The sequence below is a fragment of the Sphingobacterium sp. xlx-130 genome (assembly GCF_011007405.1).
In the GTDB taxonomy this organism is placed as follows: domain Bacteria; phylum Bacteroidota; class Bacteroidia; order Sphingobacteriales; family Sphingobacteriaceae; genus Sphingobacterium; species Sphingobacterium luzhongxinii.
On record NZ_WFKN01000008.1, the window covers coordinates 1 to 57671 of the forward strand.

Genomic DNA, 57671 nt, shown 5'->3' on the forward strand with positions numbered 1-57671 from the left:
CAGGTGGTTCTATATTAGTGATAGGAGCTGGTTCTTCGGCTTTTTCTACTGGAGCGGTGCCCTTAGTCACGCCAGCTTTAAATCTGGGTTTGAATCCAGCCGGTTTACTACCACTTGCTTTTGCTTCCTCTTCGGTTGCCACAGGTGGTTCTATATTAGTGATAGGAGCTGGTTCTTCGGCTTTTTCTACTGGAGCGGTGCCCTTAGTCACGCCAGCTTTAAATCTGGGTTTGAATCCAGCCGGTTTACTACCACTTGCTTTTGCTTCTTCTTCGGTTGCCACAGGTGGTTCTACATTAGTTATAGGAGCTGGTTCTTCCTGTGGAGTCATTTTTATGATGTCCGGCTTAAATCTCGGTTTGAAACCCGATGGAGGAACATTTGACGTTTCTTGTGAGGTTTTTGTGTTTTCAACACTTTTGCTCGTTGGCTTCGACCCAAATTTAGGTTTAAACCCAAGTTTAGCGCTCGTTTTAGCAGGTTCGATATCCACAGGTGAAGCAGTTTCTTTTGGACTACTATTTTTAGGTAAATCTGCTTCTTCGGTCAATAAATAACTTTTTCGTAACTTATTAAACCAGAATTTTTTGGAATGATCAAAGCTTTTTTCGCCCATTGCCCTATAGTGAACCTCAAATTCCCGATAGAGTTCCTGATTTGCAGATTTCAATGCAAAAAGATCTATTTTCTTTTTTATAAAAAATTCTTCAAAACTGAGCATACCCAAACTTAAATAAAATGCTTTGAATTCACCACCAATAGACTGTTAAAACGTTCATTCAGAAAAAGAAACTAACCCTACGTAATCAAAAACCTTCACACGTTGGAAGTGTGAAGGTTTTTTTCTTTTAGCATAGTCTCCTTAGACTTGACTAGTCCATATTGTGGTAAACAGCCTGAACATCGTCATCCTCTTCGATTTTATCGATCAGTTTTAAGACATCAGCCGCTTCTTCCTCTGTCAATGTGCTATGAGATAATGAAATGCGTTCTAATTTGGCAGAAGTTACTTCAATGTTTTTTTCTTCCAATAAGCGTTGCATATTCCCAAAATCTTCAAAAGAAGTCTGTACCACAACGATATCATTTCCTTCTTCATCAGATTCTACGTATAGTTCCTCGAGACCTCCGTCAATTAATTCCAGCTCTAGCTCTTCTACATCCAACTCTTCCGTTGCTGGAAATCTGAAAATAGATTTACGTTGAAATATGAAGTCTAAAGATCCTGTTTTACCTAAAGAACCCCCTGCTTTTGTAAAGTAGCTACGGATATTTGCTACTGTTCTATTCGTATTATCAGTTGCCGTTTCAATTAATACCGGGACACCGTGAGGGCCGTAGCCTTCATACACAAACTCTTCGTAACCTTTCGAATCCTTTTCGGAGGCGCGTTTGATTGCCGCTTCAACACGGTCTTTAGGCATATTTACCGCTTTCGCATTTTGGATTGCAGTACGTAAGCGAGAGTTATTTTCAGGGTGAGGGCCTCCTTCTTTTACAGAAATTGCTATTTCTTTTCCTAAGCGTGTAAATTGTACGGCCATTTTGGCCCAACGCTTAAATTTTCTTTCTTTTCTAAATTCAAAAGCTCTACCCATTTCTTTATTTGTTTGTTTTAAGATTTTCGATCATGTCCTTTGTCATGGCTTCCAGGTCATAAGCTATTTCCCAGTTCCAATCTTTACGGGCATATACATCGTCGATACTTTGCGGCCAAGAATCGGCAATAGCTTGGCGAGGATCTCCCGAGCTGTAAGACATCTCAAAATTAGGAAGAATTTTTTTAATTTCTTGTGCGATCATTTCTGGAGTGAAAGAAATACCAGCAAGATTATAGCTGGACCGGATGGTTAAGTTCTCCGAAGGGGCATCCATTAACTGTATAGTAGCACGTACGGCATCATCCATATACATCATTGGCAGAGCGGTACCTGCTGATAGAAAGCTCTCATAACTGCTTTTAGCCAGGGCTTCAAAGAAAATATGTACCGCATAATCCGTGGTTCCTCCGCCCGGAGCTGTTTTCCAGGAAATTATTCCAGGATAACGAATACTACGGATATCCAAACCGTATTTAGCATGATAGTATTCACACAGACGTTCGCCAGAAAGCTTACTGATACCATAGATGCTATTTGGGTCCATTACGCAGTATTGCGGGGTCTCCACTTTTGGTGAGTGAGGTCCGAAAACAGCGATTGAACTAGGCCAAAATATTTTCTTAATACCACCTAATTCCACAGCAAGATCCAAGACATTTAATAAACCGTTCATGTTCAAATCCCATGCAGTCTGTGGGTATTTTTCTCCTGTAGCCGATAGCATCGCCGCTAAAAGGTATACCTGAGTAGGTTTATGCTTTTCGAAAAGGGCTTTTACAGCATCTTTATCAAGGACATTGATAATTTCGAAGTGATGATCAGGAGCTGTGATTTGTGGTTCTCTGATATCCGTCGTAATTACATTCTCAGCGCCAAATTTGGTTCTTAGTGCATCCGCTAGTTCGGTGCCGATCTGACCGTTTGAACCAAGGATTATAATTGTTTCTTTCATTAAAATAAATATTTTACGAGTGTTTGTTTATTCAAAGACCATACACTCGGTTATGCGATGTAAAACTATGAAAGCTGTTGGCCGATGTTTTGCTAATTTAAAAAGCGGCATATACGTTAACTTTCGGTGCTGCAAAGATAGGTGTTTTATCGCGTTTTTGTCAATAGTACTGCGATTTATAAACCATGACAAAAGACCCTTTAAAAACTTCTCTGGAGCCAGTGTCATCATAAATTTCAGCCCAATAAATGTAGTGACCAGCAGGTGCTTGATGCCCATTGTCACCCCTGCAGTCCCAAGTGATTTTGCCCTCAGAAGCGGTACTTTCGTTACGAATCAAACGTTTGACTAGTATGCCTTTTTCATTGTATATATGTACTGTCAACATGTAATTGGTCGCCTTCAGTTTGTAGTTAATCTCCAGTTGATCCTCAAAGCTATCTCCATCTGGCGACACCGTTTTTGCACGCAAATAAAAATTGTTTTTTATTAAAAAGTTATCCACAATTAGTGAGTTTTTGTATCCAGGAGTTGCGCCGCCGACCAATGTTGACGCAGATTTGAAGTTGCCGGGATGATTAGTTTCTTCTTCATAGGAAGCCCTTTCTAAAGACACCCCTTTAGGATTATTGATCCAAGGGTTATGCATATTGCTATGGTAGTACAGCGAGTCGATAAGAGATGTCGTTGAAAATAAGGTTACTACTCCTTGTTGATTTGGGTAGGCCGGTAAGCTAGGAACTTCACGGATATGGTCATATACTGAATTGGGGTACTCCTTCATCAAGGTCTCTTTTTCTGTTGTTAACACTAAAAAGTCGCCTGCCGAAATTAATAGTAACTGATTAGATATAGGCCGATTCCCCAGTTTCCACCCCTGCAGGTTTATCGGGTATTCCGTTTTATTATAGAGCTCTATAAAGTCGGAACTTCCATCTTTAGGGTTAAATAGGATTTCATTAATCACAATAGCATTATGTTCGGAGGGTTGTTGATTGAAAAGGGGGTAAGGAGACATTGAGATTTGACTGCCACAAGTCTGGAAGTCATTAATGGTTAACGTATACAGTTTGTTTTCCTCTAAAGACTTGTTAAAAATAAGGATAAGTGTGTCCTGACCCGTATTCCAAGAGATTTTTGAAAGGACTTCATCTGCGTTATTTATAAGAATTTGTTCTTTTGTAAAAATAGGCAGGATGGTTTTATCTACATTGAAGGTGATACGGATAGTGTTATCCCTTATTTTTCCGTCCGTAATCTTAATGTCTGGCGTGTGTTTACTATTAAATATAGAATTTGGAGTGCCGGGGGTGCCGCCGCGCATTGCAACGGATGAGGTCCAGTTGGATGCCATATTACAGAGCCAGTTGGGGTTGATACGTTCCAGACTCCAACCACCGTTCTTTTTTGATAGACTTTCGTGCCAGCTGTCTTTGTAGGATACTTTATCAATTATCAAATTCTGTTGATAAACGGTGATAGTAGCACCTGTATTACTTAAGACAATCCAACTGGATAAAGCAATGACATTTCCGTAGTTTTCTAAAAAAGGTTCACCCTCTTTAGGGCATAAAACCACCAGTTGCTGCGGTGCTAGAAGATAAGATGGAAGAACTATTACTTTGTTGTTGACTTTTAAGCTAATTTCAGAAAGGTTCTGTACGGACGTTCCGTTGTTAAAAAGTTCAATATACTCAAATTCCGGAAGTTGGCCTCCATTTGGATTTGCCATAACCTCATTGACAATGATCCCTTTGCCGTATAGATAAGTTATGGATACAAAGATACAAAAAAATGTAAAAAGCAGCTTTTTCATATGACTGATAATTGGTTCGTTATAAGAAAAATACAGTTTCTCTATAATGTACAAGATAAAGAATAATTTTTGCTCAAATACATCTTTTATACATTGAATATTCGGTCAGCAGACATATTATTTTGATAAATTAGTAATTTTAGGGCTTTATACAGCTATTTTCTGTTAATATTCCTCCGTTAAAAATGAGAAAAATGTAATTTTTTCTATAAAATACTCCTCTTTATTTACTATGTTTGACATCGTGAATTTAGAATAGAAGTCACGTAAGTACTAAAAATTATAAGAAAATGAAAGTAGCAGTAGTTGGCGCAACTGGACTTGTTGGGTCAGAAATTTTGACGGTATTGGCGGAAAGGAACTTCCCCGTAACAGAATTAATTCCAGTTGCCTCCGAAAGAAGCAAGGGTAAGGAAATTGAATTCAACGGTAAGAAGTTTAAGACGGTGACTCCCGATGAAGCTATTGCATTGAAGCCACAAGTGGCCCTGTTTTCAGCAGGAGGAGGAGTGTCTACGGAGTATGCCCCTCTATTTGCCGCAGCTGGAATTACCGTGGTGGACAACTCATCAGCATGGCGCATGGATCCATCAAAAAAATTAGTGGTACCCGAAGTAAATGGAGATGTGTTGACCGCAGAGGACAAGATTATCGCTAATCCGAACTGTTCAACTATTCAGATGGTGGTCGTATTAAAGCCTCTACATGAAAAGTATAAGATCAAGCGCGTCGTAGTATCCACGTATCAGTCTGTTACTGGCACAGGAGTGAAAGCAGTGCAGCAATTGAAGGATGAAAGAGCAGGTGTAGAGGGCGAAAAAGCATACCCGCATCAAATTGACCTTAATGTGATTCCGCACATCGACGTTTTTCAAGAAAACGGCTACACCAAAGAAGAAATGAAGATGATTCAGGAGACCAATAAAATTATGCAAGATAATTCTATTAAGGTTACTGCTACAACAGTGCGTATTCCTGTTGTGGGAGGACATTCTGAGTCTGTTAATATTGAGTTCGAGAACGATTTTGATTTAGACGAACTGCGTTCGGCCTTGAAAAGTCAAGAAGGGGTAGTCGTTGTAGATAATCCAGGTAATCTGGAGTATCCAATGCCTAAAGACGCGCACGGCAAGGACGAAGTCTTTGTAGGTCGTATCCGTAGAGACGAATCACAGGCAAATACAGTAAATCTTTGGATTGTTGCCGACAATTTGAGAAAAGGAGCTGCGACAAATGCAGTGCAGGTTGCCGAATTGCTTAATAAAAAGGGACTAATCTAGTGAACTAACCGTAAACATATATATACCAAAAAAATGCCCTCATTCGAGGGCGTTTTTTTGGTATATAACGTAATTGTCAACACTAGTGGGAGAGAAAAAATAGGACTAAAAGCTGGATATTGGTGATATATTGATGACGATTACGTAAATATGAATGACATTGTAATAGAAAGCATATTATTTGAAATTAATTCGTGAATCAAATAAATCAAACTCCAGCTGGGCAGATTCACCTCCGGAGATGAACCCGATTCTCTGTTATCGGGAGAGCTCATTGATTCCATAAAAAGCATGCGTTAATCAATAAAATACCAATTCTAATAAGTAAAAAAGGCGAATACTGATGTATTCGCCTTTTTTACTTATTATAATGTTTTGATTAACGTACTTGTGTAAATACCCAAGTATCATCAAATTTTGTTGCACTGTTCATACCAGTAGTCAAGTAACCTTTTCCACCGATAGAGAATGAAACAGCTCCCTCTCTAGCATTCTGAGGTAAAGCTTGGTGTTTACTTTCCCATTTGTTACCAGCTACATCATATTTCCATACATTGCCTAATACAGAAGCTTTTTTACCACCAACTACATAACCGAAGTTACCGATTACAAATGTTGATGCTGATTGACGGGTTAGATCGTATGTATTAGACGCATCTTTCAAAGGTGATAATTCAGCCCAGTTAGAACCATCAAAAGAATAGAAATCCTCAGGGAATTGGTTGTTATCCATACCACCACCGATATATGCTTTGCCACCTACCACAAAAGCAAATGCGTTAACGCGTTTGTTTTTCAAAGGGTTCTCAATACGAGTCCATTCGTTTGTTCCAGGCGTATATTTCCAGAAATCCTTCAATGTTTTTTGTGTTTTTGTAGCACCCGTACCTACGTATCCAGCACCGTTCAATGTAAAGGCAACAGCACCATAGCGTGCGTCAGCTTCTGCAGGAAGAGGTGCGATCTCTGTCCATGTGTCTGCCGCAGGATCATACATCCAAAAATCACGCAATACATCCGTACCATTAAAACCAGTACCTACATAACCTTTGCCACCGATGCTAAAGCCTACAGCACCATTACGAGCCTCGCCTTTAAAGTCAGCAATACGAGACCATAGGTTATTTTTAAATGTCCAAGCATCTTTTGTACGTTCATTTGTTGACAAGATGCCTGTTGCTAGATATCCAGTCTCACCGATTTGAAAAGAAGCTGCTGCACTTCTTGGGTCACCATCAAAAGCAGAATCTTTGACCCATTCCGTAGGACCTGTATCGGTTGTAGAGTCAGTATCATCGCTTTTCTTACATGAATTAAAAGCACTTAACGAAAAAACGCAGGCCAAAACTACAACAAGCCAATTTTTCTTATTCATAAGATTATTTGAATTTAGTATATACAATATTTAATTTAATTTTTGGTTTGCCATTCTCCGTGGCGATCATTGTTCCATTAGCTGTTCCGAACAGTGCCGGAGAAGCTGTAGATAATAATAAAGAAGTTCCCCTATATTCAGGAAGATTTACATTTTTAATATAATCAATCAAATTAAAAACGTAACGTCCATTCACACCCGAGTCGTTACCCGGTATAAAAGTCGCTTGTTGGATACTGTTTGAGAATGGAACCCTTACATAAGAAATCGGCACACCGTTACTATTTGCAATCAATAACATTAATTGATTGGGAGATGGGTAAAAACCATAATTCTTACCTGTCGTCTCGATAATTAGTTCTACTTTATTCACCGCTAGATCTTCCTCATACATGAATTCATTTAACGAAGGAATCGTCATTTTCGCTACAAGACCACCACCCCCTTGGATAAATACCTCGCCATTTGTCGCTGTACTACTAATTTCTCGGTTTGTCGTATTTAGACTTGCATAAGCAGTCCCTGTACGGTCATGCTCGATATTGTTAAACTGATAAGATTTGCCTCCGGCAGAGATTACTTTAGCACCTTTTTTTAGGAAACCATCAGATCCCACGTACGAATAGTTGACGTTCATTTGTAGGGTATCACTTAATCCTAAAATAACCGTATTTTGCGAACCTGGTACAAGAACAAGACCTTTTAAGTATTGTTGAAAAGATTCATTCGACGTTACGTTGATATCATTAGCACGTACCATATCGAAAATTTCCTGTCCAAAAGCTTGATTCAATCGTACACTTATGCTGTCCAAAGAACGGATCGTGGGATTGAATGTTTTCGCCCCTAAAGCGGTTGCGTCAAAATTAAATTTTTGATCGTTGAAGATTGTAGGTCCAGTGACATAGATTGGTGTATTATAATTGTCAATGGCATTAGTGATATCTTTAGTTACGATTTCTTCTGTAACGCGGTGCACAGCGATTGTTTGAACTTTTGTCGTATCCCCATAAAAATATCTCGATCTGTTTGGTCTTAGTACTAAATTTACAGAATCAAAGACTGCATTCGTTGGGATATCGTTTATTAATGTTTGCAACTGTACCAAGAAATACGAAGAGGACTTTAACGAGCCTACTTTAGGTTGAGTCGATTTACCCACCAGCAAAGTTCCTGTACCAGCGGATGGCATGTTTAACAATTGAAATGTAGACGTATTTATAGTCATGGAGTCAACAACAACAATACCCATGTTATCATTGGGATTTTCCAAAGACACACTCATCTCTTTGTCACAGCTAGAAAAGGAAACTGTTGTAGCAAGTAAAAATAGAAATAAAAGGTATTTAAAACGTAATAATTGCCTCATATATATTAGTTGACATGCAAATGTAAGTAATACGTATTGTTAATATGTGTTATAATTTGTTAAATATGACCCTAAACAATTCGTGGTGCAAATCTAAGAATTTAAATTTGTTTTAATCATGTTAAAAAAGTATAAAATATTGATGGTGATGATCGTTCTTTCCCTTGTTGGGATAGGCGGTATTGTGGGCGTTTGGCTTTATGGAGGGTACGTTAATAGACGTGAGATATTTGTGAATGAGGTGGAGAGGGGGCTTTTTAATGCTGTTCAATCCTATTATATAGATCATGAGGGCGTGTTCAATGAAAAAAGAAATAAAAGTATTGCTAAAGAAGGTAAGCTTTTTGTTTCGCGTATCAAATCTCTGTATTCCAATGTCGATGAGTTCAAAATACAGAATCTTTGGGATAGTCTTGCACGTGAACGAATGCGCCGGTATGCTGAGCGCCGGGAGGCTAAAAAAAAGGGAGATGGCGAGCCTGTCGCAATTATGCCATCCTTCCTATTGCAAAATGTAGACTTCAATGACAGTACGCTCAATGAAGTAAACACTCTTCTGCGGGAATCCTTAGCGGTAAAGGGGATCACAACTCCAATAGCGGTAGATATCAAAACTATAACAGATGGAGACCGGCCCCGCGGTCCGCATCGGATAAAAATTGATGCCGATGGGACAATTTCAACTCGACCTATATTGGTCAACTCCACACAGGATCAGTTTCTCTTAGCCCAATTTGAGCAACCCATTTTCTACTTGTTAGGTAAAATGGCTATACAACTCATTGTTTCTGTCTTGTTGATTTTAGCGCTAATAGGTGCCTTTATTTACTTATTGTGGACTATCAATAGACAAAATAAATTGGCTCTTCTGCGCAAATCTTTTGTTAATAATATGACGCACGAGTTGAAGACCCCTGTTGCCACAGTAATGGCAGCGATAGAATCTATTCAGCGTTATGGAGCCAAGGACGATAAGAGTAAGATGGAAAAATACCTAAATATCTCGCATCGCGAACTTCAACATCTCTCTAATATGATTGAGAAGGTATTGCAGCTTGATATTGATGAGGTCAGGGGGATAATGATGCAAAAGACGAGTATCGATTTAGTTCAGCTACTTGAAGAGGGGGTAGAAATAGCACAATTGGGAGCCGGGAAGCCTGTGGTTATTGATTTTAAGAATGATCTTAATGAGTTTTCAATTCAAGCAGATTCTGCACACTTAAAAAACGTGATAAGTAACCTGTTGGACAATGCCATCAAATATTCAGGTGAGTCCGTCAAGATAAAGGTTAAGCTAATAAGAGATGCTGAATTTGCGCGGATATCTATTTCCGACGATGGACTAGGAATTGATGGAAGTTATTTAAAGGATATATTTGAGATGTTTTTTAGGGTGCCTAGCGGCAATCTACATCCTATTAAAGGTTTTGGGTTAGGATTGGCCTACGTTAGACAGGTCGTAAGACAGCATGGTGGAAATGTCGAAGTAGAAAGCATCTTGGGGAAAGGAACTATATTTACACTATCAATACCTATAGGATGAATAAAGTGAAGATATTATACGTTGAGGATGAGCAGAGTTTGGCTCTTATTGTAGCAGATAGCCTTGAAGATCATGGTTTTGAAGTTGTTCATCGCGAAAATGGGCAAGAAGCCCTAAATTATTTTAAGCGTGAGAATGCAGATATTATTATACTAGATGTTATGATGCCATTGATGGATGGTTTTACCGCCGCCACCGAGATCCGTAAAGTGAATCCACATGTGCCGATATTATTTCTCTCAGCGTTGACACAGACAGAAGACGTTGTAAAAGGCTTTCATTTAGGGGCAAATGATTACATCCGCAAGCCTTTCAAGATTGAAGAGTTGATAGTCCGTATTGAAGCGTTGTCCAAACGCGCAAAGAAAAGTATACGTGCGTTGTATGAGATAGGAGATTATTTGTTGGATACCGGTAAAAATGCACTGCGACACGTTTCCGGAGAAGCAAAGCTTTCTTATCGGGAGACCGAATTGATACGTCGCCTGTTCGAGAACAAGGATAACGTAGTTCCGCGTGAAGATATTATTAAAACCTATTGGGGAGACGATACCTATTTTACTGGGCGTAGTCTGGATGTATTTATCAGTCGGATTCGAAAATATTTCGCACATGACGAAAGGGTTAAAATAACCAACGTCCGGGGTATTGGCTATATTATGAATATTGATTAATTTAAGAGGATGAAAGCACTGATAATTATAGATATTCAAAATGATTTTCTCCCGGGTGGAGCTCTTGAGGTGGCCAACGGTGATCAGATTATTGACACGGTTAATATGTTGCAGTCTCGATATGATCTCGTTGTTGCGACACAAGATTGGCATCCAAGCAACCATAAGAGTTTTGCTTCACAGCATCCCGATCATAATATCTTCGATCTTATTGATCTAAACGGGTTAGAACAAGTCTTGTGGCCTAACCATTGTGTGCAGGGGTCTAGAGGAGCTGAGTTGGCCGATACTTTACGGCAAGAACGCATAGAAGCGATATTTAGAAAAGGTATTGATCCTGCTATAGATAGTTACAGCGGTTTTTATGATAATGGTCGACGTAAGAATACGGGGTTGCACGGTTACCTACAGAATCGTGACGTTACCGAAGTGCATATTTGTGGTCTAGCCGCAGATTTTTGTGTCTATTTTACGGCTATGGACGCTTTGAGTTTAGGGTATCGAACACTTATCTTATCCAAAGCAACGAAAGCAATTGACAAAGAAAACTATATGGATAAAAAGCAAGCTTTTATACATTCTGGCGGACTCTTTATCTAACTTCCTTTTCTTCCGATCGGCATTTTGCCACCGAATTGTCTCAGGTTGTATGTAAATGATAATAGAAAATAACGGTTCAGGGTGTTGGATGTCACATCCGATATATTATTTTCATTTACTCTCCGGTTTACATTTTGAGCATTGTTTAGTAGGTCGAACCCCTTAAAGGCCAATTCACCGTTTTTACGTTTCAATAATTTGTAACTGATAGATGCATTCCAAATGGATGTTTCGATGCCTGGACTTCCCATGATACCACCATTGAGTAAATACATAAATTGCGATGAAAGAACCAGTTTTTTAAAGAGTTCTACTGTTACATTGTTGTTTATTCTATGCGTGAACACTTCATAACGTGGTACTCTGGCTATCGGGTTTCGGGTGAATCTCCCATCTATTTTATAGTTTAATCCGACTACATACTGTTTGCTGAAATTCGAATTAAAACCAATACTTTGTCCAAAGCCATAGGAAGTGCTGTTCACAAGATCTCCATTTATTTTTGTCAGATCATTGTTGTAGAATATTCTGGTATTAGTGTGTAGATTAATTTTAAGGGGTTTAATCGGAAGACCATAACTGTTGTTGATCCTGAAATTGTACGCACCATTTACGTTAGTAGGTACGGTATATTGCCCGCCCGCTCCCAAAATCACATCGTCAAATAACGTTGTAGTTGTGTCCGTCATTAATACCGAGTTGATTATTTTATCGTTCAGATATTCAAAAGTTGCATTACTCGTTAATGTCCGGCCCGAGCGCTTGTTTACGTCTTTGTATTGCAGTTTCAAGGTGTGTGCATACTCCTGATCTAGATTAGGGTTTCCGTTGGTGATGCGCAACTCATTTTGATTGTTGATAAAGTCTTGGAGCTGATTAATGTTTGGTGTGTTCGTTTGTGTATTATAGTTGAATTCAAAAGTTCTGTCTTTAGAGAATTTATATATGGCAGTAAATTCGGGCAGTAAACTGCTGAAGTCGGCCTTAGTATGAAGGTTTAACGGTACAGTACGGTTATTAATACGAATACCATGTTGATAATTTAATCCTATCTGAATCCGAAGTGAATCTTTCATGTTATAAGAATAAGACATACCTGCGCTATGATAGTTATAGTCATTTCTAAATTCGTTCGAAAGCCTGTCCTTTAATTCCCCCAACTGCCCTGTTTCCGCTAGAAATTCAAATGTTTCCCGATTAGAATAGTTGGCCGTGTTTCTGAAATTGTAATTAGCCTGAAGTCGACTACGGCTGGAAAGCTGCTCCGTAATGGAGAGTCGAGCACTAGCACTAGATCCGTAACCGTTTGTTACACTTTGGTTGTTATTTGTGTCTCTGCGGGTCAATAGTGAATCCTTATAATATGATGTCATAGCGAGATTGAGTCCCAGTACATCGTTTGTGCTTTTATTCCCATTAATCCTCAGTGATATCGATCTCCCTTTTTTTGAGAATCGATGCATATAAGTCAATGCGCCACCAAAATTTAAATTTTTATCATCATTATCATTCGAGCGTACAGATTCATTGATAGGGTCAACACGCTCTCTGTTCGTCTGACTAGTGGAACTGCTCTGCCTAAAATCCTGAGTGAAGTTAAAGTTTGGAGAAAAGTCAATTCTGTTAGTAGAATCGATATCCCATTTTATGCGACCACTAAATTTGTGTTCTTTGCTTAAGTTATTCGATAGTTGTTCTTGTGTTCTAAATTGATTCGCCTGTTTGTCATTGAGGTATTCGATGTTCGACTGCGTATTTGTTCGCGTAGAAAGAGATTTGAAGTTGTAGTCTCCACTGGCCTCCATTTTCTTGTTTAGGTAAGTGTTGGTAAAATTGATGGCGCCTGCATAGGTATCTGACAGACCTCTTTCCGTGTTGTTGTTTCCTCTTCGTCCACCTCCACGCCCCTGTTCAGCAAAGTTGGTTTCGTTGATGTTGTTTGCCATAAGATTTATGGCGTACTTTTTATCCCCATCAAAGGAATTGATAGAAGTGTTGATTCCAAACTTGTCACTGTTACCCTTGCCTGCATTTGCTTTTCCAAAGTATCCACGACGTTTGTCCGGCTTAGTGATAATGTTGATTACCTTATTACGCTTCCCATCATCAAAGCCTGAAAAACGAGCCTGTTCCGATTTCTCATCAATTAGTTGTATTTTGGCAATGATCTCCGCAGGCAAGTTCTTTAAAGCTATTCGTGGGTCCGAACTGAAGAACTCTTTTCCATCAACAATAATACGCGTGACCTTTTCACCATGTGCTTCCACATTACCCTCCTCATCAATCATTACCCCGGGAATTTGAGCTACCAGTTCGTCGGCATCCGCATATTCCCGTGTTGAAAAATTCTTAGCGTCAAATTCTAACGTGTCCCCTTTCATCACGATGGACTGAGGGGCTGTGATCTCTACTTCTTCAATAGCTATTTCGGCTGGTTCTAAGCGAAAGAAGAAGTACGTCGGTTTGCCATACATTACAAAAGTTTGCAATTCAGATTTAAAACCAACATAATTCGTGCTGATCGTATATCTTCCATCTTCTAGTGTGTGCTGTGTAAAGAGGCCATTAGTATTAGTCCTTACAGATAGTATAGAAGAGTCCTTTTGACTTATTATTCGTAGGGTAACACCCGATAGGGGTTTGGAGGTAGTTTTGTCTACAATATTGCCAGTAACTCTATTTTGGGCAAGTACAGTATACTGTACTATAAAAAAGCATATTATCGGAAATATAAATTTCAGTACACTTGGTTTCACAAGGTTTAGTATTAGATTTTTCGCAGCAATATTAAGTTTTTTATTTGTTAATTACTGTTACATTGTATTAAACCTAAATTAATAATTAAAGCCACTATTCGTGAATGCAAGGCATTTTGTCTAATTTTGTATTGTTCTAAACTGTAGTATGAAGGAAAGCTCGTTAAGTAGAAAGGAGAAAATTTTACAGACCGCATTGACCCTGTTTGCCGAGAATGGGTATGCCGCGACCTCAACCAAAGAAATAGCGGCTATTGCTGGTGTGTCGGAGGCTTTGATATTTAAGCATTTTGGGAATAAGGATACGTTGTTAGCACACCTGATCAAATCAGGATATCGACGGGTTTTGCAACATCATAGAGGTATGATGACGTATAAGAATGCTAAGGACTTTTTGCGAAACATGATTTTCCTTCCCAGTAAGCTAGTTTCGGACGAACCTTTATTTTGGAAATTACAGGAGCGTTTGTCCCATACGCCATTCTCTAGGCAGCAACATGAACAGTTTATGAAACCGGTACATCCGATCATACAACGTGCCTTCGAAGAATTGGATTATAAAGAACCCGAACTAGAAACACAGTTTTTATTGTTGATTATCGATATGCTCTGGAAAAAAGAAGCTTGTGGAGATGTAATGAATGCCGTGGATCTGGCTATTATGTTAGAAAATAAATATAATCTGATTTAATGCGTTTTTGTGCGTTTTTTTTAAAACTTTTGCAAATTATACGCTATTTATATATATAAGTATTATTTTAGAGCCTTAATTATAAAACAAACAGTATGATAAAGTCAATTATAGTCAGTGCATTTTTGTGCGGTTTGACAACAGTGGGATTTGCGCAAAAGAAGCCTGCTTTTGTTCCTTTTATCAATCAGCAGCATCAATGGGTGGATTCGGTTTTTAATAGTTTAACGCCCAAAGAGCGCATTGGACAATTGTTTTTGGTACGTGCGCATACCAATCTGGGACAAAAATATATTGACTCCGTAGCTACAGTGGTTAAGACAGAGCAGCTCGGTGGATTAGTTGTTTTTCAAGGAGGGCCGGTACGTCATGTGGATATGTACAATCAATACCAAAAGCTCACTAAGGTACCTCTGTTGATTACATTTGATGGAGAGTGGGGATTAGGGATGCGTTTGCCAGATTCTACACAGTCTTTCCCTTATCAGATGACTTTAGGAGCCTTACAGGACAATAGTTTAATTTATGACATGGGACGAGAGGTGGCCAAGGATTTTTTGCGAATGGGCATGCATTTTAATTTTGCTCCCGTAGTTGATGTCAATAACAATTCTAAAAATCCGGTGATTGGTTTCCGTTCTTTTGGGGAGAATAAAGAGAATGTCGCTCGCAAAGCCAAGGCTTACATGGAAGGAATGGTTGATGGTGGAATTATTGCTTCGTTGAAACACTTTCCAGGACATGGCGATACCGATGTAGACTCGCATTATGATTTGCCACAACTTAACTTTTCTAAAAAGCGGTTGGAAGAGTTAGAAATGTATCCATTTAAGGAATTGATAAAACAGGGAGCACCAGCAGTTATGGTGGCGCACATGCATATCCCTGCGTTAGACAATACACCAAATATGCCTTCTTCTATTTCTCGCAAAGTCGTTACCGATTTGCTCCGCAATGAGTTAGGCTTCAAAGGACTGACAGTAACCGATGCTATGGATATGAAGGGCGTTAAAAAGTTCTTTCCAAATGGCGAGGCAGATATCATGGCTATTGAAGCTGGACACGATCTGTTAGAGGTATCCGAGAATAGCGGTAGAGCTATCGATCTGGTGGAAAAAGCTATAAAAAGTGGTAGAATAAATCAGGTTGAGATTGATGCACGCGTAAAGCGTGTTTTGGCTTCCAAATACTGGTTGGGACTGAACAACTATCGTCCCACGAATAGGAACGGTCTTATCACAGACTTAAACCGACCAGCCACCAAATCCCTTATTCAGCGAATGGGAGATGCCGCTGTGACAGTGCTAAAATCGAACAAGCGTATACAGTCCTTTGACGCAAAGCAAGAGACTGCTGTCGTAAGCGTTGGTATCAGTCAAGCGCAGGATTTTGAAAAGGGATTGGCTGTTCAGCTGACAGCGGGAACCAACTATTATATAACAGGGGCAGAGACCGTAGAACAATTAGATAGTTTGGTGAAAGTGATTAGAGACCACAAGCAGATCGTACTTGCGATACATGACAACCGTTCCCGTCCACGTCCTGAACTAGATATAAAAGACCCTGTAAAGAAATTTGTCGATCGGATTGCAGGCAGACGTACGGTTACAGTGATGTTTACCAATCCCTATGCGATCAACTCCGTTGATGTAGCGCGTAGTGCATCGATTATATTGGCTTATCAAAATGATGACTTTATGCAACGTTCTGCATTAAAGGTATTGCTAAAACAGATTAAGGCTACTGGTAAACTACCGGTGACGATAAATAAAGAATTTGCCTACGGAAAAGGAATTTAATTAAAGGAGCTGACTGGGTGAGACGTAAATTGGTGAAACCGTAAAGTTGTTAAAAGGATAACAGTTTTACGGTTTTACCTTTTTGTCCGATGACTAATCTAACCTATTAAAACGCTTAAACTCTAGAACCTCTATCACTATCATAACTGGGTAACATCATAACATGATCACTCGTTAACACAATAACTCCCCTCCCTACCGAAAGAATTACCAAAGAGACTCTCCAAAAGCATGAGAATGTAAACATTTTCTTCTTTTGTAGACGCTTCTTTTTATTTCATTTATATTAATGATAACTTTGACCCTGATTTATAAAATAGACTTAAGTTATCATAATGGCACAAGAGCAAATTTCCGTGTTTGATATGTTTAAAATAGGTATCGGACCTTCCAGTTCGCATACTTTAGGGCCTTGGAGAGCAGCGCAGCGTTTTGTACAGAAGTTAGTTGAACTTTCTGTTTTCGAGGATGTGCAGCAGGTCAATATTTTACTCTATGGGTCTTTAGCCAAGACAGGTGTCGGTCACGGTACAGACATAGCGGTATTATTAGGTCTTAGCGGCGATGATCCGGTTACATTTGATGTCTCGCAGGTCATGCCCAAGGTAGAAGATATAAAAAGCAATGGAAAGCTGGTTTTGGGGGGAAATCACGAAATTGACTTCAATTATCAAGATCAGTTACTTTTCTTATTTGATCAGAGTTTGCCTTTTCACCCCAATGCCGTTACTTTTCAGGCTTTTCTGAATAATGGTAAAGCTATTTCGGAAACCTACTATTCTATAGGTGGAGGTTTTGTTGTTCAGGAAAATGATTCCGAGACCGTATTGTCAGAGGTAGACATGCCGTTTCCGGTCGATAGTGCGCAGCAATTGATGAGTGCTTGTATGCGTACAGGTTTAAAAATATCGGAAATAGTATTAGAAAATGAGTGCTCCTGGCGTCCGGAAGCAGAGACCAAGTCAGGTATTCTGCGCATTTTTCAAACCATAAAAGAGTGTATCTATAAAGGTTGTCACACTGATGGGGTGCTGCCGGGAGGACTGCACGTCGAGCGCCGGGCGGCAAAGATGAATAAGCGCATGCTAAAGGGCCGCGAATACAGCGATTACCAAACCTGGCTTGAGGCTATACGTCAAGGTGGACGTGATTTCGGATATATTTTGGACTGTGTAAGCTGTTTTGCTTTAGCGGTCAACGAGGAAAATGCATCATTTGGCAGGGTCGTTACCGCTCCCACAAATGGAGCTGCAGGTGTTATTCCTGCGGTGTTACAATATTATATTGCCTTTTACGATGCTTTTAATGATGATAAAGTGATCCAGTTTATAGCAGCAGCTTCTGAGATCGGTTCTATCTTTAAAAAGAATGCTACTATTTCTGCTGCAATGGGAGGCTGTCAGGCAGAGATCGGAGTCTCTTCGGCTATGGCTGCAGGCGCACTGACCGAATGTCTTGGGGGGTCGCAGCGGCAAGTGCTGATGGCGGCAGAGATTGCTATGGAGCACCATCTAGGACTTACCTGCGACCCGATCGGAGGATTAGTGCAGATACCATGTATCGAACGTAATACCATGGGCGCGATCAAAGCTATTACAGCAGCTCAATTGGCATTACAGTCCAACCCAGACAAAGCAAAAGTTAGTCTTGATGCGGTCGTTTCGGCTATGTGGGAGACCGCTCAGGATATGAATGTCAAATACAAAGAAACAGCCGATGGTGGTCTAGCGGTAAAAGTACCGTTGAGCTTACCGGAGTGTTAGTGTAAAATATTTGTAAGCCCTAGCCTTAATAAGCTAAGGCTTTTTTCGTTATTTTTACAGCTATGAAATACGCCGCAATAGCTTCAGGGTCGAATGGTAACTGCTATTACATAGCCAAGGGAGAGGATGTCGTTCTCATAGACGTAGGGATCAATACCAAACATATATTGTTACGTATGGCGAATTTAGGGCTTTCTCCCGCTGCAGTAAAGGCCATTTTCATTACACATGAACATACCGACCATATCAAAGGACTTTCTGTATTCTGTAAGCGGTACCAGATTCCTGTATATCTCACGAAAGGCACCTACAAAGGAACCAAATTACGCTTGCCAGAGCATTTGGTGCATATCATCAATGCCGATGCCCGAATAAAAGTTGGAGATCTGACAGTAATTGGTATTCCTAAATATCACGATGCCAAAGAGCCTTGTAGCTTCGTCGTTACCGATGGGGATACTAATGTATCTATTCTGACCGATCTAGGCAGAGGTTGTGATAACGTGAAACATGTCATTCAACATTCCGATGTGTTGTTATTAGAGTCCAATTATGACGAGGAAATGCTTCGTACGGGGCGTTACTCTTATTATCTTAAAAACCGGATCAGCTCAGGTTGGGGCCATATCTCTAACAGAGAGGCATTGGAACTATTATTGGAGCATAGAAGTCCACGACTTAAGCATTTAATACTCGGCCACCTATCCGGCGAAAATAATACGGTGGATATCGTCGAGCAGACCTTTGCGTCGCATTGTGATGGGATAGAATTATCTATTGCATTACGTACGGAGGAAACACCTCTGTACGAATATTTGCCAGAAATGCAGACTATATTGAGGTTTGTGTATGAAGAGCAACAGATTACTTTGACACAGTTTTAAAAAAGTCCCTAATAAGTTTTAACTTTGAACGGTCATTTCAACGCAATATGTTAAAGCAGCAAATATTTCGGAAGCGTGTCATTCGTTACAACTATTTCAAGCTTTTTCTTTCCGTCGTTCTTGTTAGTCTAATGTCCTGTATATTAGCTTTTAGTCTAAAGCATCTGACCGAGTTTTTTCAACACTATATCTATCATTATATTCAGGGGCAACAGGTTGCTCTATTTATTCTATTACCGTCAATCGGGATTACAAGTATCTACTTTCTGCGTAAGTATGTTTTTCAGAATCGTAAAAACAAAGGAATTAAGGAAATATATACCACGTTAGAAACGAGAAAAGATCACCTGCCTTTCTTTAAGGTCCCTTCCCATTTTATCAATGGATTTTTAACCGTCATTTTTGGTGGATCGACCGGAGTAGAGGTATCTACGGTGGTCGCTACAGCGACAGTAGGCAATCAGGCCTATAAACGTATACATTCTGCTTGGGCGTTTAAGACCGAGCTGATCTGTGCTGCGGTTACCGTTGGTGTTACCGTACTGTTTGGAAGTGGAATAGGCGGTCTGCTCTTTGCTTTTGAAGTCATCGCACGCCGGTTTAGCAAAACACTTTTATTCAGCGGTATGGTGTCGATGATATTAGCCTATGCATTCGTCTATTTTTTTGATAGTAAGCCGATCTTACCTTTTGAGGTGACACACTGGAACTTATCAGCCTTGCCCTATATATTTCTGGTGGCGATATTGGGAGGAGTATTAGCGCTTTATTTTACCAAGTTGGTCATCTATGCAAAACATTATTTCGGTACAATCAACAGCAACTTTATTCGGGTTAATCTAGGTGCAATAACGGTAGGTGCTTTAATCTTCTTCCTGCCCCAACTTTATGGCGACAGCTATGCTGGGCTGAATGAATTGCTCACCTGGCGCCAGCTCAATCCGATGGGGCAACTGACATGGCTACCTTTAGTACTATTGCTATTTCTTAAGCCGATAGCTGCATCATTGACACTGGGGGCTGGTGGAGACGGCGGTGTCTTTGCTCCAAGTATCGTTGCGGGAGCATTTCTGGGATTGTTATTTGCTCAGCTGTGCAATCATTGGTTCGGTACAGAGCTGATCCTGCTTAATTTTGCGCTGTTTGGTGCCGTGGCTATGCTTTCTGCCGCTATACATGCACCTTTTGCAGCTTTGTTTATTATCATGAGTGTTGTTCCTAACGGTCTGCAATTGTTTATTCCTTTGCTGATCGCCAGTATTATCGCTAAAATCTTTGCTAAGTGGGTATACCCTTATAATGTGTATACCTATAAAGAGGATCCTAAGGTGGTAAAGATTTGAGGTTGTGTGTTGCTACGGCTGGCTTAAGGCAAAAGTATCAACGGTATGTACTTAGTAATCATAGAGAACTTTTACAGTATTATCTAAGGCCTTTTTTTTATGTACTGGTTCACGCTATGCCCTTCGATAGTTCTTGCAGACAGCTAGGAGGGTGGTTCGAGACTGGCTCGGGGGATTTTCGGTTGTTGTTCGGTGATGGTTAGCCATCGAGTCAAGGCGTAGCCGAAGACTTACCGAAGGATAGTCGAAGCAGTCCCGAAGGAATCCCGAGGATGGTAAGAAGGAGTATCGGAGTGTAGTCGAAGCTATAACGGAGTTGAGGGGACTTGAGCAGACTTAAGGCGACTTGAACGGACTTTATGAGTGGGATTTGTTCTGTTGTTTGATTTTTGGTAACTTGTAGGTTTTAAGTTTGTTGTAGTCTTTAACCAATTGTCTCTTTTATGGACGAAATTATCAAAGAAGTTGTTTCCCAAAAATTGCGTAAGCATGGTGCAAGCTATAATCTTAGTGAAAATAGTAAGCTCGCAAATGTGGATTTTACCTACGCAAGCAAGGTGAGTTCTAAGATATATCAATACGGTAAAAAGATATGGCCTGAAATGGCCAACCGATCTGTTTTTAATCGCTTGACGAAGAATGTAGGTGAGCTCGTTCGGTTGGACGAGAAGCATGAGTTAGGAGGGTTGCGTATAGGCTTTGGTAATAGCTCTGCTTTAAAAGACTTCCGTTGGAATAAAAAACGAACCTTCTCGCGACTTGTTCCGTGGCAAACGGAGATCCAGTATAAAGAGGGTCAAAGAGATATTTTAGTGAAAATTCTAAAAGACAAGCTGTGGAGTGTTTCAAGCACTGATAAACGGATAAGTTCACTATGCATTCGTTATCATGCTTTGAAAGTACCCTTTGAATTGGATGATGAAATTGACTTTCTCTACTCCAAGGAACTTCAGGTGTTACCAGGTAAAGAACCGCCGGCAAAAGAAACCAAGTTTTCGGTGCCAGATTGGGACAATTGCTTGATTATCGTGACAGGGGTGGTTCGCTGTCGCCTGTGGCATGCCGATGGTAAGGAAGATTATCTGTCCAACAGTCAGGCTTTTATGGCAGCCGATATACTAGAAGTTTTTCGGATCCGTGATGGAAAGTTTATGAAAGATGTGGTCCGGGAATCAACACCTGTGCAGAAATCTACTCAAGAAGGAGGAACAGAGTGGGTGTAGCAGTATGGGATAGCTCTTGTAGTTTTTTGTCGGTTAATGGCGAAAATTACGACTTGATTTAAGTGCTCAATTAAATTTTCTAATTTCTTGCGTAGTACATCAATTTCTGTTGAATTTCGGTTAGTAGGTCGAAAGTTACTTTAGCGTCACTGTTTCTTCTGTAAAATACTTCAAGTATAGTCAATACAGATTATTTCACAAAATCTATCAGATAATTAAGGTTATGAGTTGTTGGTGTGTAATGAAGAAAATATTTAATTAAACCCGACCAAATTTTTTCAAAAGACAAACTAATAACGTAGGATATGGACGCTGTATGTAACACTAAGTCAGTTGTTTTATCATATGAACAGCACAGTGCATAAGCTCAGTTCGAATGGTTATACCAAATTTTGTAACATAAATCCAGATTTATTTTCTCCATTTCGATTAGTTCTCCCTCTTTCAAATATTCCCTATCGCTATTTCAACACTCTGCCGATTGCGATAAGTTGGTGCGAAATACATCTCCTTTTTTCAGTTTCTATTCAACCTGTTCAGGTATCTCTTGTATTAAAGTCACCATAGTCTTCTCCGGTAGTAACTTCATAACACAGTTTTGCAAGTTCATAATAGGCCTATTCTGATTAGACATGGTAGCAAAGAGGTAATAATGATGTACCTCATTGTGCGACTGTTGTACATTCAGTAGGTTGCACATGCTGTCTTGCTGTAGAGTCCATGTAACTGACCATAGGTTTCCAGTGCATTGTGGATAAGGTCGCGATGGTTGTTGTTAATGTTTGTTGACTTTTCCATATCGATTCTGGTTTTGATAATGTCGGTTTGTTGATGGATATTCAGGATAGATGAAAACTTTTTTATTTCTTGCAGTAGTTCTTGTTTATAGTCCGCTATCCGTCCAAATGTGCGATCCGCAATATTCTTGCAAAATTCGATTTTCTGGAGATCCATTGTAAAGTGGTGCTTGTAACGAGATAACGTATAAGATTCCGTAAGCCTATTCATAGCCTGTTTATCTTCTTTGCTAGTAAGTAGACTAGACTGCCCAAACGGGGATCATAAGGTTTGAAGAAATCTATATTTTGCTTTAGTGAATACGTGCGTTCCTCGACTCCCAATAACAATTTGTACGCTTTGCGTAATGCTATTTCTAGAGCTTGATGGAGCATAAACGCAGCATTCGAGTATATTTCCTTATCATAATAAAGATGGTAGCCTTCCATAAAGGCTATAATTTTGTCCTTTTCTCTTTTTATATATTCTCTTGTTTGTTCCATGAGATCTTCGATATTAAGGTAGGTAAGGGGTAATGCGTTTACATGTTCGGGATTCAAATAGATGTGGTTCCCCAGCTGACAATGGAGGTGTAATCGGCCAAGTCCATCATCGATTCTGGATTGCACATTTCTAGTGTTATGGAAGGTGAAATAGTGGCCTTTCATGGGATGAAGCGTACGTTGGCTTCGTTCGCGAAGAGTTCTACTACGTTGTTTATTGTGTATATGTCTTTGTACAATTGTTTGCGTTATCCCATTGCGGCTGTAGGTGCATAAGAATATATCGTTGACAGTGAGATGCTTGAAAATGATTTCAAAATTAGATTTCGGTGTGGTTGTCATGTCCAATAGGATTAAGGGTGAAAATATGCTACATTGTCTTTGTGAATATGTAGAAGAGTATCCGGAAGTCGGAGGATTTTGTATGTTTTTGTTTCCATTGTTGTATGTGGTTTATAATAGTGCTCGTTTACCTTTCTTTTGTTCTACAAGAAAAACTCCTGCTCTATTGTAGGCTAAATAGGAGTTACGCTGATGTAAGACGGAAACTCTATTTCTAAGCGATTCTTTTGCTGGATTTGATTAGTTACACTCTAATCAGTTACATCTCAGTCTTCCATCTAGATCTGCCAAAGAAAATACGTGACATGACTCCTCTATGTTGCAAAGTCTATCTTATCCGTATAGAAATCAAGTAAATAACTAAGTGGCGAAGAAATCTCTGTTTCGTCAAGGTATCGAAAGTTCTGCTTAGATAATTTGGTGTTGATTTTTTCCATATTATTAATGTTTAATTGGTTGGTAAACCATATTTTGAAATTCTCAAAAAAGACAGATCAGGTTATTTAAATACCTAAAATGTTTCGATTTCAGTTTCTTTTGCGTATTTTTCATCATAATTACTTAAAGGTGATAAGCAATAGGTGCATTTATTTGTCTTTTTTTGAATACATGCTCCTATGGTTTCGTAATAGTTTTTAATGATTTGACAATAGGTTCCTCTTGAACACGTTGGCATAAAGCAAACGGTTCACCTCGAATAAATTTGGGACAAACTTTAGTTCATTATTGACATCAAACCTTACAATGTAAGCCATTATGGCGCGATAGTGGTTTCATTGCACTATTTTGTAATCGTAAATTGTGCGTAGGATAAATGAACTCACAAGTTCAAATGATCGCATATACCGCTTAAGGATATTATTTTATAATTGTTAGCCAGATTTAAGATAAATATTTTTCTTAAACAAGATGAAAGAGAAAATAATTTATAATATCAAAGATAGGATAGTTCAGATCGCACAGGAAAAGGGAATTAATATGTTGGATTTCTTCAACGAGTTGGGATTGTCTTATGGCAATTTTAAGGGAGTTCAAAAGAAGTCCGCTTTGAGCTCAGATGCCTTGGCTATGATTTTATCTGTTCATAAAGATATTAGCCCAGCTTGGCTTATCTTGGGAGAAGGGGAAATGTTCCAGGATGATAGTAAAACGCAAGAACGAGCAGATGCCTATTTAAATGCAGAGCTTGAAGGGCTGAGTTATACGGTCATCCATTCGATGCAGCGCATTATATCTTCCCAAGAAGTGACGATTAAATCACAAGAGAAGACAATTGTCACCTTGGAGAAACAATTGGCGCTATTGGAGCGCGAAATAGCTTTATTAAGAAAAGACTAATTATAAAACGAAGTTATATGGACAATTTATCACTTACCGTAAAAGAGCGTATCCTGCTAATTGCCGGCCACGCTAAACTAAGTAAAATTGAGTTTTTCAAAGACCTTGGTATGTCATATGCCAATTTCAAAGGCGAACAGAAAAAATCGGGATTAAGTTCCGATGCACTTTTAAAAGTATTGTCCAAATATCCTGGAATTAACCCTTCATGGCTGTTGCTAGGTGAAGGGGAAATGTTGAGAACGACTCCTTTGGCGGAAGCAGAAAAAAAATCGCTAACTGTGCAGCCATCAGATGAGCTTCATCCTGAATGCGAACTTACGCAGGTTATATATGATAAAGTTCAAAACATTAGCCAGCTGATAGAAGGATACGCCTTGCATCTTCAATCCCTGATAAAACGTATCGAAACGCTCGAAAAGAAAGACAAGGGTACGAAAAAGAAGAAAAAGAAAAAATAGTGCGTGCTGAGCGTACTGAGAATCTGGCAATACCTATGCGTAAAATAATTTTTGTTGTGGGATTTATTGCCTGCATGTTTGCTGTTTTTTTTGTGAATGCGCAGACTAAAGAGTGGAGACCGCTATATACTTCACGTTGGGAGCATTTGCTGTCTTCGCCGGAGAATAAAAGCTCAATATTAGGTGTTCTCTGTACCGAAGCTCCGATTACAGTGCTGGATTCTACACGTACACATTACAAAATCAGGGTGAGCAACGGAGATGTAGGTTATATAACCAAACAGCCTTTGGGAAAATATATGGTTTCGAAGAAATCTCCAGGAGAGCCAGTGCAATATTTCTACCGTGGGCCTGAAGGGCAGCAGGGACCACATTTATATGTACAGGTGGCCGAGCTTCGCGTCCGTAGTAAACCCTCCTTAGATGGAGGAGTGGTTCGTCGTGCACGTCTTAATGAACATACTTCGTTAGACTATTACCCACTGTATAATGACGGCTGGGTATATATAGGTGATCATTTCCATGAACAGCCGGAGTATATACAGGCCAAGTACCTGGGAATGGAACTGACCTATGCAGAACTTTTGAAAGCGTATCTGAAAGTCAAAGATAAGGATATCACAGAAGAACTGAATGCGGCTAGCCGGCTGCGTGAAATCGGGTGGTCGAGTAACAAAGCAGATATGTTGCAGGCGCTACGTTATTACAAAGAATCCTGGGATCGATCAGGACAGACCAATCCCAAAGTGGATATGGAGTTTGAGCTCCTTCTAGCTTCTAAGCTCCAGAATCTGGACTATGAGGTTTATGAGAAGGAAATGCGTAAGCTTTCTATGTACTACCTAATACATGGCAGAAGACTTTGGGATGGTAAGATTGCTGAAAGGGAAGCGGCTGATCTGAATCTGAAAAAAGTTAAAGATATTCCCGATTCACCGGAATGCGGTTGGGAACCTTTGTTCTTCTACCGATCAGCAGATGTAATTCTGGCATTTGAAGAGGATTATCCTGCAAAGAGTAGAATGGTGGGGTCGGTGTATTCGATGAATTTTGTGGAGCAGCATGCTCTGGTGCTCGGAAAGGAAATTATAGATGGCAGCTATAGCGAGAAAGATTTCGTTACTAAATTTGGACATCTCCTGACGGTAGATTGGGCTGCGAACCCCCACTGTTACCGTATCGCCAATGGGGATGCAGGCTTCTTTGCCATCACCTTCAAAAATGGTGTGCCTGTTGCTTTTGAGTCAGTTTATTATTGTTAAGCAATAATTAGCCGCTAAAACATCTATCTTAGATTAATATTTTTTACGGTTTATGCGTATCCTTTTGTCAATTCGGAAATAGCTAAAGATATAGTCCAAGAGGCCTTTATAATCTTAATTGACAGAACCGATATCCTCGCTCGTCCGGAACAAGTGATCAAAAGTTTTTTGCATAGTACTGTCAAAAACCAATGTCTAAATCATAAACGAAGGGAAGCTACTGCTGAAAAGGTGCATACTGTGCTGCGTGCAGAAGAAGAGGGGACTGTTGATCAGGTGGCGATGATAAGTATGGTATCAAAGCGACAGATAAAGCAAGTCTTCGAGATGCTATATTAGCCGAAAGAAATATCGAATTCTCGTTTGAAGGTCACCGTTTTTGGGACTTGAGAAGAATGAGACGCTTGGACCTGTTGAATAATAAAACGAAATTTGGTGTGGAGGCGATTGCTGTTAATCCAGATGGTTCTGAGATGGAGCTGACTGCTGCTGCTAATCTGGCAAAGACGTATCAATTGAAAGAAAACCAATTTAAGTATGGCGTACGACAGGTGCCAAATACGGGGGCAAAGGTAAATATTCTACCGGATACGTATTAATTTTTCCCTATTTCGCAGGCGTCGATTGATAAAAATCCGAAATTGTTGCAGAATAAAGATTGGGGAGGTACATTCAATCCGACTTTGGAATAAGTACTTAAATAATAAAGGCACCTCTTAAAGTGCCTTTATTATTTATTTTCTTTTAGTCTGTCAGTTCCATATGGAACAGTGCTGCAATATGTTTTTTAAGCTTATTCTTGACCTCGTCCATGTTTAGTCTGTAGCCCAGCTCGCGCTCCATGGAGGTGACATCTTTGTCATCGATACCACAGGGTATGATGTTGCCAAAATAATTGAGGTCAGCATTGACATTGAATGCAAAACCATGCATAGTGACCCAACGGGAAGCGCGCACGCCCATAGCACATATTTTACGGGCTTTGTCGTTGTCAGCATCGAGCCATACGCCTGTAAAACCATCATAACGGCCAGCTTGTATGCCGTAATCGGCTAAGGTCAATATGATGGCTTCTTCTAATGTGCGCAGGTAGAGGTGGATGTCGGTAAAGAAATTGTCGAGATCTAATATCGGATAGCCTACAATCTGCCCAGGGCCGTGGTAAGTGATGTCGCCACCTCGATTGATCTTATAAAACTTCGCATCCTTTTCTTTTAGCCCCTCCTCGTCCAATAATAGGTACTCCGGGTGCCCGCTTTTGCCTAATGTATAGACATGAGGATGCTCGGTGAATATAAGGTGGTTTGGGGTAGGGAGAGTAGTCCCATTGACCCTATTGTCGTGCTTAACAACCAAGGTCTCTGCAAATATTTTTTCTTGCCTATCCCAAGCCTCTTGGTAGTCGACCAAGCCCCAGTCGGTGAATTGAACAGTTTTATTTTGCATTTTGAGTTATCGAGTTATCGAGTTATCGAGTTATCGAGTTATCGAGTTATCGAGTTATCGAGTTATCGAGTTATCGAGTTATCGAGTTATCGAAATAAATTTTTGCTTACAAAGTTACGAATTTAAGCTTGAGATTAGTTTAAGAATCATTCGTCTAAAATAAATAAGCTGTTCTATTTCTTTGGTAGGGTCATGTATAAATCCTAAAACCTTAGCTATTTCTAGTTGAGTCTCTAATTCTGATATAGAACCTAAGGCAATATGTAAAAATCTGACCTATTCTTTCTTTCCGTTTCTGCCAGCTCCTTCTGCGATGTTGGAAGGGATTGATACCGCTGCGCGAAGCATTTGGTTTGTTAACCCAAATCGCTCTTCAGCAGGGAAACTTGATGTAATGGAGTAGATATCCTTGACGAACAGAATACTGTTTTGCCATATTGTCAGATCTTTGTGGGATTTGATCATAATGAATATAATTAGTCTATCTTACTAAACTAGCTAATTATATTTGAATTATATTCGGAACTTGTTAACAAGATAACTCGATAACAAGTTCACTATCTTTAACCCTGCACTATATAGATACTTGTTAACTGGATAACACATAACAAGTTAACGTCTTCACTCCCTTCACCTAATACAACAAATTATTATACGGATACCTCTTGTTGTGCAAGCCCGATATCACTTCATAAAGCTTAGCTTTGAATTCGTCGATATTCGTTTTGTTGGTCGCCGACAGGAAAATCGCTGGATCTGAATTCTTTGCCATCCAGGAGTTTCTAAAGTCGTCTAATGTTACCTTGATCTCCTCGCCGTTTTCATCAAACTCTACTGCAGGCTTGAACAGATCAATCTTATTGAATACAGTTATGGTCGGTTTGTCCAGCGCATTGATATCCTTGAGCGTTTCATTCACAGCGATGATATGGTGCTCAAAATCCGGATGGGAGATGTCTACGACATGTATCAATACATCAGCTTCGCGTACTTCATCCAATGTCGACTTAAAAGACTCCACGAGATGGTGGGGCAATTTTCGGATAAAACCTACTGTGTCAGACAACAAAAAGGGTAGGTTGTCGATAACAACCTTGCGTACTGTGGTATCGAGCGTTGCGAATAGTTTGTTTTCGATAAGCACATCAGCTTTGGAGATCATGTTGAGGATAGTCGATTTACCCACGTTGGTATATCCGACCAAGGCCACACGGATCATTTCACCGCGGTTTTTGCGCTGTGTCTCGTTCTGTTTGTCTATTACTTTCAACCGTTCTTTGAGCAAGGAGATCTTATTCAAAATAATACGTCTATCCGTCTCAATCTGCGACTCCCCAGGACCACGCATACCGATACCACCTCGCTGACGCTCCAAGTGTGTCCATAATCGGGTAAGGCGAGGTAGAAGGTACTGTAGCTGCGCTAGCTCTACCTGTGTCTTTGCTTGGGCGGTTTGCGCATGCTTTGCAAATATATCCAAAATCAAACTTGAACGATCCAAGACCTTGCGCTGTAATTCTTTCTCGATATTACGAAGTTGGGATGGCGAAAGTTCGTCATCGAAAACAATCATATCGATATCCTCTGCCTCTACGTATTCTTTAATTTCCTGTAATTTTCCAGTACCTACAAAAGTAGCGTGCTCCGGCTTAGCCATCTTTTGTGTAAATACGTTTTTGGTGTCGCCACCTGCGGTCTCTACAAGAAAACGTAACTCATCTAGGTACTCCAACGCAGTAGCTTCGGATACTTCGGGTGTAATGACTGATACTAGAATAACAGTTTCTTGTTTTATAGCGGTGTCGTATATCTTAGTTTTTCCCATATATGTCTTTTATCACTTGTCCTACGGACTACTATAGTAGAGAACAAGAAAACAAAGATAAATGTTTTTGAATTAAAACCCCGAGGCAGAAGCTTAAGAAATCTTATCCCAAGAAATTCCAGGACTCCGTTGGTTGAGGTAGTTAACTAAGAGGTGATTGCGAGGGTCTGCCAGCTGCGGATCTTGTTTGAATAGGGCGATCACCATGTTGCGGGCATTCGTTAACAAAGCTTGGTCCTTGGCAAGATCTGCAATCCGCATTTCCAGTACGCCCGACTGTTGTGTGCCGGAGAGATCTCCAGGGCCACGTAGCTCAAGATCCACTTCTGCGATTTCAAAACCGTCATTTGTACGTACCATCGTGTCTAGTCGTTTGCGCCCTTCTTTACTCAGTTTGCTGCCCGACATCAGGATACAGAAAGACTGCTCGGCGCCTCTACCTACGCGTCCGCGAAGCTGATGCAATTGCGATAGACCGAATCGTTCCGAGTTTTCGATCACCATGACAGAGGCGTTGGGTACGTTGACTCCCACTTCAATAACGGTGGTCGCAACCATAATTTGTGTCTCTCCTTTGATGAACCGCTGCATTTCAAAATCCTTGTCCTTGACAGGCATTTTTCCATGGACAATACTGATCCGGTATTGAGGGAGTGGAAATTCTCGCGAAAGGCCTTCTAGTCCGGCCTCTAGATATAGCAAATCCATCTTTTCGCTCTCCTTGATGAGTGGGTACACAATGTAGACCTGTCTACCCTTGGTGATTTCATCGCGGATAAACCCAAAAACACGTAAACGTTGGTTTTCGAAGAAATGTACCGTTTTGATCGGTTTACGCCCTGCAGGCAATTCGTCGATGATGGAAATATCCAAATCGCCATATAATGTCATGGCCAATGTTCGCGGAATCGGTGTTGCTGTCATCACGAGCATATGTGGCGGTATGGTATTCTTACGCCATAACTTGGCACGCTGTTCTACACCGAAGCGATGCTGCTCATCGATTACTACAAAACCAATATTTTTAAATTTTACTTTGTCTTCAATCAAAGCATGTGTACCAATCAGTATGTCCAACGTCCCATCTTCCAGCTCTTGGTGGATGATCTTACGGTTTTTAGTACTCGTGGATCCGGTAAGGAGCTTGACAGAACAGATGTCTTCACCGAGTAACTCTTTGAGTCCATTATAATGTTGGGTAGCCAATATTTCTGTAGGGGCCATCATACAGGCTTGATAACCATTATCGATGGCAAGTAACATGGCCATCAGCGCAACGACAGTCTTACCCGATCCTACATCTCCCTGTACAAGTCGGTTCATTTGGGCTCCCGTATTACTGTCTACACGAATTTCTTTTAAGACACGCTTTTGGGCATTTGTGAGCGGAAAAGGAAGTCGCTCGTTGAAAAATCGATTGAATTTATGACCTACCTTATCAAAACGATGCCCCCTGAATTTTTGGGTATTGAGTTGTTTGTTGCGCAGCAGCCGCAATTGTATAAAGAAGAGTTCTTCAAATTTCAACCTGCGTGTTGCGGCATTGAGCTCTGCCACCTGTTGCGGAAAATGTATATTTAAGAGTGCCTCTTTGCGCCCGATCAGCTTCTGCTCTCGAAGTATGTAGTCGGGCAGGGTTTCTTCGATACTTGAAAATATAGTTTCGAGCGCCACTTGCTGTAAACGCTGGATCCCTTTGGTATCCAAGTTGAATTTTTTGAGTTTTTCCGTAGAAGAGTATACCGGCTGCATAGTCATGTTGCCTATTTTCTTTTCGGTAGCACTATACAACTCCATTTCAGGGTGAGTGATAGAGATTGTTCCGTTAAATTCCGAAGGTTTACCGTAGGCAATGTAAGGAGATCCTACTTTAAGACTCTTCTTGAGGAAGGGGATACTTTGAAACCAGACCAGTTCCATTGTTCCTGTTTCATCCTTAAACTGACCTACGAGCCGTTTACCTCTGCGTTCACCAAGTTCTTGAAGGGAGATCAATCGGCCTAATACTTGTGCACCAATCAGATCTGCATGCACTTGACGTACTTTGTGGAATTGGGTACGGTCGATATAGCGAAAGGGGTAAGTCTGAACTAGATCTGCAATGGTGAAGATCTGTAGCTCTTTTTTCAGGATGTCCGCTTTCTGCGGTCCTACCCCCTTGAGGTATTCTATCGGAGTTATTAAAGATAAATTAGCCATTCCTAAGAATGGCTAATTTACAAAAGTTAGTCGAAAGATTATATATAAGGGGTGGAATGGTCTATTTTAATTTGTTTATTTTATCCTGTACTTGAGCTTTAGTACCTACAGAAAGCTCCTGCTCCGTGAAGGTGATCACCGAATTGGCGGCTACCGTCACCTGCTTGATGCTATAAGCTACAGCTCCATTGCTCTCTGATACAAAAATCACGTGCAAGGTCATGCCTACTGGCACGAAGCCATAGTGTTCTGAAAAGAAATGATCTACTTTATCATAGGTGTCCAATTGTGCCAAGAGGTTCGGTTGGTCCTGATAAGCGAGGTAAATAGCGGCATTGTCCTTGTTGTATCCGGCAGGTACTTTTACTTTGATCTGTGTTTTAGGATCAGGGAATGAGGCGAATCGGTCTACATTAGTCCACCCAAATTCAGTGCCCCATATGCTGTAGGATGCCATGTCGGTATTGATATTCATACCTGCCTCTTTGCCTTGACCTTTCACCTCTTCCCATGCAAGATTGCCATCCTGGTCGATATTGCCATTCCACAACTTCATGGCTGCATCTAAAGTTCCAGTGTTGGAAGCTGGGATCGATACATTAAACATACAACCGGATTTTAATTCTTGATCCCCCTGCATGATTTTGATATTGTACTGTCCGCCAGTGATCAAAGGCTCTTTCTTGCCTGAATCGTGTACTCCCATGACCGGTTTATTGGCCATTACCATGTTTCCACGATCATATATTTCAATAAAAGATAGTGTGGCGTTGCCGGTTGCGGGACTACCGTCTTGCTGGCGAAGGCAGTTTGACTGAATCTGTAGTTTGGCTCCTTTAGCAGAGGTAAAGGTTATTCCATCTTCGATCTTAAAGTCTTTTCTTTGCGTCAGGTCGGATATGGCCTTAGCGCGTATATCCTTAAAATTTGTGGCCGATGGTCCTGTAATTTCATCAAAGGCGCTATTGTCCTTGCAGGCGGTTACAAGCAATGTAGCACATAAAAGAAGTGCTGGTAATCTGAAAGTAGTTGTTGTTTTCATACCTATAAAAATTTAATTGATAAATGTTTTTCATCGTTAAGATGGAATCTTCAATTGGATTCATAGGTATATAAAGAGGGAGGTAGCATTGTTACCCCCCGCTTCTAATAATTTTTTTTAACCTTTCCAGGCTATAACAGATATCTCGACATTCACATTGCGCGGTAACGTCCTTACAGCTACGCATTCACGCGCAGGTTGGTTCTCATTAAAATACTGGGCATAAACTTCGTTTACGGTAGCAAAATCATCCATACTGGATAAGAATATAGTGGCCTTGCAAACATCTTTGAAATCATATCCCGCATGATTTAGGATGGCCCCCACATTTTTCAGTACCTGATGAGCTTCATCAGCTATGCCCGTATTCACAAGTTCCATGGTCTCTGGGTTGAAAGGGACTTGTCCAGATACATACAACGTTTTATCTGCTTTAATTGCTTGGTTGTAAGGCCCGATTGCTGCAGGCGCTTTGTCTGTGTTGAAGATTTCTTTTTGTGACATATTACTTAGCTATAAATATTTTATAAAGGATACCCAAAACAAACACGGAAATAGCAATAATGTTGATGATGCGCAAGGCTTTTATGCTCCCGTTGGTATGTTGTTTTGGCTGCTCCATAGTGTGAGGTTTGTGTGTGCAACGAAGTTACAAACCTACATAAATTTGCTTTTACACGCAATATAATTGCGTCGTAATATAAAAGCGAATTTTGTAGCTCTCCTTATCCATTTAGATTCTTTTATAGAGGAAATATTTCTAATTTTTCTTCTAAACACGGGGAGTAAATTGATCTGGTCAAAATTTAAGGAAGGTTTTCTTTTGCGGCTAAGTCACCGGCGCGGGTGATAAGGTTTTGCTTGATCAAAACCTTAAGAAAAATCAAGGCTGTATCTTATTTGTTGCTCCAGTAACGCGATGGTGTAAGCGCAGTCCCTAGGTCTCTTACGCTCCAATCCCATGCGAGGACTGGGATCTGCTGACAACTCTACTAGAAGTAAGATACTACATACACACCATACCTACTTTCACTGCCAAATAAGCTAAGGCCGGTTTGGAGCCTGTGAATAGAATAGAGGAGCCGCGATCAATAGACAGTACCTTAAAACGACCTTGTAACATATGGAGTCAAAGGCCGACTTAAACATTAAGCACTTCTTTCCACTTTGGACAAGGTCGCCTTAGCGAATCGGCAACAGCAGGTATGGGAATCCTTTGGGCCGATACGGTATAGCGACACGCTTTTGTCTACTTTTGGCAAGACAAAAGTATAAGCCAGTCGAGGCTTGAGAGACAAGAAGATGTTGATTTTAAACCTTCATTTTAATCAACAACCTGTAGGTTTCAGAATCGCGATATTGGTAATAAAAAATATTTATATTGCAGGATATAAAAGAAAATCATGTAGATGAAAGAAGAGATAGCCTTATACAACGGAACCATTTATTCCGAATATGATATTATAAATGATGGTGCATTATTAATTTCGGACGGTAAAGTATTAAGGACAGTGCCTGCCAACCAAATTCCTGCTGGTTTTGAACCTGTGGATGTCGAGGGTGATAATATTTGTCCTGGGTTGATTGATTTACAGATCTATGGTGCTGGTGGAAGTTTATTTTCTGCAGATCTCACGCTCGAGTCGTTGATTCATATTGAAGAGACTCTACTTGCACAAGGTTGCACGTCATTTTATCTGACGTTGGCAACCAATACGCTAGAGGTGTTTAGAGAAGCGATACGTGTGTACAAAACAGCTAAACCTCGTAATACACTTGGGTTACACCTCGAAGGTCCGTTTCTCAATCCAAAAAAACGTGGCGCACATCCTGCAGAACTTATCTTAAAGGCAAATGTAACATTATTAGAAGATTTGTTGGCTGACGTGGCTGATACGGTAGGAATGCTTACTGTTGCACCGGAACTGTTAAATGAGGAATGTCTGGCTTACCTCACATCCAAAGATATACTCGTCAGTGCTGGACATAGTGATGCTACATTTGAAGAAGCCACATCGTCTTTTGCTAAAGGGATAGCGACAGTTACACATCTGTGGAATGCGATGTCCGCATTACATCATCGGGAGGTAGGATTGCCAGGAGCAGTATTTAATCATGATAAGGCCTGTGCCTCAGTGATTGTTGATGGTATACATGTAGACTTTGAAGCAGTCAAACTGGCTAAAAAGGTTATGGGGGAGCGATTGTTCTTAATTACTGATGCGGTCACGGATTGTAATAAAGATATTTATCACCATGTGTTGAATGACGATCATTATGTGTTGCCAGATGGCACGCTGAGTGGTTCTGCGATGACTATGCTAGGCTCCATCAGAAATTGTGTCGAAAAGGTTGGACTGCCATTGGATGAGGCTATTCGTATGGCGACTGTCTATCCAGTTCGATTGATCAAACGTAAAGATCTCGGTCATTTGAGGGCAGGAGCAAAGGCTAATGTGCTTGTTTTTGATAAGGACTTTAATGTGAAAAAGGTTTATTTTGAGGGAGAGAAAGTGTAGTTTTGCATACTATGAGTTTAAATCAGATTAAAAGCGCAGTTATCGCTGCATTGTTAATTTCCGTCTTTACATTTTCCTGTGCGTCGCGCAAAAATAAGAAAGCTAAAGATACAAAAGAGGTACAAACCGAGGTGTCTGTTGTACAAACACCAGCGGTCGTACAAAAGGAATCTCCTAAAAAAGATAATAAAGGAGCATTGGTTGCCAAATCTGTAGAAATGGCTCCAGTAGAGAAGAAAGAAGAATCGTTAGTTGTAGACTTACCCCCAGTAGCGCGCGAGTTCCGTGCCGCTTGGGTGGCAACAGTTGCTAACATCAATTGGCCTTCAAAGCGTAACCTTACCACCGAACAGCAAAAGCAAGAAGCAATTGCTTTATTGGATATTCTAAAACAAAATAATTTTAATGCTGTTATCTTTCAGGTTCGCCCGTCATCGGACGCCTTGTATGAAAGTAAATTCGAACCGTGGTCATATTTCCTGACGGGAGAGATCGGTAAGCGCCCAGAGCCTTACTACGACCCATTAGATTTTTGGGTGCAAGAAGCGCACAAGCGTGGTCTTGAATTGCATGTATGGTTGAACCCATATCGTGCACATCACTCTAATGGTGGTGTGGTTACGTCGGAGTCTATGGTTAACAAGGCTTCAGATTACGTGGTACGTCTCAAAAACGGGATGTATTGGTTTGATCCTTCAGATCAACGTACACAAGATCACGCATCCCGTGTTGTTAACGATATAGTAAAGCGTTACGATATTGATGGAGTGCATTTTGACGACTATTTTTACCCGTATGCAAGCTACAATGGTGGAAGCGATTTTCCAGACAGTAAGACTTGGAATGCGTATCGTAATTCAGGCGGGGATTTGTCTCGTGCTGATTGGAGAAGAAGCAATGTCAACCGTTTTATCCAAAGAATTTACACCGAAATTAAAGCAGAGAAAAACTTCGTTAAGTTTGGCTTAAGCCCGTTTGGTATATGGAAGCCGGGTTATCCATCAGGTGTGACAGGGTCTTCTCAATATGATGAGTTGTATGCGGATGCAAAGCTGTGGTTGAACGAAGGATGGATCGATTATTTTACGCCACAGCTTTATTGGCCAATAGACCCTCCAAAGCAAAGTTTTACAGCACTGTTAAAATGGTGGCAGTCCGAGAATAAACACAATAGACATTTGTGGCCAGGGTTGAACACGGTAGAGGTAAGGGCAGCAGATAGAACAAGAGAAATTGTGAATCAGGTGGAGGTCGCTAGAGATATTGTCCCGAATAGTCCAGGGACTGTACACTGGAGTATAGCTGGCCTGACTAAAAATCCTACGATGTTGCCTGCATTGAAAAACGGCCCTTACAAAGAGAAGGCTTTAATTCCTAAGTCACCTTGGCTGAACGCAAATCCATTGTTAAAACCAAGCTTGTTATTAACAAACCAAAAAACAACAGTTTTTGCAAAATGGTTACATAAACAACCTGATCAAATCGCACATTGGGTGGTATATACACGCTACGGTGACATTTGGACTACCGACATCTTACATGCATCGCTTACTTCATTAGAATTACCAAAACAAAAGGATGGTAAGACACTGTATGACGTTGCGGTCCGCGCTGTAGACCGCTTGGGTAACGAAAGTGAATATATGGCGAAAAGTGTTCAGCACAACTAGAAGTATCTTTTTATAGAGGGTATATGTATAGGAAAGCAGCTACTGTTATTGGAAATAGGCTGTTTTCTTTAACATTCCTGGGTTTGGTCTGTAGTAGCCTTACAGTATTAGCACAGACCAAACCTTATATTATGCAGCGTTCCATTCAATGGAATGTTGATAGAGAACGACATTCATTAGGGTACCTCCTAAAGCGACAGGGTATTCACCCTGATACTGCACTTATTGCACCACGTATAATCGTGGTGCATTCTACAGAAATGAGTGTCAATGCTACTTTTAAAAACTTCACTCCTGTCATTCTTCCTAGTAGGAAAGATCTTCAAGGAATAAGCGCTCTTAACATATATGCTCAAATTATTATAGGTCATGATGGAAGTATTTATCAATTATTGGGCAAAAGCCAGTTTGCACGACATATGTTAGGACTTAATTACTGCACTATGGGTATAGAAAATATTGGGGCATTCAAGAATCCATTGACTGCGAAGCAACTGCAGGCAATGCCAAACTTATTGCCTACCTCCGTAAGAAATATCCTGTCGAATATGTGATTGGACATGACAAATACAAAGCATTTAATAAAACGTTGTGGTGGAAAGAAAGTAACCCAACGTATATAACCAAAAAGCGAGACCCCGTAGATATGTTTATGCATGCTATCCGCAAAAAATTGGGGCTTCCTGTCGAGCTTAAGATTATTCCGTTGCCATCGCAGTAATTTGGTGTCGGTGTTTAAAGAAGGTTTAATATTGTCACATTTGTCCTTGTCAGGACTGGACCTTCATTGTTTTTCATATTTTGTCTGTTTTATAAGGTATTCAAGAGCCACTTCGTGGGTTTGCTTGACCAAAAAAACGAAGCAAAAAAAGTCAAGGCTTGGGTATTGTTACGCTAAAAACAGTTCGAAGTCCGGAATGTATTTGAGTCGTTGCACCTCTTAAATCCATTCTCGTCGGACTTCTTCTGTTTTATTAACGCTACAACACCCTAGGCCGTTTATTTTTCACTCTATCCTAGCTAGACGTTTACTATATTAGCACAAGCAGGAATATTACTGACTTTATGATCGTTCCTTTCACTATCCCCAAAAATGGCCTTAGCTTATTTGGCAGCGAAAGTAGCTATGATGTTTGTAGCTTCATTCAGCTAGCAGTGGATCAGCAGATCCAAGTCATGAGGTGGCTTAAGAGTGGATGACCTAGGAGATGCGCTTTATAGCATAGCGTTACTGGAGCAACAAATAAGATACAGCCTTGATTTTTCTTAAGGTTTTGATCAAGCAAAACCTTATCACCCGCGCCGGTGACTTAGGCGCATAAAAAAACTTCTTTAAACAGATCACCCCAATACTCCTACTGACTATAATTATAAAATCCGTATTAATAAAAAAATTATAATTTTGTTTCTTTAAACGTAAAGCAGCTTGGAAAAGGAAGAAACTGGTGAAGGCAAGTGGATTCCCCTTTTGATTGAGGGGGATAAGACAGCTTTTTCTAAGCTCTATGAATTACATTCGCCTACTTTACTGCATAAATTGAATCACTTGCTCCCTGACGAGGACAGTGTTTTAGAAATCCATCAGATAACATTTGTACGTTTATGGGATATTCGCCATAAGATACAGCGAGAACAGGGAGTTTGGCCGTTGTTGCACACTATTGCTCGCAATCTTGTTGTCGATTATTTCCGTAAATCTGCCACTAATGAGTCGGTTCGTAAAGCCTTATTGACACAGGCTACACTGTATTATGAAATGGAAGACTCCAATGATGCAATAGAGCAAATGTCAGAAGCGCTTTCCACTGCAATTGACAAACTTTCTGACAAACGTAAGGAGATTTTTCTGTTCTGTAAATTTCAAGGCAAGAGTTATGAAGAAGCTGCAGCGGCCTACGGAGTATCCATCGGCACCGTAAAGGACCACATGGCCAAAGCGATGCGCTTTTTGAAAAGTGAACTGGGTGAAAAGCTATTTACCCTGTTAATTGTGCTTTTAGGTTTTTTCGACACGTAGTATCTCCCTCAATCCCTTTGTCGTCCATCCAGTAAGCCTACTCGTTTATAAGAGATGGCATTTATTTGATTTTTTTCTAAAAAAAATATTTTTTAGAGCATAGACTTTGCTACCGCTCTCCGTATATAGATAAATAGCCGAAGAGCGCAGCACTAAAGAACTAAAGTTATGTACGATAAGAAACATGTTTTTGAACAGTACTTAGCGGGGAAATGTACCCCGGAGCAGGCTGCTTGGTTGGTTTCTACATTTTCGGAAGAGACTTTTCGTGCGGAGTTAGAAAACTATATCGACGAAGTGTTCGAAGCCGAGCTGCAGAATGCAGATCAGATTGAAGATTTATATATACAGTCTCGAGATCAATATCCGATTGTAGAATCTCTGATCTTTGGCGAGAACCAGAATCGTAAAGTTCGTTCTTTGGCAACATACTGGCGTTGGGTAGCGGCTGCTGCTGCATTATTAATATTCTACATCGGTTACAAACGGATAGCGATGGAATCATTACCTGCTACCGATAAGGTGGAGCTAGCGTCGAAGACAGAACAAAAGTCGCAAGCATCAGACGGTGTAATCTTGACATTGCCGAACGGAGAAGTTATCGAACTTTCTGACGACACAGAATCTCGGTACGCGAGTGCAGAGGAACAAGAAGGCAACTCCTTCTTTGAAATAAAGAAACTGCATGAAGCGAACGAGCCAATGATCCAAGAGGTGTATGTTCCTGCAGGTAAGATAGGTGCTTTATTGTTGACTGATGGTACCAAAGTATGGCTTAATGCTGGATCGAAGTTGACCTATGATGTTAATTTTATTGGGGGTGTACGTAAAGTAGATTTAGAAGGAGAGGCCTATTTTGAAGTTGCAAAAGACAAGAAAAAGCCATTTGTGGTTGCCTCTAGCGATCAACGTATTCGGGTATTGGGAACTCATTTTAATGTGAAAGCCTATAAGGAAAACAGAACGACAACCACCTTAATGGAGGGGAGTGTAGAAATCGCTACGAACGAACGAGCTCGGATGTTAAAACCTGGAGAAAGTAGTATAGTGTCTTGGGGAGGTGCGGATATCAAGGTCGGACCAGCAAATATGCAAAACGTAAATGCTTGGAGAAACAAAGAATTTGCTTTTTATGATGCTAATTTGGATCAGATTGGTCGTGAGCTTTCGAGATGGTATGGGGTAGAAGTACAGGTTGTTGGAAGAGCGTTAGGTTTTGGCTTTACAGGCGTCATTTCTAAAGAAAGGAGCTTAGAAGAGGTACTGGAAATATTGAACAGAACAGGACAGATTCGATATCATATTATTCCTATAGGAATAGGAGAAAGGAGGGTAGTATTGATGATTTAATTGTACTTGATAACCTAATATAACTAACCACTGCTTTGATGGGAATAGGCAGTATACCGTAAATATTGAACTAATAAATTATTACTAAATGAACTTATTTAATGCCAGGGCATTTCTGAATAGAAAGGTTCTGGGTAAACGTACTGCAATTGTATTAGTTGCATTGGCTTGTGCACAGCTGAGTATGGCTGCTTTCGCACAGCGTGTTACCATTAAGAGAAAAGGCATGACACTTTCTCAGGTATTTAACGAGATAAAAAAGCAGAGTAATTCTGATTTTTTCTACAATGAATCATTGGTCCGATCGAATACTGTTGTCGATGTAGATATGCAGAATGTTACTGTCAGGGAGGTTTTGGACCATGTATTGAAGAATCAGCCATTACAGTACAGTATAGATAATAAGACTATTGTCATTACTCCTCGTGTTGAATCCATAAAGCAGCAGAGAGTACAAGTTCGAGGACGAGTAATGGATAATATGGGTAAGCCATTGGCTGGCGTAACCATAATTCAAAAAGACAATGCTAAGAATGTTGTGGGGAGCGACGCCGATGGAACCTTTACTATTACAGTGCCAAATACAAAAGTATCCTTGCAGTTCAAGAGTATGGCTTTTGAACCCTTGCAGGTGGCACTACATAATAAAACCTGGATAGAAGTGCGTTTGACTCCTGTTGAAAATCAATTGGAGGATGTCGTCGTTACAGGTTACCAAAATTTACAAAAAAGATCGTTGACAGGTTCGGTTGCTACGGTCAATATGGAGCAGTTGGAGACCATCTTCCAACCGAATATAGACAAGTTATTACAAGGTCAGGTACCGGGATTAACCGTGATGAGTACTTCAGGAGCTCCGGGAGCCATGCCGCAGATCCGTATCCGGGGTACAGCGACTTTGAGTGGAAATGCCCAGCCACTATGGGTTGTTGATGGTATTATCTTGGACGACGCGGTGAATGTATCGGTAGATGATATCATGACCAACCGTAACCTTATTGCTTCGGGTATTGGAGGGGTCAATGTAGAAGATATAGAAAGTATCAACGTATTAAAAGATGCGGCAGCGACTGCTATCTATGGTACTCGAGCAGCTAATGGTGTGATTGTTATTACATCAAAAAAAGGTAAAGCTGGAAAAACGAGAATTAACTTTACGAGTAACGCTTCAGTTGGTGAAAGGCCTCGCATTGAGGATGCGTACATGATGAACTCGAAAGATAGAATCGATGTGAATCGAGAGATGATCCGTCGTGGGGTGTTTGGAGCGACTTCGCCACGACCAGGTGAATATAATACGGTATCAGATTTTGAACGTTATTTTATCGATGTGACAGACAAACGTATGACTTGGGACGAGTTTAATCGAAAGGTTAATCATTTAGAAACGGTGAATACAGACTGGTTTCAGCATTTGTTCCGAAATTCCTTTTCAAATCGTCAGGCTGTAAATATTTCTGGTGGTGATGAGAAGACAACTTTTTATGTATCAGGAAGCTATTTAGACGATCAGGCTACTGCAAAAGATGTGGCTCAAAAGACGTATACGGGGGCCGTGAAAGTCTATACTCATATTTTTAATAAGCTAAGGCTTGGAGCTATAATTGATTTTAATGCTCGTGAGAATAATAGTTTTTTTGCAGTGGATTCTAAGGAAAACCCGTATGAGTATGCAATTTATACAACGAGGGCGATGCCTGCTTATCGTGAAGATGGCTCTTTTAACCCTTTTTATCTGTATGGCGTTGAATATAACTTTTTGGAAAACAGAGATAAAGGCTGGAGAGATTCCAGAAACTTTAGTGTCAAAGGAAATCTTGATTTGGAATATCGCATTTTAAAGGATTTGACATTTAGCTCTTTGTTCTCTTATACTAAGCAAAGTACCACAGATGTGGACATTGCTTTGGATGATAGTTATTTTGTCCGTAATGAGAAAAGAGCTAATAGAGAAATTGTTGATGGGGCTTATGTCTATCCTTGGAAAGATGGTGGGTATAGAAATGATAGAAATACTTATAATGGATCTATTACTTTCAGAAATCAGCTAATATACAATCCTGTTTTCGATCAGGTTCATTACTTGAATGTGATGGCGGGGCAGGAGGTAAGAAAGAGTAAGACGAATAGCACAGGTACAGAACTGTATGGATACTCCCATTCAAGAGGGCATCAATTGGTACCTCAGTTCGACTTTATTAAGAAGAGAACTATGCCCTATTGGAGAGAAGACTTGAGCGAAAGCGCTAATTTATCTTATTTTGGAGCGGTGAACTATACTTATGATAATCGGTATACATTGAGCTTTAACATGAGAACAGAGGGGTCCAATCGTTTTGGCTTGAAAACAAATGAACTTTTCCAGCCACTTTGGGCATTAGGAGCCAATTATCAGATGAAGCAAGAGCAGTTTTTAAAAGATATAAGTTGGGTATCCTATCTGACTCTTCGAGGGTCTTATGGTAGCCAAGGAAACGTTGCCAGTCAAGCTTACTCTGATTTGATAACCAGAATAGGTCTGGTAGACCCAATAAACCCATCAAACTATTTGATTATCGATGCCCCTAAAAACCCGAACTTAAAATGGGAACAAACATACACCGGTAATGTCGCTTTAGAAATGGGTTTTTTTAAGCGTAGGCTAATGGCTAATGTGGAATGGTATCATAAAAAGGCTGTAGATTTGCTCGGTAGCCGTCAAGTTTCTCAAGTGACGGGATTTAATCAGGTTCAAGTAAACTGGGCCTCAATGTTGAATCAGGGGTGGGAGTTCTCTTTGAATACGATAAACATAGATACGAAAGATTTTCGTTGGACTACTAACGTAAACTTTGGTTTTAATAAAAATAAGGTAATCGATATCTACTCAAAACCGACTGTCAGTAATATGACAAATCCACGACGCTCAAACTACAATGCAACAGCAAAGATTGACCTTCCAATTGATGGTCTTTGGTCCTATCGTTTTGCTGGGTTAAACGAGGAAGGAAGAGCTACTTTTTATACTAATAAAGAAGGCGAAACGGTGTTAAGTGGTATGATGAATACAGATGGTTTGGCCTATTCTGGGGTTATAAACCCGACTTCTCAAGTAGGATTTACCAATACGATATCCTATAAGAGAGTGACATTGTCTGCCTTGTTTGTAGGAAGTTTTGGAAATGTGATGCGTTTGCGAAACTTATCAGAGGGATCATTTTTTAGATTCCCTGATCCTACGCAAAATATGTCTAAGGAATGGGTCAATCGCTGGCAACAGCCAGGTGATGAGTTAAAAACCAATGTGCCTGTTTTAGAAACAAAACAAGAGACGCAATTAACATTAAATCCTGGTAATGGATCTATGTATGATAATTCAGATTTGCGTACTGTTTCTGGTGACTTTGTCCGTTTTCAAAACCTTTCTGTAAGTTACGATTACTTTACACCACGCTTGCGCGCAATAGGTATTCAAAACATTAGATTATCGTTGCAAGGTAATAATCTTTATGTATGGAAAGATAAAGCCTTAAAAGGACAGGATCCAGAGTCCCAAGGGGCACCTATGGCTTATAGAGATGGTCGTTCTGCTGCTATCAATTTTGGAAATACGTTCCTTCCTGTTCCGCGTTCATATTCACTGTCTCTTTCTGTTCAATTTTAAATTTTAAGAAGTGATGAAAATATTTTTTAAGTATAGTTTACTTTGTTTAGTGTTGTCGTTCTTTACAGGGTGTAACGACATGCTGAGTGTTAAGCCTGTAAATAGCATGATTCCAAAGAGTTTGGAGGATTTTGAAGCGGTGTTGCTAGGTGGATATCCACGATCTGATTTTTTTGTGAATACAGAGATGCTAACCGATAATGTGTATGTAAATCTGAATACAGATGCTTTGCCTAGCAGAGATCGAGAGCTTTGGTATACCTTTGCGCCCTCGATGCTACAGCCTGGAGTTCTATCCGATCCTTATTGGGGACAGCTGTATAAAAGTATTTACTATGCAAATACCGTTTTAAGCTACCTTGAAGATTACGACTTTGAAGAGAGGGAAAGGAGTCTTTACGAGCAGATAAAGGGTGAGGCATATGGTCTTCGTGCCTTTGCTTATTTTTATTTAATTAATCTATACGCGGATGTTTATAGTCCTGAAAATTTAGACTTGCCGGGTGTACCTCTGTCTCTTGATGCGAGTGATGTCACAGAGACCTCTTCTAATAACACACGTGCGAGTATTGAGTCTGTATGGAATCAGATTGTACTTGATCTAGAGAAAGCCAGTGGACTATTGTTAGGTAAACGTATTTCTGATCGGTACAGGTTTTCATACAGTACAATACAGTTGTTGCGCTCTCGGGTTGCGTTATTTATGGGAAAACATGATGATGCAGTCAAATACTCGACTGAGGTGATAAGCAGCTATCCATTAGCAGATTTGAGCGAGATGGAAGGATTAATCACTAATGGTGTGGGTGAAGCTTTGAATTATAAATTTGGATTTGTTGATACGAAAGCTAATAGTGAGTTGCTGTTTTTTACAGCGGGCAAGGCCAATATGAACCCTTACTATTTTTCCACAGGACCTATTAAGCCTGCTGTGGAATTATTAAACTTAACTAAACGGTATGGAGAAATGACAGACTACCGCCAACTTGTTTATGATTCTTTTCAAGAAGAGGGGACTTCGCAAGCTCTTAAAGCGGGTAAGACTGTCTACAAGATGTATGCTTCTCAAGACTTATTATGTTATTACGTTGGGTTTAAAGCATCAGAGGCTTATTTAATCCGTGCTGAAGCTAATGCTCGATTGGATAAGACAGATTTGGCGTTAGCGGATATCAACAAAATATTAAAAAGTAGGATGCGTAAGAACTTTTTGGTTGAATTAAAGTCTCAAGATTTTGCGCAGCGCGAGGACGTGATTAAACGTGTGTTGGAAGAAAGGCGCTTGGAGCTAGCATTTGATGGAGGTCTTCGTTTCATGGATTTGAGACGTTTAGGTAAACCAAAAATTGAACACATTTATAAGGATGCGTTAGTTTATACTCTGGAGAAGAATGATCCACGGTATATCTTACAGATTCCGCCTTCGGAAACAGAAAATAGTCCAGAAATGCCTAAAAACCCGAGATAAAATGAAAGCTAAAAGATATTTATATAATTTATTGGGACTAGCTGTGGTAGTGCAGTTAACAAGTTGTTCAAAAGAAGACAAACTTATACCGACAGCGGATGTCGGGGTTATGGAGTTGTTTCAGCCAGCTCCTGATGCAAATCCTTTAGAGAAGAGTATGTATCAAGAATATGGTGTATGGACTAGATTAGATTACAAGGACTCAAGAGAGGTATACAATTCCTATTTAGGGCAGGATGAAACGAGCGCTCGTTTTCCTGCAGAAAAGGTAGACCCTAATCTTCGAGAAAGTACGTATATTTACATGAATACACTACTCTCTAATGTAAATAAGGAATTTTCTAGGAAATTGATGCCCAACGAAGTTTTTTTTGTCAAAACTTATGGACACCCATTCTTTACACCCAAGTTTACAACCATAGGTCGTAATCGTCTAGTTGTTACTTGGCCTAATGCTATTTCTAAAATGCCGATTACAAATCCAGAAACGCTATATTATACGGATGAGGCTTTGACAAGTGGTGTGTGGGATAAGTTAAGTGAATTGGTTGCGGCTCGATTGACAGAGGAGATAGAAGGTTTTGAGGAATTAGGTAAACCTTATGATGGAGGAACAGCTTTCCGCAAGATAAGGGATCAGTTTTTTGTAGATAGAGATCTACAAAAACGTAATAGAGACTGGAAGGCTTTGGCAGATGAAGGAGGTTATTTAGATCAATATTCTTCATTCTCTTTTCAAGCGGAGTATAAAGCGTGGTTGAAATTACTTCTTACCGAATCATTTGAAAATATAAATGCTCGATATTTGGAGGGAAATGCCATGCGTAAAGCAAAGTATGAACTGTTTGTGGCATACTTTGAACAGAACTATAATTGGGATATCCAGGCCGTAGGAAATAAATACCGAGCAAAGTAATATCTTCTATAACAAATAAAGACTGGTAGGCAAATAGTGTCTGCCAGTTTATTTTAAAGTTTTATAAGTAAATGAGGAGTATAAGATTAGTAATTTTATTTATTGTGTTACCTTTTGCGGTGGTTTCGCAGACAACAGATAAGACCATTTTTGTTGGTAAGGTAGATCCTAAGTTCAACGGCACTAAGGTGTTTTTGTACAATAATATCACGGGTGATGGAGACACCAGCGTCGTAAAGGATGGTGCTTGGCGGATGGAGATTCCTTATACTGTGCCCACTAGACATATGCTGGCATCAGAAGCCGAATCCAAAAAGCATGGCGGTTATGCGCCATTTGGAGTATTGGTCGAAGAGCCGGGGCTAGTGACAATCGAAGGCGATTTGGAGTCTTTTTACATGTCGAAGGTGTCTGGTTCTAAAGCGCATGATGTACTGAATCAGTACTTTTCTAGATTGAAAGAGGAGCGTGGAAACGAATCGGCCATAATTGCAGAGGTGGTGGCAAAGAATACGGATTCTTTTGGGGCGGCTTTCTTGTTGGGTCGTTATGGCAAGGCGATGACTCCGGAAGATGCACTAAAAGCGTATGATGGACTTAGTTCTGCTGTTAAACAAACCTATTATGGTAAGTCTGCTGGCAACCAAATCAAAGGAGCTTTACTTTCTAAGGAAGGCGCCTTGGTCGAAGACTTTACCTTACAGAATGAAAAAGGGCAGCAATTGAGCTTTTCTTCGTTGAAAGGTAATTATGTGCTTTTAGATTTTTGGGCATCCTGGTGTGGACCTTGCATCGAGGAATTTAAAACGTTAAAAGAAGTATACGCTAAATATAAAGGCAAGGTGCCTTTTGAGATCCTCAGTATATCGACGGATAAGAGCGAAGCAGCTTGGAAGAATGCGTTGAAGAATCAGGAATTGCCTTGGGTACAGATGCACGATATCACAGGAGATGGCGCTATCGCAGTTAGTAGATTTGCGGTAACGGCATTGCCTACTACATTTTTAATCGATCCCCAGGGAAAGATTGTAGCAAAAAACTTACGTGGTAAAGAGTTGGAATCTTACTTGGTGAAGCTGTTTGGAAACTAAGAAGAATTACAGCTATAGCTGTTAAAGACCTGTATTTACAGTTAGTGTGTATAAACCGTTGATGATTGATTTCATCAGCGGTTTTTTTATTTTTTAATGATCTTCATGGCAAAATTGTTTTCATTATTTTTCGATCTCCTTGGTTTTTCTTATACTTGACATCTGAATTTACACTAACTCATCTAAATACGGATAAACCCATCGCATTTTGAAAAGGGAAGATCTTGAAATGGTACAGGCGATCAACGATGCTGATCCCAATGCTTTTAAGAAGCTATTCGACGGTTATTGGAAAAAGGTGTACCGTACAGCTCTTCAAAAACTACCCCGCGAAGAGGATGCCTCTGATATAACTCAAGACGTGTTTTATATCATCTGGAAGAATCGTGGTTATTGGCATGTAAAGACGAATATAGAGGCTTATCTATTGTCTATGTTGCGACATAAAATATATGATTTTTACGCGCGACGGGATAGATTGCCTATTTTTGTTCCTCTTAACGAGCAGGAAGAATATTGGGATTATAGTTTCCGCGAAGGCGAACACGATGACTTTTCGGAAGAAAATCAATTGATAAAACAGGAAATTGACGCTATGCCGGAAAAGATGCGCGAAATATTTGTGTTAAGCCGTTTTGAAAATCTCTCTGCCCAACAGATAGCAGACAAACTCGGAATCTCTGTACAAACTGTGCGTAACCAAATCTCGTCCGCCCTAAAGCGATTCAAAATTAGATTTGGAGATAAGACTACCTGGTTATTGTTTTTGTTTTTTATTAAGTTTTAAAAGTTTTTTATGCGCCTCTCTGCCGGCGCAAGGCATGTTACTTTTCCCTCAAAAGTAACCAAAACTCGTCACTGTGCCGGCTTGCCAAAACGGATTACTATTCCTACAATTGGCAACCCGCCAAGGTGACATTTAACGAAGGTGTAAAGCAAATGCTTATGGATGGCGCTAAACCGATCACTTAAAATACAATTTGATAGTGCACGATTTTAATAAACCACCGTTTTTAATAAGGCATGAAACACCATACCCTTCGGTGACTACGGAGTTTACGGGTAAAACGGCTTGGGTGAGGTTTGCTAATTTTCTTTACGAAAGTGCTGGAGCTCCTACTTCTCTGAAACTTCAATATCAGTTTCAGTATGTTGTGGATAATGAAACAGGTGAAAAAAGTCCCTGGGCGAATATAGGTAAACCGGTAGCCTTTGGTGAGGTAACGGGATGGGAACCCGTGACTGTGAACAAAACAGTTGAAATATCATCAGGTACAGCGCGTATCGACTATCGTATCCGTTTGATTGGTTCCGATGGTTCCGATCAAGGCAGTTTGATTGTGCGGAATAGTGCAGGAAAGATGGTTGATTATTCAGATTGGTGGAATGCAGCTATTGGTCGTGTATATATGCATACATTGGCTGGGAATAGAGTGGCTACACCAATAGCATCGGTCAAGCAGGGGACGGCATTGTAGATTGGAACTTTTTGTAAGATAACTAGGAGGTGCAGCATTGTGCCTCCTTTTTTGTTTCTCAATTTAACTTAAAAATTTCTCCAGCAGAGAAGCGATAAAGACATCTTCTTGATCACCAGCTTGGACTGTCGTGATCTCTCCAATATATTCGCCGTGCCCACCGGGAATAATAGCTATTCTGCAGTCTTGGATAATCCTTGACATAGCTACGATATGTTCGGGAGTAGCAACGTCGCTATCGCCATTCACAAGAAGCACTGGTCAGGCTATAGCTCTGAATTGTTCATCAGGCAAATCCTTCAATCTCTTGATCCGTTCTCCGCATTTTTCGTATAGATTCATCAGTTTTTTTGGATCGGGTGTAGCCGCTAAAAAGGCATCTTTATAGGCTTGGGGCATCTGTTCGAAGGTTCCATTATTAATGAATTCCCAGAATTGGGAAAATGCTCCATCGCGTTTTAATAGGGGCGATCCGGCTATTATTTTACTGCAGCATTGCGGATGACGGGTAGCAAGTAGCAGAGCCGTATTTGCCCCATTGCTAAAGCCGAAAATATCAGCTTTAGTTATATTTAGATATTGTAATAGAGTGGCAACACCGTCTGCATCCTGTTCAAATGAAATCGGTCCTTCCCGATCGGAAGTATGGCCACGGGCCTGGAGTTCTACAGTGATAACTTTTCTGGATTTGCTGAGAGTACTTATCACGCGGCCAAAAGTGGTTTGTATGGTAGAACCTCCGCCATGCCGCAATACCAGAGGGATGCCGGTAGGTGAACCATATACTTCGTAGTACATGCTGATGCCATTGATATAGGCATAATTTCCATTTTCAGCCGTGTTCATCGTTAGTGATTAAGAATTATTCATGGTGTTATAAAGATAATAATTTCTTTTTATTGGTGTGATATGCTGTTCTTTTTTGGTTTTTGAATGTCCTTTTGATCTGAACGATTATACTGGTGAGTCATTTGATTAATCGTTTAGCCTTTTTGATACATCTTGTGTTTTTTGATTCATCGTGCGCTACAGTTACATTATCGTATGTCTCACTTGATAAATAGGTTGTACCATTTGATTTATCAAGTGTAGCAGTTTTTCTGTTTAAAAATTGATAAGATTTTTAAGAATTTCTTGTCCCTCGCGGGAAGCTGGTGCGAAGCAATCCGGAACAAGGTATAGCCGAGATATTGACGACGCAGGATAAGTCCAATCTTCGGGTAGAAAAATCTTCAGGAGTATTAACTCTAAAACACATCGGTTAGAAAGAGCAAAGTGTTGCCTGTGAAAATACGGAGAGAGTTCTTCAAGCGGAGTTGGTCGCCTTGGTGGATAAGCTGTTGAAGGCAGGTGTAATATCTGAAATGGGATAGATTTCTTTGACCATATAGTTGTTGTTTGTTTGGTTTTAAAAATAATAGTGCAAAAAAACGCAAACTCCTTTTTTTTTTCGTAGACTTGTCTTAACTAAATTATTGGTGTACAATAGCCATTATTAGAACTAAACACAATTTTTAAAACAAACTATCAAACACATGAAAAGAAGATTTTTACTTACTTTTTTCGGGATGTGTCTCTATGCATCCTGTTTGATGGCTCAGCAAAAGGCAGTTACTGGTAAGGTTACTTCATCCGATGGAAGCGGATTAGGTAGCGTGACAGTTATTGTTAAAGGTACGACGCGTTCGGTACAAACGAATGCCGACGGATCTTTCTCTATCCAAGCTGCGCCAGGCGAAACATTGATCTTTAGAGCGGTTGGCTCTGGAGAAACCTCACAAGTTGTAGGTTCAGGCAATGTCTACAATATCAAATTGAGCGGTTCAGAAGAAGTGATCGATGAGGTAGTGGTGACGGCTCTGGGTATTAAGAAAGAGAAAAAGGCTCTTGGCTATGCCGTACAAGATATCAAGGCGGATGAGTTGATGAAGAATAAGAGTGCCAATGTTATCAATTCGTTAGCAGGAAAAATTGCAGGTGTGAATGTAACGCAGACGTCTGGATCAGCAGGCGCCGGCGCTCAGATTATTTTACGTGGTGGTACCTCTTTAGAACGGGATAATCAGCCTCTTTTTGTTGTTGATGGGGTTATTTACGATAACTCGACGGTTATAGGCGGAAACAGTGCTTTTGATGGAGCTCAGGCTACATCGACATCGAATAGCAACCGTATTATGGACGTTAACCCGGAAGATATCGAGAATGTGTCTGTCTTGAAAGGGCCTGCCGCCGCTGCCCTCTATGGATCTCGAGCTGCTGCCGGTGCTATATTAATTACAACAAAGAAAGGTCGAGAAGGGCGTGCTGAGTTAAGTTTTTCCTCACGTGCGTCGAATAACTGGGTGAATCGATTGCCTGAACAGCAAGATAAATATAAAAGGGGATACTATAATGCGGCTGGCGCATTAGATACGTACACTACGCAGTCTTGGGGTGAAAAATTCGGCGGTAATGATGTAATGTACAATAATATTGAGGATTTTTTTCAAAATTCTACAATTTACGATAATAACGTAAGCCTTTCTGGAGGAAATGCGAACAGTACGTTTTATTTATCAGCTTCTAGGTTTGATCAAAAAGGTATTATACCTCAGACTGCATATGATAAATCTACCTTCAGGTTCAATGGTGATCAGAAGTATGGCCGCTTAACTTTAGGAGCAAATGTGGCGTACTCTTTGGCAAATACAGATAAAACTCTTACGTCTGCGGGTTTATACAATTCCGGCGGATCAGGCGCTATGAGTTCGGTTTATAGATGGTCCCGAAATGATGATATGACAAAATATCTTAACGATGATGGGTCAAAGTATAGAATTTTTCAGGGGCTACAGGATCTGCAAGACGATATAGAGAACCCATATTGGACAATTAATAGAAACAAGCTGGGGGATGCTACTGAGCGTATTACTGGAAGTCTTAATGCGAATGTGAGGGTATTCGACTGGTGGAATCTAACTTACCGAGTTGGAATGGATAGCTATTTAACTAAAAATTCTACTGTTATCGGACGAGAAGGTGCCGTTAAAGAGCTTTGGCAGAATGGGATGATGTCCGAAAGTGATTATAAGTTTAATTACTGGTCTTCTAATCTTATGTCCAACTTTGAAAAAAAGGTTGGGGATTTTGATTTGGGAGCTTTGGTCGGTTTCTTTTCAGAACAAACTAAAACAACCAACAACCGTAGAATGGGATATGACTTTTTAGTCGAAGACTTCTATAGTTTTGAAAATATTATTGATGCGAATGAGATTTTAAGCGTCACGAATTACAAAAAACGCCTGTATGGCCTATATGGAGAGTTACGAGCTGGCTACAAAAATATGTTATTCTTGACTGCTACAGGACGTAATGATTGGACTTCTACATTACCGGTAGCTAATCGATCTTACTTCTATCCATCTGTGGGAGGAAGTTTTGTGTTTACTGAATTACTGAAGGATGTCTCCTGGTTAAATTTCGGTAAGTTGCGGGCTTCTTGGGCTCGAGTGGGGAAAGATGCGGAGCCTTATGTAACAAATACTTATTTGTGGTCTCCTAAAGAGATGTTAGGCGGATTAATCGGTGTGGGAAACAACTGGCAGAGAGGTAATCCTTACTTAAAGCCTGAAAATACGACATCCTTTGAGGTGGGGGCTGAACTAAGATTCTTTAATGGACGTTTAGGTCTGGATTATGCATATTATACGAACAACTCTTATAATCAGATTTTGTCGCCTAGATTAGGGCAATCCACTGGTTATATTTTTGTGTCTGTGAATGCGGGAGATATTTATAATAAGGGAATGGAATTGTCTTTGACGGGTAAACCAATCGTAAAAGAAGGGTTTACTTGGGAGTCTATGATCAATATGTCTAAAAATAAAGGGACTGTCGATAATCTATTAAAAGGAGTTGATATTCTTTATGTTACGGATGTACAAGTTGGTAATACTAAGGCTGCATCTTTCAATGGAGGTGATTTTATGGCTATTTCTGGTTCCAAATGGTCGAGAACCCCTGAAGGTAAGGTGATATTGGATGCGAATACAGGAATGCCGACCAGTGATAATTTAGCAACTTATAATATCGGAAACAGAGAGCCAAAATTGACAGGAGGTTTTAATAATAGTTTACAGTACAAAAATATTAATTTTTCATTCTTGTTTGATTTTAGGATCGGTGGTGATATTTACAACGGAACGGATTATTTTATGACTGTTAACGGTATGAGTAAACGATCTATGGAGCGCGAGTCAATTACGTTGGATGGAGTCGTAAATACAGGTACAGCCACGGCACCTGTATATCAAGATAAATCTGTTACATTCGAAGCAGATCAAACTTATGATGTAAAAGGAGTACAAACCAGCGGAAGAAAGATTATACAAGATTACTGGTCGGATTTTTATACTAGGGAAAGTGCAAACTTTATGACAAATACGAACTGGTTGCGTTTAAGATCGGTCTCATTATCGTATAATTTTGCCAATGAGTTGTTAAGAAGCGTAGGTTTATCAAAAGTTGTTAAAGGTGCTACAGCGACGTTAACGGGGACAAATTTATGGTTATTAACAAATTATAAAGGTATGGATCCCGAAACTTCTGCTGCCGGTTCTGGAGTTGTGGGCTCTAGTTCTGTCGGTATCGATTACAACGGTGTGCCAAGTACTGCTGGTGTTGCATTTGGTGTTAATTTAAAATTCTAAGTTGAGAGTCATGAACAGATTTAAACAAATAATAGCGATTTTGACATTGGTCGTGGTTTTAGGTTCCTGCAAGGAAAGTTGGTTGGATATTAATGAAAATCCGAATACACCGTCCAATACCACGGCCTCGGTGAAAAGTAGGCTGCCATGGATCCAACATCACTTTTTGTATGCGCAGGGTACCGCGGGTGCTCGGGCTTCACTCATAACTCAACATTTAACTTTTGTAAATAGCACGGCTCAACAAAGTATGGCTGCTGGATGGAATCCAATAGCTGGGATGTCTACAACTCCTTATCAGTTTTTCTTCGTTGCTTCTGCGTCAAATCTTAAGGACCTGGAAGAAAAAGCCGAGGCGGAAAAGGCTTTTCATTACTTAGGGGCGGCTAAAGTAATTCGAGCGATGGGATTCATGTTGATGACAGACTGGTACGGGGAAATGCCATATACAGAAGCGTTGGGTTCAGCCGTCACTCCAAAATTTGATGATGGGAAGACCATTTTTGAAGGGTGTCTTAACGATATAGATTTAGCAATAGGGTATTTTCAACAGCAGCAGCCGACGACAGCAACTCCGCTAAGCGAGGGAGATAGTTGGAATAACGGAGATGTAAGCAAATGGTTGAAGCTTTGTTACGGCTTGAAAGCTAGATGGCTGAATAATCTCTCTAAGAAGTCGAGTTTATATAATCCAGACCAGATTCTAGATGCGGTATCGAAAGCCTCGACTTCAATAGGCGATGGTACTGTGGTGACTCATGCTGACGTCATTGAGAATACCGGAGACGTATTGTTTGGTGATCCTTTAAAGACATCAATAGTATTTAATAATGTAGCTATGAATACGAATTTCCGTGTGACAAAATGGTATACAGATATTCTTACTAATTTCGATAATCTAGGAGTTGAAGATCCTCGTGCAGATAAGCTGATTCCTTGGGCGGAATTTGAGACCCCAAAGAAATTTATACGCTCTAAAGGCGTTGATATGCAATCAACTATTCGTATGAATGCAGGGCCTATAACGGCTTCCTATAATGCTACTAATGCGGCAATTACAAGCAATAATAGGTCTGTATCTGCACATTCATGGTACGTCAATTCTGCTAATCAAGCGAGGTGGGCTGATACGGCTTACGTATCTTTAAAAAGTAGTTCTATTGGATATAATAAGGATGTTTCTGATATCTATAAATGGGGGGATGGCGTTGTGGCGGCTACAGGTACATTTTATACCAGGCCAGATGCTCCTACTTATTTGGTCGTTTATCCAGAGATGTGTTTTATAAAGGCGGAAGTTTTGATGCGGAAAGGAGATAAATCAGGCGCATTTACAGCTTATAAAGATGGGATTAAAGCTCATATCGACTTAATGAATCAAAAGTTGAGCACATATGGAAACGTTAATCCGAGTAAGTCTCCGATGTCTCAATCGAAAATAGACAACTTTTTGAATAATGGTATAGGGACAGCTAATGATATTACTATGGCGAAGATTATGACACAGAAGTTTATTGCGATGTCGTTTTCTCAGCAGAATTGGAATGATATGCGTAGACATGATTACAGTATCAATTCTTATCTCGGATGGGCCGTGCCCTATGAGTATACTGTTACGGCGGCTGCTCAAACAAAGATACCGGCAGGAAAGCAATTCAGAAGAGTTAGGCAAGTCTCACATGAGATTAACTATAATGCTGAAAGTTTGAAGGCATCTCACCCGAATGCGTTAAGCGATGATATCTGGTCTTATCCAGTTTGGTGGGATACAACAGATTAAAATAGAGTCTTCGATTCTTAAGATCGGCCCTGTAGTTTTACTGCAGGGCTTTTCTGTTTTTAAAAGATACACGAAATCGATTGCGCTACCTGTTGTATCCTTATTGTTACATAAAAGTGTATGTAGTACACTATGTGTCTTTGCTTGCAAAACGGATAAATCGGTTTAACATTATTTAACGCTACAAATAATAGCTTTCTCGTTGCTTCACACTCTCTTTCTTATTTTTCTGCTTTGTGCGTTTTTTGTTTTTCAAAACGCTGTAAATTGTTTGTTTGTGCTTAATGCATGCTGTATTGTGCGTTTTTTGTTTTATTTTTAGCGAAGTAATCTGAATTTTTGATAAATAACGCAAGTTGTAGATGAATAGATCTTTAGTTATAAGGTTTTTACCTATGGTATTCTTGACGCTGCTTAGTTCAGTGTTGTTTTCTTGTAATGCGCAGAATCAAACCAAGAAGTCGGGTGATTCAAGAACAGTGGAAGACTCCAGTGCCAGTAATAACATTTTGCCTGCGGCAGATCAACTGACAGCTTACTTACCCTTGTTGAACGGTAAAAAGGTTGGCCTTATGGGCAATCAAACTTCTATTGTGGGAGCAGCAAAAGAACACCTCGTAGACGTATTGTTACGTGAGAAGGTGGATCTCAAATTTGGCTTTGCTCCAGAGCATGGATTCCGTGGTGATATTGAACGTGGTGAAAAAGTAAGTAATGATAAGGACTCGAAGACTGGTCTTCCGTTATATACGCTATATGGAGGGAATGAAAAGCAGGATTCTATCGTAGAGTCTGTAGATGTCATGATTTTCGATTTGCAGGATGTAGGAGCTCGCTTTTATACGTATATAACTTCATTACATCGTGTGATGGAATTGTGTGCTAAACATAATAAGGAACTCATTATATTGGATCGACCCAATCCTTGTGGTGATCAGGTGGACGGGCCTGTGCGTAAGGATGATAAATTTAAGTCTAATGTATCCTACCATAAGATAGCAATGGTACATGGTCTTACTGTAGGTGAACTCGCTAATATGATCAACGGTGAGAAATGGCTCGAACAGGGACGTCAATGTAAGGTGACTGTTATCCCTGTGAAAAACTGGGATCATTCCAAGATGTATGATCTACCTGTAATTCCTTCGCCATCTTTGCCTAATCACTTGTCGGTACGATTATACGCCTCTTTATGCTTGTTTGAGGGGACAGAAATATCGGTAGGTCGTGGTACCGAGTGGCCGTTTCAGGTGGTAGGTTATGATAACCCTGTGTATGGCGATTTTAAATATACACCAGGTGAAAAAGCAGGTATGGTAAAGCACGTAGAAGGTAAAGGTAAAACTATGTATGGTCTTGATCTGCGTGGATTGGATGCAGACAAGCAAACATTCACCCTGAAGTATGTGTTAGATTTTTACAACAAGATGTCCGATAAGTCGAAGTTCTTCACAAGAGCAGAGTTCTTTGATAAACTTGCGGGTACGGATGATTTGCGGAAGCAGATTATAGCGGGCAAAACAGAAGATGAAATAAAAGCTTCCTGGCAACAGGAATTGACCGAATATAAGGAGATGCGTAAGAAGTATCTGCTATACAAAGATTTTGAATAAGGTTATGGGATTAGGTCTGCTTTTTAAAAAGTAGGCCTTCCTAGATTATGAATTACGTAAACAAGTTTATTTTATATATGCTAAATATGAGAAATACTTTACTATTCTCTCTTGCATTAGGGTTGGCGGTGACGACAGTAGAAGCGAAAGTATCTAAGCTGTCAAATGCATCCAATCTTGCTGCAGCAACGGCCTACTCGTCCAATAGGTTCGTACAAAATACAGTAACGGGTACTGTCTCTGATGCAAATGGACCGATGCCGGGAGTAACTGTATCGGTAGTAGGAGTACCAGGATCGACTCGAACTAATGCTAATGGTCAATTTAAGATTAGTGCAGCATTAGGATCTACTTTACGTTTTTCTAGTGTAGGGTATCTTTCTCAGGACCTCAAGGTTGTAGGGAATACCCTTAACGTAGAATTGAAAGAGGAAGATAATGCCTTGGAGGAGGTCGTGGTTACTGCGCTGGGTATTGAAAGGTCAAAGAAAAACTTGACGTACTCGGTGCAGAAGGTTTCTGGTGATGAACTAAGACAGTCTAATCAAGGTAACATTGTAAATGCACTACA

The 57671-nt window shown here is 40.2% G+C and carries 48 protein-coding genes and 1 pseudogene (1 of these 49 running past the window's edge); 30 read left to right on the forward strand and 19 right to left on the reverse strand.

Translation table 11 applies throughout. The features are described from left to right. The 4 genes from G7B18_RS14015 to G7B18_RS14030 all read right to left on the reverse strand — a co-directional run. The coding region (locus tag G7B18_RS14015; RefSeq protein ID WP_205600329.1) for a hypothetical protein at positions 1-721 on the reverse strand (721 nt) is incomplete at its 3' end. Positions 722-872: 151 nt separating this feature from the next. Beyond that, positions 873-1598 (reverse strand): YebC/PmpR family DNA-binding transcriptional regulator, encoded by a 726-nt coding sequence (locus tag G7B18_RS14020; protein ID WP_079642723.1) that lies wholly within the window; start codon positions 1596-1598, stop codon positions 873-875. Positions 1599-1602: 4 nt separating this feature from the next. After that, positions 1603-2553, reverse strand: a complete 951-nt coding sequence (locus G7B18_RS14025; protein ID WP_164110934.1) for an NAD-dependent epimerase/dehydratase family protein — start codon at positions 2551-2553, stop codon at positions 1603-1605. A gap of 160 nt (positions 2554-2713) precedes the next feature. After that, positions 2714-4369 (reverse strand): lamin tail domain-containing protein, encoded by a 1656-nt coding sequence (locus G7B18_RS14030; RefSeq protein WP_164110935.1) that lies wholly within the window; start codon positions 4367-4369, stop codon positions 2714-2716. Between the two features lie 290 nt (positions 4370-4659). On the opposite strand from G7B18_RS14030, the gene G7B18_RS14035 reads away from it, so the two are divergent. After that, positions 4660-5649, forward strand: coding sequence for an aspartate-semialdehyde dehydrogenase (locus G7B18_RS14035; RefSeq protein ID WP_164110936.1), 990 nt, complete (start codon positions 4660-4662; stop codon positions 5647-5649). A 379-nt stretch (positions 5650-6028) separates the two neighbouring features. Here the strand turns inward: G7B18_RS14035 and G7B18_RS14040 are convergent, their stop codons facing one another. Together G7B18_RS14040 and G7B18_RS14045 are read right to left on the reverse strand one after the other, a co-directional pair. Further along, on the reverse strand, positions 6029-7024 hold the full coding sequence (locus tag G7B18_RS14040; RefSeq protein ID WP_164110937.1) for a Kelch repeat-containing protein: 996 nt from the start codon (positions 7022-7024) through the stop codon (positions 6029-6031). A 4-nt stretch (positions 7025-7028) separates the two neighbouring features. Continuing rightward, the gene (locus G7B18_RS14045) at positions 7029-8393 is read right to left on the reverse strand and encodes a DUF4270 family protein (RefSeq protein WP_164110938.1); all 1365 of its coding nucleotides are present in this window, start codon (positions 8391-8393) and stop codon (positions 7029-7031) included. Positions 8394-8511: 118 nt separating this feature from the next. Here G7B18_RS14045 and G7B18_RS14050 point away from each other — a divergent pair, with 118 nt between their 5' ends. Genes G7B18_RS14050 through pncA form a run of 3 tightly spaced genes read left to right on the forward strand, consistent with a single transcriptional unit; the run spans position 8512 to position 11213 of the window. Next, positions 8512-9939, forward strand: a complete 1428-nt coding sequence (locus G7B18_RS14050) for a sensor histidine kinase (protein WP_164110939.1) — start codon at positions 8512-8514, stop codon at positions 9937-9939. Then, positions 9936-10613, forward strand: coding sequence for a response regulator transcription factor (locus tag G7B18_RS14055; RefSeq protein WP_164110941.1), 678 nt, complete (start codon positions 9936-9938; stop codon positions 10611-10613). The genes G7B18_RS14050 and G7B18_RS14055 overlap by 4 nt, the downstream gene beginning before the upstream one ends. Positions 10614-10622: 9 nt before the next feature. Next, a complete protein-coding gene (gene pncA / locus G7B18_RS14060; protein ID WP_164110943.1) occupies positions 10623-11213 on the forward strand; it encodes a bifunctional nicotinamidase/pyrazinamidase in 591 nt (196 codons plus the stop codon). On the opposite strand, the gene G7B18_RS14065 is transcribed toward pncA, so the two are convergent. Continuing rightward, a complete protein-coding gene (locus G7B18_RS14065) occupies positions 11210-13969 on the reverse strand; it encodes an outer membrane beta-barrel protein (RefSeq protein ID WP_164110945.1) in 2760 nt (919 codons plus the stop codon). The two genes, pncA and G7B18_RS14065, sit on opposite strands and share 4 nt — an antisense overlap. A gap of 148 nt (positions 13970-14117) precedes the next feature. Here G7B18_RS14065 and G7B18_RS14070 point away from each other — a divergent pair, with 148 nt between their 5' ends. The 6 genes from G7B18_RS14070 to G7B18_RS14095 all read left to right on the forward strand — a co-directional run bounded on the left by G7B18_RS14070 (position 14118) and on the right by G7B18_RS14095 (position 21672). Next, positions 14118-14660 (forward strand): TetR/AcrR family transcriptional regulator, encoded by a 543-nt coding sequence (locus G7B18_RS14070; RefSeq protein ID WP_164110947.1) that lies wholly within the window; start codon positions 14118-14120, stop codon positions 14658-14660. 95 nt (positions 14661-14755) lie between these two features. Further along, positions 14756-16459 carry a glycoside hydrolase family 3 protein gene (locus G7B18_RS14075; protein ID WP_164110949.1) on the forward strand — a complete coding sequence of 568 codons (1704 nt, stop codon included), beginning with the start codon at positions 14756-14758 and terminating at the stop codon, positions 16457-16459. A 335-nt stretch (positions 16460-16794) separates the two neighbouring features. Beyond that, positions 16795-18222 carry an L-serine ammonia-lyase gene (locus G7B18_RS14080; protein ID WP_164110951.1) on the forward strand — a complete coding sequence of 476 codons (1428 nt, stop codon included), beginning with the start codon at positions 16795-16797 and terminating at the stop codon, positions 18220-18222. Positions 18223-18284: 62 nt separating this feature from the next. Then, positions 18285-19106, forward strand: a complete 822-nt coding sequence (locus tag G7B18_RS14085) for an MBL fold metallo-hydrolase (RefSeq protein WP_164110953.1) — start codon at positions 18285-18287, stop codon at positions 19104-19106. 47 nt (positions 19107-19153) lie between these two features. Continuing rightward, positions 19154-20449 carry a chloride channel protein gene (locus tag G7B18_RS14090; RefSeq protein WP_164123189.1) on the forward strand — a complete coding sequence of 432 codons (1296 nt, stop codon included), beginning with the start codon at positions 19154-19156 and terminating at the stop codon, positions 20447-20449. Between the two features lie 443 nt (positions 20450-20892). Next, on the forward strand, positions 20893-21672 hold the full coding sequence (locus tag G7B18_RS14095) for a hypothetical protein (RefSeq protein WP_164110956.1): 780 nt from the start codon (positions 20893-20895) through the stop codon (positions 21670-21672). Positions 21673-22195: 523 nt separating this feature from the next. On the opposite strand, the gene G7B18_RS14100 is transcribed toward G7B18_RS14095, so the two are convergent. The 4 genes from G7B18_RS14100 to G7B18_RS19245 form a co-directional block, all read right to left on the reverse strand. Next, positions 22196-22372: a hypothetical protein gene (locus tag G7B18_RS14100; protein WP_164110959.1), complete on the reverse strand. Its 177-nt coding sequence runs from the start codon at positions 22370-22372 to the stop codon at positions 22196-22198. Continuing rightward, the gene (locus G7B18_RS14105) at positions 22357-22680 is read right to left on the reverse strand and encodes a hypothetical protein (protein WP_164110961.1); all 324 of its coding nucleotides are present in this window, start codon (positions 22678-22680) and stop codon (positions 22357-22359) included. Before G7B18_RS14105 ends, G7B18_RS14100 begins: the two co-directional genes overlap by 16 nt. After that, complete coding sequence (locus tag G7B18_RS14110; RefSeq protein WP_164123191.1) at positions 22677-23294, reverse strand: hypothetical protein; 618 nt, start codon at positions 23292-23294, stop codon at positions 22677-22679. The genes G7B18_RS14105 and G7B18_RS14110 overlap by 4 nt, the downstream gene beginning before the upstream one ends. Before the next feature lie 314 nt (positions 23295-23608). After that, complete coding sequence (locus tag G7B18_RS19245) at positions 23609-23731, reverse strand: hypothetical protein (RefSeq protein ID WP_262886564.1); 123 nt, start codon at positions 23729-23731, stop codon at positions 23609-23611. 472 nt (positions 23732-24203) lie between these two features. On the opposite strand from G7B18_RS19245, the gene G7B18_RS14115 reads away from it, so the two are divergent. From G7B18_RS14115 to G7B18_RS19145, 5 genes are read left to right on the forward strand one after another with little or no spacing between them, the layout of a single operon-like run. Further along, positions 24204-24632, forward strand: coding sequence for a hypothetical protein (locus G7B18_RS14115; RefSeq protein ID WP_164110966.1), 429 nt, complete (start codon positions 24204-24206; stop codon positions 24630-24632). Positions 24633-24649: 17 nt separating this feature from the next. Beyond that, positions 24650-25093: a hypothetical protein gene (locus G7B18_RS14120; RefSeq protein WP_164110968.1), complete on the forward strand. Its 444-nt coding sequence runs from the start codon at positions 24650-24652 to the stop codon at positions 25091-25093. Between the two features lie 35 nt (positions 25094-25128). Then, on the forward strand, positions 25129-26355 hold the full coding sequence (locus tag G7B18_RS14125; RefSeq protein ID WP_164110970.1) for an SH3 domain-containing protein: 1227 nt from the start codon (positions 25129-25131) through the stop codon (positions 26353-26355). 36 nt (positions 26356-26391) lie between these two features. After that, positions 26392-26694, forward strand: coding sequence for a sigma factor (locus G7B18_RS19250; RefSeq protein WP_262886614.1), 303 nt, complete (start codon positions 26392-26394; stop codon positions 26692-26694). Between the two features lie 11 nt (positions 26695-26705). Beyond that, the gene (locus G7B18_RS19145) at positions 26706-26954 is read left to right on the forward strand and encodes a RagB/SusD family nutrient uptake outer membrane protein (RefSeq protein WP_240452875.1); all 249 of its coding nucleotides are present in this window, start codon (positions 26706-26708) and stop codon (positions 26952-26954) included. Between the two features lie 145 nt (positions 26955-27099). Here the strand turns inward: G7B18_RS19145 and lipB are convergent, their stop codons facing one another. From lipB to G7B18_RS14165, 6 genes and pseudogenes are all read right to left on the reverse strand, one after another. Further along, positions 27100-27801 carry a lipoyl(octanoyl) transferase LipB gene (lipB, locus tag G7B18_RS14140; RefSeq protein ID WP_164110974.1) on the reverse strand — a complete coding sequence of 234 codons (702 nt, stop codon included), beginning with the start codon at positions 27799-27801 and terminating at the stop codon, positions 27100-27102. A gap of 114 nt (positions 27802-27915) precedes the next feature. Beyond that, a pseudogene (locus G7B18_RS14145) lies at positions 27916-28266 on the reverse strand (four helix bundle protein). 169 nt (positions 28267-28435) lie between these two features. Next, positions 28436-29626 (reverse strand): GTPase HflX, encoded by a 1191-nt coding sequence (gene hflX / locus G7B18_RS14150; RefSeq protein ID WP_164123193.1) that lies wholly within the window; start codon positions 29624-29626, stop codon positions 28436-28438. Between the two features lie 93 nt (positions 29627-29719). After that, positions 29720-31825 carry an ATP-dependent DNA helicase RecG gene (recG, locus tag G7B18_RS14155; protein ID WP_164110978.1) on the reverse strand — a complete coding sequence of 702 codons (2106 nt, stop codon included), beginning with the start codon at positions 31823-31825 and terminating at the stop codon, positions 29720-29722. Between the two features lie 61 nt (positions 31826-31886). Next, positions 31887-32867 (reverse strand): hypothetical protein, encoded by a 981-nt coding sequence (locus G7B18_RS14160; RefSeq protein WP_164110981.1) that lies wholly within the window; start codon positions 32865-32867, stop codon positions 31887-31889. 117 nt (positions 32868-32984) lie between these two features. Further along, positions 32985-33371: a RidA family protein gene (locus G7B18_RS14165; protein WP_164123196.1), complete on the reverse strand. Its 387-nt coding sequence runs from the start codon at positions 33369-33371 to the stop codon at positions 32985-32987. A gap of 905 nt (positions 33372-34276) precedes the next feature. On the opposite strand from G7B18_RS14165, the gene nagA reads away from it, so the two are divergent. The 11 genes from nagA (at position 34277) to G7B18_RS14220 (ending at position 49019) form a co-directional block, all read left to right on the forward strand. Beyond that, entirely contained in the window at positions 34277-35386 is a 1110-nt protein-coding gene (nagA, locus tag G7B18_RS14170; RefSeq protein ID WP_164110985.1) for an N-acetylglucosamine-6-phosphate deacetylase, read from the forward strand. A gap of 11 nt (positions 35387-35397) precedes the next feature. Beyond that, entirely contained in the window at positions 35398-37056 is a 1659-nt protein-coding gene (locus tag G7B18_RS14175) for a glycoside hydrolase family 10 protein (protein WP_164110987.1), read from the forward strand. A 23-nt stretch (positions 37057-37079) separates the two neighbouring features. Beyond that, a complete protein-coding gene (locus tag G7B18_RS14180) occupies positions 37080-37610 on the forward strand; it encodes an N-acetylmuramoyl-L-alanine amidase (RefSeq protein WP_164110988.1) in 531 nt (176 codons plus the stop codon). A gap of 872 nt (positions 37611-38482) precedes the next feature. Next, complete coding sequence (locus G7B18_RS14185; protein ID WP_164110990.1) at positions 38483-39073, forward strand: RNA polymerase sigma factor; 591 nt, start codon at positions 38483-38485, stop codon at positions 39071-39073. Between the two features lie 168 nt (positions 39074-39241). Beyond that, positions 39242-40423, forward strand: coding sequence for a FecR family protein (locus tag G7B18_RS14190; RefSeq protein WP_164110992.1), 1182 nt, complete (start codon positions 39242-39244; stop codon positions 40421-40423). Between the two features lie 88 nt (positions 40424-40511). Continuing rightward, positions 40512-44066 (forward strand): SusC/RagA family TonB-linked outer membrane protein, encoded by a 3555-nt coding sequence (locus tag G7B18_RS14195; RefSeq protein ID WP_164110994.1) that lies wholly within the window; start codon positions 40512-40514, stop codon positions 44064-44066. A gap of 13 nt (positions 44067-44079) precedes the next feature. Further along, positions 44080-45534: a RagB/SusD family nutrient uptake outer membrane protein gene (locus tag G7B18_RS14200; RefSeq protein WP_164123197.1), complete on the forward strand. Its 1455-nt coding sequence runs from the start codon at positions 44080-44082 to the stop codon at positions 45532-45534. A gap of 1 nt (position 45535) precedes the next feature. Further along, positions 45536-46450 carry a hypothetical protein gene (locus G7B18_RS14205; protein ID WP_164110997.1) on the forward strand — a complete coding sequence of 305 codons (915 nt, stop codon included), beginning with the start codon at positions 45536-45538 and terminating at the stop codon, positions 46448-46450. Positions 46451-46521: 71 nt separating this feature from the next. Continuing rightward, positions 46522-47541 carry a TlpA disulfide reductase family protein gene (locus tag G7B18_RS14210; protein WP_164110999.1) on the forward strand — a complete coding sequence of 340 codons (1020 nt, stop codon included), beginning with the start codon at positions 46522-46524 and terminating at the stop codon, positions 47539-47541. Positions 47542-47749: 208 nt separating this feature from the next. After that, positions 47750-48328, forward strand: coding sequence for an RNA polymerase sigma factor (locus tag G7B18_RS14215; RefSeq protein WP_164111001.1), 579 nt, complete (start codon positions 47750-47752; stop codon positions 48326-48328). A 199-nt stretch (positions 48329-48527) separates the two neighbouring features. Then, positions 48528-49019, forward strand: coding sequence for a hypothetical protein (locus tag G7B18_RS14220; RefSeq protein WP_164111003.1), 492 nt, complete (start codon positions 48528-48530; stop codon positions 49017-49019). 63 nt (positions 49020-49082) lie between these two features. Here G7B18_RS14220 and G7B18_RS18965 read toward each other — a convergent pair whose 3' ends face one another. Together G7B18_RS18965 and G7B18_RS14225 are read right to left on the reverse strand one after the other, a co-directional pair. Beyond that, positions 49083-49268: a hypothetical protein gene (locus G7B18_RS18965; protein ID WP_205600213.1), complete on the reverse strand. Its 186-nt coding sequence runs from the start codon at positions 49266-49268 to the stop codon at positions 49083-49085. A 12-nt stretch (positions 49269-49280) separates the two neighbouring features. Beyond that, positions 49281-49865 carry an alpha/beta fold hydrolase gene (locus tag G7B18_RS14225; RefSeq protein WP_205600330.1) on the reverse strand — a complete coding sequence of 195 codons (585 nt, stop codon included), beginning with the start codon at positions 49863-49865 and terminating at the stop codon, positions 49281-49283. 689 nt (positions 49866-50554) lie between these two features. Between G7B18_RS14225 and G7B18_RS14230 the strand changes: the two genes are divergently transcribed. From G7B18_RS14230 to G7B18_RS14245, 4 genes are all read left to right on the forward strand, one after another. Then, on the forward strand, positions 50555-53707 hold the full coding sequence (locus tag G7B18_RS14230; RefSeq protein WP_164123198.1) for a SusC/RagA family TonB-linked outer membrane protein: 3153 nt from the start codon (positions 50555-50557) through the stop codon (positions 53705-53707). A gap of 10 nt (positions 53708-53717) precedes the next feature. Then, entirely contained in the window at positions 53718-55487 is a 1770-nt protein-coding gene (locus G7B18_RS14235; RefSeq protein ID WP_164123200.1) for a SusD/RagB family nutrient-binding outer membrane lipoprotein, read from the forward strand. Between the two features lie 362 nt (positions 55488-55849). Continuing rightward, a complete protein-coding gene (locus G7B18_RS14240) occupies positions 55850-57100 on the forward strand; it encodes an exo-beta-N-acetylmuramidase NamZ domain-containing protein (RefSeq protein ID WP_205600331.1) in 1251 nt (416 codons plus the stop codon). An 86-nt stretch (positions 57101-57186) separates the two neighbouring features. Further along, positions 57187-57671 carry the start of a SusC/RagA family TonB-linked outer membrane protein gene (locus tag G7B18_RS14245; RefSeq protein ID WP_164123202.1) on the forward strand. Its footprint extends 2584 nt past the window's final position, so 485 of the gene's 3069 nt are visible here — the first part of the coding sequence; its start codon is at positions 57187-57189; its stop codon lies off the right edge, out of view.

Excerpts from the sequence above, each read along its gene's own strand:
- G7B18_RS14020 (WP_079642723.1), bottom strand. The coding sequence starts at position 1,598 with ATGGGTAGAGCTTTTGAATTTAGAAAAGAAAGAAAATTTAAGCGTTGG.
- G7B18_RS14025 (WP_164110934.1), bottom strand. The coding sequence starts at position 2,553 with ATGAAAGAAACAATTATAATCCTTGGTTCAAACGGTCAGATCGGCACC.
- G7B18_RS14030 (WP_164110935.1), bottom strand. The coding sequence starts at position 4,369 with ATGAAAAAGCTGCTTTTTACATTTTTTTGTATCTTTGTATCCATAACT.
- G7B18_RS14035 (WP_164110936.1), top strand. The coding sequence starts at position 4,660 with ATGAAAGTAGCAGTAGTTGGCGCAACTGGACTTGTTGGGTCAGAAATT.
- G7B18_RS14040 (WP_164110937.1), bottom strand. The coding sequence starts at position 7,024 with ATGAATAAGAAAAATTGGCTTGTTGTAGTTTTGGCCTGCGTTTTTTCG.
- G7B18_RS14045 (WP_164110938.1), bottom strand. The coding sequence starts at position 8,393 with ATGAGGCAATTATTACGTTTTAAATACCTTTTATTTCTATTTTTACTT.
- G7B18_RS14050 (WP_164110939.1), top strand. The coding sequence starts at position 8,512 with ATGTTAAAAAAGTATAAAATATTGATGGTGATGATCGTTCTTTCCCTT.
- G7B18_RS14055 (WP_164110941.1), top strand. The coding sequence starts at position 9,936 with ATGAATAAAGTGAAGATATTATACGTTGAGGATGAGCAGAGTTTGGCT.
- pncA (WP_164110943.1), top strand. The coding sequence starts at position 10,623 with ATGAAAGCACTGATAATTATAGATATTCAAAATGATTTTCTCCCGGGT.
- G7B18_RS14070 (WP_164110947.1), top strand. The coding sequence starts at position 14,118 with ATGAAGGAAAGCTCGTTAAGTAGAAAGGAGAAAATTTTACAGACCGCA.
- G7B18_RS14075 (WP_164110949.1), top strand. The coding sequence starts at position 14,756 with ATGATAAAGTCAATTATAGTCAGTGCATTTTTGTGCGGTTTGACAACA.
- G7B18_RS14080 (WP_164110951.1), top strand. The coding sequence starts at position 16,795 with ATGGCACAAGAGCAAATTTCCGTGTTTGATATGTTTAAAATAGGTATC.
- G7B18_RS14085 (WP_164110953.1), top strand. The coding sequence starts at position 18,285 with ATGAAATACGCCGCAATAGCTTCAGGGTCGAATGGTAACTGCTATTAC.
- G7B18_RS14090 (WP_164123189.1), top strand. The coding sequence starts at position 19,154 with ATGTTAAAGCAGCAAATATTTCGGAAGCGTGTCATTCGTTACAACTAT.
- G7B18_RS14095 (WP_164110956.1), top strand. The coding sequence starts at position 20,893 with ATGGACGAAATTATCAAAGAAGTTGTTTCCCAAAAATTGCGTAAGCAT.
- G7B18_RS14100 (WP_164110959.1), bottom strand. The coding sequence starts at position 22,372 with ATGTGCAACCTACTGAATGTACAACAGTCGCACAATGAGGTACATCAT.
- G7B18_RS14105 (WP_164110961.1), bottom strand. The coding sequence starts at position 22,680 with ATGAATAGGCTTACGGAATCTTATACGTTATCTCGTTACAAGCACCAC.
- G7B18_RS14110 (WP_164123191.1), bottom strand. The coding sequence starts at position 23,294 with ATGACAACCACACCGAAATCTAATTTTGAAATCATTTTCAAGCATCTC.
- G7B18_RS19245 (WP_262886564.1), bottom strand. The coding sequence starts at position 23,731 with ATGGAAAAAATCAACACCAAATTATCTAAGCAGAACTTTCGATACCTT.
- G7B18_RS14115 (WP_164110966.1), top strand. The coding sequence starts at position 24,204 with ATGAAAGAGAAAATAATTTATAATATCAAAGATAGGATAGTTCAGATC.
- G7B18_RS14120 (WP_164110968.1), top strand. The coding sequence starts at position 24,650 with ATGGACAATTTATCACTTACCGTAAAAGAGCGTATCCTGCTAATTGCC.
- G7B18_RS14125 (WP_164110970.1), top strand. The coding sequence starts at position 25,129 with ATGCGTAAAATAATTTTTGTTGTGGGATTTATTGCCTGCATGTTTGCT.
- lipB (WP_164110974.1), bottom strand. The coding sequence starts at position 27,801 with ATGCAAAATAAAACTGTTCAATTCACCGACTGGGGCTTGGTCGACTAC.
- hflX (WP_164123193.1), bottom strand. The coding sequence starts at position 29,626 with ATGGGAAAAACTAAGATATACGACACCGCTATAAAACAAGAAACTGTT.
- recG (WP_164110978.1), bottom strand. The coding sequence starts at position 31,825 with ATGGCTAATTTATCTTTAATAACTCCGATAGAATACCTCAAGGGGGTA.
- G7B18_RS14160 (WP_164110981.1), bottom strand. The coding sequence starts at position 32,867 with ATGAAAACAACAACTACTTTCAGATTACCAGCACTTCTTTTATGTGCT.
- G7B18_RS14165 (WP_164123196.1), bottom strand. The coding sequence starts at position 33,371 with ATGTCACAAAAAGAAATCTTCAACACAGACAAAGCGCCTGCAGCAATC.
- nagA (WP_164110985.1), top strand. The coding sequence starts at position 34,277 with ATGAAAGAAGAGATAGCCTTATACAACGGAACCATTTATTCCGAATAT.
- G7B18_RS14175 (WP_164110987.1), top strand. The coding sequence starts at position 35,398 with ATGAGTTTAAATCAGATTAAAAGCGCAGTTATCGCTGCATTGTTAATT.
- G7B18_RS14180 (WP_164110988.1), top strand. The coding sequence starts at position 37,080 with ATGTATAGGAAAGCAGCTACTGTTATTGGAAATAGGCTGTTTTCTTTA.
- G7B18_RS14190 (WP_164110992.1), top strand. The coding sequence starts at position 39,242 with ATGTACGATAAGAAACATGTTTTTGAACAGTACTTAGCGGGGAAATGT.
- G7B18_RS14195 (WP_164110994.1), top strand. The coding sequence starts at position 40,512 with ATGAACTTATTTAATGCCAGGGCATTTCTGAATAGAAAGGTTCTGGGT.
- G7B18_RS14200 (WP_164123197.1), top strand. The coding sequence starts at position 44,080 with ATGAAAATATTTTTTAAGTATAGTTTACTTTGTTTAGTGTTGTCGTTC.
- G7B18_RS14205 (WP_164110997.1), top strand. The coding sequence starts at position 45,536 with ATGAAAGCTAAAAGATATTTATATAATTTATTGGGACTAGCTGTGGTA.
- G7B18_RS14210 (WP_164110999.1), top strand. The coding sequence starts at position 46,522 with ATGAGGAGTATAAGATTAGTAATTTTATTTATTGTGTTACCTTTTGCG.
- G7B18_RS14225 (WP_205600330.1), bottom strand. The coding sequence starts at position 49,865 with ATGAACACGGCTGAAAATGGAAATTATGCCTATATCAATGGCATCAGC.
- G7B18_RS14230 (WP_164123198.1), top strand. The coding sequence starts at position 50,555 with ATGAAAAGAAGATTTTTACTTACTTTTTTCGGGATGTGTCTCTATGCA.
- G7B18_RS14235 (WP_164123200.1), top strand. The coding sequence starts at position 53,718 with ATGAACAGATTTAAACAAATAATAGCGATTTTGACATTGGTCGTGGTT.
- G7B18_RS14240 (WP_205600331.1), top strand. The coding sequence starts at position 55,850 with ATGAATAGATCTTTAGTTATAAGGTTTTTACCTATGGTATTCTTGACG.